This is a genomic window from Chroococcus sp. FPU101, assembly GCF_017312365.1.
In the GTDB taxonomy this organism is placed as follows: domain Bacteria; phylum Cyanobacteriota; class Cyanobacteriia; order Cyanobacteriales; family Microcystaceae; genus Chroococcus.
In genome coordinates this window covers 1-57,671 of sequence record NZ_BLJI01000020.1, presented here as the reverse complement: position 1 = coordinate 57,671, position 57,671 = coordinate 1, and the positions used below count along the sequence as shown (strand labels likewise).

The 57,671-nt window shown below is 37.7% G+C and carries 61 protein-coding genes, 1 tRNA gene, 1 pseudogene and 1 riboswitch (1 of these 64 running past the window's edge); of the genes and pseudogenes, 36 read left to right on the top strand and 27 right to left on the bottom strand.

Annotation, left to right across the window (positions count from 1 at the left end):
• The 4 genes from CFPU101_RS16500 to CFPU101_RS16485 form a co-directional block, all read right to left on the bottom strand.
• Window positions 1-125, bottom strand: partial view of an ABC transporter ATP-binding protein gene (locus CFPU101_RS16500; protein ID WP_206816434.1) — the start only. The gene continues 643 nt to the left of window position 1, outside the view; the window shows 125 of its 768 coding nt (coding positions 1-125); its start codon is at window positions 123-125; its stop codon lies off the left edge, out of view.
• Window positions 126-127: 2 nt separating this feature from the next.
• Window positions 128-1,246 carry a branched-chain amino acid ABC transporter permease gene (locus CFPU101_RS16495; RefSeq protein WP_206816433.1) on the bottom strand — a complete coding sequence of 373 codons (1,119 nt, stop codon included), beginning with the start codon at window positions 1,244-1,246 and terminating at the stop codon, window positions 128-130.
• A 96-nt stretch (window positions 1,247-1,342) separates the two neighbouring features.
• Entirely contained in the window at window positions 1,343-2,101 is a 759-nt protein-coding gene (locus CFPU101_RS16490; protein ID WP_206816432.1) for a tetratricopeptide repeat protein, read from the bottom strand.
• An 81-nt stretch (window positions 2,102-2,182) separates the two neighbouring features.
• A complete protein-coding gene (locus CFPU101_RS16485) occupies window positions 2,183-2,422 on the bottom strand; it encodes a helix-turn-helix domain-containing protein (protein WP_206816431.1) in 240 nt (79 codons plus the stop codon).
• Window positions 2,423-2,597: 175 nt separating this feature from the next.
• Between CFPU101_RS16485 and grxC the strand changes: the two genes are divergently transcribed.
• From grxC to CFPU101_RS16470, 3 genes are all read left to right on the top strand, one after another.
• Window positions 2,598-2,912, top strand: a complete 315-nt coding sequence (gene grxC, locus CFPU101_RS16480; protein ID WP_206816451.1) for a glutaredoxin 3 — start codon at window positions 2,598-2,600, stop codon at window positions 2,910-2,912.
• A complete protein-coding gene (locus CFPU101_RS16475; RefSeq protein ID WP_374191965.1) occupies window positions 2,902-3,399 on the top strand; it encodes a nucleoside deaminase in 498 nt (165 codons plus the stop codon). Before grxC ends, CFPU101_RS16475 begins: the two co-directional genes overlap by 11 nt.
• A gap of 82 nt (window positions 3,400-3,481) precedes the next feature.
• The gene (locus CFPU101_RS16470; RefSeq protein WP_206816429.1) at window positions 3,482-3,733 is read left to right on the top strand and encodes a hypothetical protein; all 252 of its coding nucleotides are present in this window, start codon (window positions 3,482-3,484) and stop codon (window positions 3,731-3,733) included.
• 287 nt (window positions 3,734-4,020) lie between these two features.
• On the opposite strand, the gene CFPU101_RS16465 is transcribed toward CFPU101_RS16470, so the two are convergent.
• From CFPU101_RS16465 to CFPU101_RS16445, 5 genes are all read right to left on the bottom strand, one after another.
• Window positions 4,021-4,938 carry an NAD(+) kinase gene (locus tag CFPU101_RS16465; protein WP_206816428.1) on the bottom strand — a complete coding sequence of 306 codons (918 nt, stop codon included), beginning with the start codon at window positions 4,936-4,938 and terminating at the stop codon, window positions 4,021-4,023.
• Between the two features lie 27 nt (window positions 4,939-4,965).
• On the bottom strand, window positions 4,966-5,949 hold the full coding sequence (locus tag CFPU101_RS16460) for an SDR family oxidoreductase (protein ID WP_206816427.1): 984 nt from the start codon (window positions 5,947-5,949) through the stop codon (window positions 4,966-4,968).
• A 74-nt stretch (window positions 5,950-6,023) separates the two neighbouring features.
• The gene (locus CFPU101_RS16455; RefSeq protein WP_206816426.1) at window positions 6,024-6,917 is read right to left on the bottom strand and encodes an LD-carboxypeptidase; all 894 of its coding nucleotides are present in this window, start codon (window positions 6,915-6,917) and stop codon (window positions 6,024-6,026) included.
• 55 nt (window positions 6,918-6,972) lie between these two features.
• Window positions 6,973-8,712, bottom strand: coding sequence for an ABC transporter substrate-binding protein (locus CFPU101_RS16450; protein ID WP_206816425.1), 1,740 nt, complete (start codon window positions 8,710-8,712; stop codon window positions 6,973-6,975).
• A gap of 11 nt (window positions 8,713-8,723) precedes the next feature.
• Complete coding sequence (locus tag CFPU101_RS16445; protein WP_206816424.1) at window positions 8,724-9,107, bottom strand: hypothetical protein; 384 nt, start codon at window positions 9,105-9,107, stop codon at window positions 8,724-8,726.
• Between the two features lie 219 nt (window positions 9,108-9,326).
• Here CFPU101_RS16445 and CFPU101_RS16440 point away from each other — a divergent pair, with 219 nt between their 5' ends.
• Window positions 9,327-9,962 (top strand): M23 family metallopeptidase, encoded by a 636-nt coding sequence (locus tag CFPU101_RS16440; RefSeq protein ID WP_206816423.1) that lies wholly within the window; start codon window positions 9,327-9,329, stop codon window positions 9,960-9,962.
• A 2-nt stretch (window positions 9,963-9,964) separates the two neighbouring features.
• On the opposite strand, the gene CFPU101_RS16435 is transcribed toward CFPU101_RS16440, so the two are convergent.
• Window positions 9,965-10,045 (bottom strand) — tRNA-Leu (locus CFPU101_RS16435).
• 125 nt (window positions 10,046-10,170) lie between these two features.
• On the opposite strand from CFPU101_RS16435, the gene lgt reads away from it, so the two are divergent.
• Complete coding sequence (gene lgt, locus CFPU101_RS16430) at window positions 10,171-11,016, top strand: prolipoprotein diacylglyceryl transferase (protein WP_206816422.1); 846 nt, start codon at window positions 10,171-10,173, stop codon at window positions 11,014-11,016.
• A 77-nt stretch (window positions 11,017-11,093) separates the two neighbouring features.
• Here lgt and CFPU101_RS16425 read toward each other — a convergent pair whose 3' ends face one another.
• Together CFPU101_RS16425 and CFPU101_RS16420 are read right to left on the bottom strand one after the other, a co-directional pair.
• On the bottom strand, window positions 11,094-12,119 hold the full coding sequence (locus tag CFPU101_RS16425; RefSeq protein WP_206816421.1) for a hemerythrin domain-containing protein: 1,026 nt from the start codon (window positions 12,117-12,119) through the stop codon (window positions 11,094-11,096).
• 127 nt (window positions 12,120-12,246) lie between these two features.
• Entirely contained in the window at window positions 12,247-13,158 is a 912-nt protein-coding gene (locus tag CFPU101_RS16420) for a lysylphosphatidylglycerol synthase domain-containing protein (RefSeq protein WP_206816420.1), read from the bottom strand.
• Window positions 13,159-13,332: 174 nt separating this feature from the next.
• On the opposite strand from CFPU101_RS16420, the gene CFPU101_RS16415 reads away from it, so the two are divergent.
• Complete coding sequence (locus CFPU101_RS16415) at window positions 13,333-14,133, top strand: hypothetical protein (protein ID WP_206816419.1); 801 nt, start codon at window positions 13,333-13,335, stop codon at window positions 14,131-14,133.
• On the opposite strand, the gene CFPU101_RS16410 is transcribed toward CFPU101_RS16415, so the two are convergent.
• From CFPU101_RS16410 to purM, 5 genes are all read right to left on the bottom strand, one after another.
• Window positions 14,130-14,720 (bottom strand): HAD-IIIA family hydrolase, encoded by a 591-nt coding sequence (locus tag CFPU101_RS16410; protein ID WP_206816418.1) that lies wholly within the window; start codon window positions 14,718-14,720, stop codon window positions 14,130-14,132. The genes CFPU101_RS16415 and CFPU101_RS16410 overlap by 4 nt on opposite strands.
• Window positions 14,713-15,675 carry a glycosyltransferase family 9 protein gene (locus CFPU101_RS16405; protein WP_206816417.1) on the bottom strand — a complete coding sequence of 321 codons (963 nt, stop codon included), beginning with the start codon at window positions 15,673-15,675 and terminating at the stop codon, window positions 14,713-14,715. Before CFPU101_RS16405 ends, CFPU101_RS16410 begins: the two co-directional genes overlap by 8 nt.
• Window positions 15,676-15,750: 75 nt before the next feature.
• Window positions 15,751-17,352 carry a glycosyltransferase family 39 protein gene (locus CFPU101_RS16400; RefSeq protein WP_206816416.1) on the bottom strand — a complete coding sequence of 534 codons (1,602 nt, stop codon included), beginning with the start codon at window positions 17,350-17,352 and terminating at the stop codon, window positions 15,751-15,753.
• A gap of 25 nt (window positions 17,353-17,377) precedes the next feature.
• Window positions 17,378-18,706 (bottom strand): replicative DNA helicase, encoded by a 1,329-nt coding sequence (gene dnaB, locus CFPU101_RS16395; protein ID WP_206816415.1) that lies wholly within the window; start codon window positions 18,704-18,706, stop codon window positions 17,378-17,380.
• Window positions 18,699-19,730, bottom strand: coding sequence for a phosphoribosylformylglycinamidine cyclo-ligase (gene purM, locus CFPU101_RS16390; RefSeq protein ID WP_206816414.1), 1,032 nt, complete (start codon window positions 19,728-19,730; stop codon window positions 18,699-18,701). The genes dnaB and purM overlap by 8 nt, the downstream gene beginning before the upstream one ends.
• A gap of 118 nt (window positions 19,731-19,848) precedes the next feature.
• A riboswitch (cyclic di-AMP (ydaO/yuaA leader) is annotated at window positions 19,849-19,989 on the top strand.
• Between the two features lie 388 nt (window positions 19,990-20,377).
• Here purM and kdpA point away from each other — a divergent pair.
• The 6 genes and pseudogenes from kdpA (at window position 20,378) to CFPU101_RS16360 (ending at window position 26,212) form a co-directional block, all read left to right on the top strand.
• Complete coding sequence (kdpA, locus tag CFPU101_RS16385; protein WP_206816413.1) at window positions 20,378-22,063, top strand: potassium-transporting ATPase subunit KdpA; 1,686 nt, start codon at window positions 20,378-20,380, stop codon at window positions 22,061-22,063.
• A gap of 3 nt (window positions 22,064-22,066) precedes the next feature.
• Window positions 22,067-22,531, top strand: coding sequence for a GNAT family N-acetyltransferase (locus CFPU101_RS16380; protein WP_206816412.1), 465 nt, complete (start codon window positions 22,067-22,069; stop codon window positions 22,529-22,531).
• 33 nt (window positions 22,532-22,564) lie between these two features.
• Window positions 22,565-24,634, top strand: a complete 2,070-nt coding sequence (kdpB, locus tag CFPU101_RS16375; protein ID WP_206816411.1) for a potassium-transporting ATPase subunit KdpB — start codon at window positions 22,565-22,567, stop codon at window positions 24,632-24,634.
• 65 nt (window positions 24,635-24,699) lie between these two features.
• Window positions 24,700-24,957, top strand: coding sequence for a K(+)-transporting ATPase subunit F (gene kdpF / locus CFPU101_RS16370; protein ID WP_206816410.1), 258 nt, complete (start codon window positions 24,700-24,702; stop codon window positions 24,955-24,957).
• A 6-nt stretch (window positions 24,958-24,963) separates the two neighbouring features.
• Window positions 24,964-25,547, top strand: a pseudogene (kdpC, locus tag CFPU101_RS16365) (K(+)-transporting ATPase subunit C).
• A gap of 113 nt (window positions 25,548-25,660) precedes the next feature.
• Window positions 25,661-26,212 carry a hypothetical protein gene (locus tag CFPU101_RS16360; RefSeq protein ID WP_206816409.1) on the top strand — a complete coding sequence of 184 codons (552 nt, stop codon included), beginning with the start codon at window positions 25,661-25,663 and terminating at the stop codon, window positions 26,210-26,212.
• A 67-nt stretch (window positions 26,213-26,279) separates the two neighbouring features.
• On the opposite strand, the gene CFPU101_RS16355 is transcribed toward CFPU101_RS16360, so the two are convergent.
• Window positions 26,280-26,930 (bottom strand): Uma2 family endonuclease, encoded by a 651-nt coding sequence (locus CFPU101_RS16355; protein ID WP_206816408.1) that lies wholly within the window; start codon window positions 26,928-26,930, stop codon window positions 26,280-26,282.
• 59 nt (window positions 26,931-26,989) lie between these two features.
• Here CFPU101_RS16355 and CFPU101_RS16350 point away from each other — a divergent pair, with 59 nt between their 5' ends.
• The 3 genes from CFPU101_RS16350 (at window position 26,990) to CFPU101_RS16340 (ending at window position 29,621) form a co-directional block, all read left to right on the top strand.
• A complete protein-coding gene (locus CFPU101_RS16350; protein WP_206816407.1) occupies window positions 26,990-28,087 on the top strand; it encodes a universal stress protein in 1,098 nt (365 codons plus the stop codon).
• 49 nt (window positions 28,088-28,136) lie between these two features.
• A complete protein-coding gene (locus CFPU101_RS16345; RefSeq protein WP_206816406.1) occupies window positions 28,137-28,982 on the top strand; it encodes a DUF1963 domain-containing protein in 846 nt (281 codons plus the stop codon).
• 321 nt (window positions 28,983-29,303) lie between these two features.
• On the top strand, window positions 29,304-29,621 hold the full coding sequence (locus tag CFPU101_RS16340) for an isochorismate lyase (protein WP_206816405.1): 318 nt from the start codon (window positions 29,304-29,306) through the stop codon (window positions 29,619-29,621).
• Window positions 29,622-29,690: 69 nt separating this feature from the next.
• On the opposite strand, the gene CFPU101_RS16335 is transcribed toward CFPU101_RS16340, so the two are convergent.
• Window positions 29,691-30,431, bottom strand: a complete 741-nt coding sequence (locus CFPU101_RS16335) for a response regulator transcription factor (RefSeq protein WP_206816404.1) — start codon at window positions 30,429-30,431, stop codon at window positions 29,691-29,693.
• A 589-nt stretch (window positions 30,432-31,020) separates the two neighbouring features.
• Here CFPU101_RS16335 and CFPU101_RS16330 point away from each other — a divergent pair.
• From CFPU101_RS16330 to CFPU101_RS16285, 10 genes are all read left to right on the top strand, one after another.
• Window positions 31,021-31,734 carry a heme oxygenase (biliverdin-producing) gene (locus CFPU101_RS16330; RefSeq protein WP_206816403.1) on the top strand — a complete coding sequence of 238 codons (714 nt, stop codon included), beginning with the start codon at window positions 31,021-31,023 and terminating at the stop codon, window positions 31,732-31,734.
• Between the two features lie 222 nt (window positions 31,735-31,956).
• The gene (gene rpmH / locus CFPU101_RS16325) at window positions 31,957-32,094 is read left to right on the top strand and encodes a 50S ribosomal protein L34 (protein WP_206816402.1); all 138 of its coding nucleotides are present in this window, start codon (window positions 31,957-31,959) and stop codon (window positions 32,092-32,094) included.
• Between the two features lie 42 nt (window positions 32,095-32,136).
• Window positions 32,137-32,502 (top strand): ribonuclease P protein component, encoded by a 366-nt coding sequence (gene rnpA / locus CFPU101_RS16320; RefSeq protein WP_206816401.1) that lies wholly within the window; start codon window positions 32,137-32,139, stop codon window positions 32,500-32,502.
• On the top strand, window positions 32,492-32,887 hold the full coding sequence (locus CFPU101_RS16315; RefSeq protein ID WP_206816400.1) for a PH domain-containing protein: 396 nt from the start codon (window positions 32,492-32,494) through the stop codon (window positions 32,885-32,887). Before rnpA ends, CFPU101_RS16315 begins: the two co-directional genes overlap by 11 nt.
• Before the next feature lie 117 nt (window positions 32,888-33,004).
• Window positions 33,005-34,165, top strand: a complete 1,161-nt coding sequence (gene yidC / locus CFPU101_RS16310) for a membrane protein insertase YidC (RefSeq protein WP_206816399.1) — start codon at window positions 33,005-33,007, stop codon at window positions 34,163-34,165.
• A 6-nt stretch (window positions 34,166-34,171) separates the two neighbouring features.
• Complete coding sequence (locus CFPU101_RS16305; protein ID WP_206816398.1) at window positions 34,172-34,663, top strand: R3H domain-containing nucleic acid-binding protein; 492 nt, start codon at window positions 34,172-34,174, stop codon at window positions 34,661-34,663.
• Between the two features lie 143 nt (window positions 34,664-34,806).
• A complete protein-coding gene (locus CFPU101_RS16300) occupies window positions 34,807-35,793 on the top strand; it encodes a metal ABC transporter substrate-binding protein (protein ID WP_206816397.1) in 987 nt (328 codons plus the stop codon).
• Between the two features lie 2 nt (window positions 35,794-35,795).
• Window positions 35,796-36,542 (top strand): metal ABC transporter ATP-binding protein, encoded by a 747-nt coding sequence (locus tag CFPU101_RS16295; RefSeq protein ID WP_206816396.1) that lies wholly within the window; start codon window positions 35,796-35,798, stop codon window positions 36,540-36,542.
• Window positions 36,543-36,563: 21 nt separating this feature from the next.
• Window positions 36,564-37,421 carry a metal ABC transporter permease gene (locus CFPU101_RS16290; RefSeq protein WP_206816395.1) on the top strand — a complete coding sequence of 286 codons (858 nt, stop codon included), beginning with the start codon at window positions 36,564-36,566 and terminating at the stop codon, window positions 37,419-37,421.
• A gap of 184 nt (window positions 37,422-37,605) precedes the next feature.
• Window positions 37,606-37,929: a hypothetical protein gene (locus CFPU101_RS16285; RefSeq protein ID WP_206816394.1), complete on the top strand. Its 324-nt coding sequence runs from the start codon at window positions 37,606-37,608 to the stop codon at window positions 37,927-37,929.
• Between the two features lies 1 nt (window position 37,930).
• Here CFPU101_RS16285 and CFPU101_RS16280 read toward each other — a convergent pair whose 3' ends face one another.
• Window positions 37,931-39,016 carry a DUF3747 domain-containing protein gene (locus tag CFPU101_RS16280; protein ID WP_206816393.1) on the bottom strand — a complete coding sequence of 362 codons (1,086 nt, stop codon included), beginning with the start codon at window positions 39,014-39,016 and terminating at the stop codon, window positions 37,931-37,933.
• 145 nt (window positions 39,017-39,161) lie between these two features.
• Between CFPU101_RS16280 and CFPU101_RS16275 the strand changes: the two genes are divergently transcribed.
• From CFPU101_RS16275 to CFPU101_RS16255, 5 genes are all read left to right on the top strand, one after another.
• Window positions 39,162-39,887 (top strand): 2-phosphosulfolactate phosphatase family protein, encoded by a 726-nt coding sequence (locus CFPU101_RS16275; RefSeq protein ID WP_206816392.1) that lies wholly within the window; start codon window positions 39,162-39,164, stop codon window positions 39,885-39,887.
• A 104-nt stretch (window positions 39,888-39,991) separates the two neighbouring features.
• On the top strand, window positions 39,992-41,506 hold the full coding sequence (locus tag CFPU101_RS16270) for a peptidylprolyl isomerase (protein ID WP_206816391.1): 1,515 nt from the start codon (window positions 39,992-39,994) through the stop codon (window positions 41,504-41,506).
• Between the two features lie 176 nt (window positions 41,507-41,682).
• On the top strand, window positions 41,683-43,137 hold the full coding sequence (locus tag CFPU101_RS16265; RefSeq protein ID WP_206816390.1) for an FAD-binding domain-containing protein: 1,455 nt from the start codon (window positions 41,683-41,685) through the stop codon (window positions 43,135-43,137).
• A gap of 59 nt (window positions 43,138-43,196) precedes the next feature.
• Window positions 43,197-43,844, top strand: a complete 648-nt coding sequence (locus CFPU101_RS16260) for a DUF2834 domain-containing protein (protein WP_206816450.1) — start codon at window positions 43,197-43,199, stop codon at window positions 43,842-43,844.
• Between the two features lie 28 nt (window positions 43,845-43,872).
• Entirely contained in the window at window positions 43,873-45,213 is a 1,341-nt protein-coding gene (locus CFPU101_RS16255) for a TldD/PmbA family protein (protein WP_206816389.1), read from the top strand.
• Between the two features lie 112 nt (window positions 45,214-45,325).
• Here CFPU101_RS16255 and CFPU101_RS16250 read toward each other — a convergent pair whose 3' ends face one another.
• From CFPU101_RS16250 to CFPU101_RS16235, 4 genes are read right to left on the bottom strand one after another with little or no spacing between them, the layout of a single operon-like run.
• Window positions 45,326-46,459, bottom strand: a complete 1,134-nt coding sequence (locus CFPU101_RS16250) for a murein transglycosylase A (RefSeq protein ID WP_374191966.1) — start codon at window positions 46,457-46,459, stop codon at window positions 45,326-45,328.
• Between the two features lie 45 nt (window positions 46,460-46,504).
• Entirely contained in the window at window positions 46,505-46,756 is a 252-nt protein-coding gene (locus CFPU101_RS16245) for a hypothetical protein (protein WP_206816387.1), read from the bottom strand.
• 7 nt (window positions 46,757-46,763) lie between these two features.
• A complete protein-coding gene (locus CFPU101_RS16240; protein WP_206816386.1) occupies window positions 46,764-47,522 on the bottom strand; it encodes a hypothetical protein in 759 nt (252 codons plus the stop codon).
• Window positions 47,523-47,570: 48 nt separating this feature from the next.
• Window positions 47,571-47,927: a Mo-dependent nitrogenase C-terminal domain-containing protein gene (locus tag CFPU101_RS16235; protein ID WP_206816385.1), complete on the bottom strand. Its 357-nt coding sequence runs from the start codon at window positions 47,925-47,927 to the stop codon at window positions 47,571-47,573.
• Window positions 47,928-48,709: 782 nt separating this feature from the next.
• On the opposite strand from CFPU101_RS16235, the gene xth reads away from it, so the two are divergent.
• Entirely contained in the window at window positions 48,710-49,498 is a 789-nt protein-coding gene (gene xth, locus CFPU101_RS16230) for an exodeoxyribonuclease III (RefSeq protein ID WP_206816384.1), read from the top strand.
• Window positions 49,499-49,543: 45 nt separating this feature from the next.
• On the opposite strand, the gene CFPU101_RS16225 is transcribed toward xth, so the two are convergent.
• Window positions 49,544-49,732 carry a CopG family transcriptional regulator gene (locus CFPU101_RS16225; protein ID WP_206816383.1) on the bottom strand — a complete coding sequence of 63 codons (189 nt, stop codon included), beginning with the start codon at window positions 49,730-49,732 and terminating at the stop codon, window positions 49,544-49,546.
• A 36-nt stretch (window positions 49,733-49,768) separates the two neighbouring features.
• On the opposite strand from CFPU101_RS16225, the gene CFPU101_RS16220 reads away from it, so the two are divergent.
• Both CFPU101_RS16220 and CFPU101_RS16215 read left to right on the top strand, forming a co-directional pair.
• Complete coding sequence (locus CFPU101_RS16220) at window positions 49,769-50,986, top strand: RNA-guided endonuclease TnpB family protein (protein WP_206816382.1); 1,218 nt, start codon at window positions 49,769-49,771, stop codon at window positions 50,984-50,986.
• A gap of 88 nt (window positions 50,987-51,074) precedes the next feature.
• A complete protein-coding gene (locus CFPU101_RS16215) occupies window positions 51,075-52,394 on the top strand; it encodes a DNA cytosine methyltransferase (protein ID WP_206816381.1) in 1,320 nt (439 codons plus the stop codon).
• 80 nt (window positions 52,395-52,474) lie between these two features.
• Here CFPU101_RS16215 and sds read toward each other — a convergent pair whose 3' ends face one another.
• Window positions 52,475-53,449, bottom strand: coding sequence for a solanesyl diphosphate synthase (gene sds / locus CFPU101_RS16210; RefSeq protein WP_206816380.1), 975 nt, complete (start codon window positions 53,447-53,449; stop codon window positions 52,475-52,477).
• Between the two features lie 846 nt (window positions 53,450-54,295).
• Between sds and CFPU101_RS16205 the strand changes: the two genes are divergently transcribed.
• From CFPU101_RS16205 to rfbB, 3 genes are read left to right on the top strand one after another with little or no spacing between them, the layout of a single operon-like run.
• Complete coding sequence (locus CFPU101_RS16205; RefSeq protein ID WP_206816379.1) at window positions 54,296-54,613, top strand: hypothetical protein; 318 nt, start codon at window positions 54,296-54,298, stop codon at window positions 54,611-54,613.
• The gene (locus tag CFPU101_RS16200) at window positions 54,610-54,852 is read left to right on the top strand and encodes a hypothetical protein (protein ID WP_206816378.1); all 243 of its coding nucleotides are present in this window, start codon (window positions 54,610-54,612) and stop codon (window positions 54,850-54,852) included. The genes CFPU101_RS16205 and CFPU101_RS16200 overlap by 4 nt, the downstream gene beginning before the upstream one ends.
• A gap of 3 nt (window positions 54,853-54,855) precedes the next feature.
• Window positions 54,856-55,923 (top strand): dTDP-glucose 4,6-dehydratase, encoded by a 1,068-nt coding sequence (rfbB, locus tag CFPU101_RS16195; protein ID WP_206816377.1) that lies wholly within the window; start codon window positions 54,856-54,858, stop codon window positions 55,921-55,923.
• Window positions 55,924-55,977: 54 nt separating this feature from the next.
• On the opposite strand, the gene CFPU101_RS16190 is transcribed toward rfbB, so the two are convergent.
• The coding region (locus CFPU101_RS16190) for a bifunctional diguanylate cyclase/phosphodiesterase (RefSeq protein ID WP_206816376.1) at window positions 55,978-57,671 on the bottom strand (1,694 nt) is incomplete at its 5' end.

The following is a 57,671-nucleotide window of genomic DNA, read 5'->3' as shown; positions in this document are numbered from 1 at the left end:
TTTGGCCCGATTAAGCCTGTAATTGTGCCAGACTGAACTTTAATATGGGCCTTATTAACCGCCCGAATACCACCAAAATGTTTAGATAATCCTTCGGCAATGAGTAAAGGGTTAGAATTGTTCATATTTATCGACCTAATGTCAGTTCTTCTTTTTTTCCTAAGATACCTTGGGGACGCGATCGCATTAAGATCATCAGTATTAATCCAATAACCATAATCCGAAATGATCCTAATTGACTATCATTTGTAAAGAATGGTAACAACGGTAAAGCAAAACGTGTCAAGCTATCGTATGTCCAATAAATGATGGCACCTAACAAGGTTCCTGCATTGCTTCCCGAACCCCCTAAAATAACAATAATCCACGCAGTAAAGGTTAAAATTGGTTCAAAGTTAGTCGGATAAATGGTGGTTAACTGCCATGCAAAAAACGAACCCGCTAAACCAGCGATCGCACCACCTAACATAAAAGCTTGTAATTTATACCAAAATACATTTTTTCCGAGTACTTTGGGAATGGTTTCATCTTCACGAATAGCTTTAAGAATACGTCCCCAAGGTGAATGTCCTAAAAATTCTAAGGCACTATATATAATTGCTAATACGACTAGAACAAAAACCATTAAGCCATCTTTGTAATCATATTCAGCCAGTGAAATAATACCATTGAGATAGAGAGCAATAATGACAATAGCGGTTAAAATTCCACAAATTAGTAGTGTTTTTTGACTGCGAGGTTTATAGCTTTTTCCGACAATATTTTCGCTATCTTGCCATTCTCGTTGAATGCTTTTCCAAAGTTGCCACAACGCATAGATTGAAACAATTGTAAAGACTAAAATTAATAATATTTTTTCCAAGGGATTTGGCGTAATATCCAAAGGTAACGGATAACGCTGTATGCCAAAAGCTCCTTTAGTGATTTGTTCTTCATTGAGGACAATTAAGCGAATTAATTCTGAGCCTCCGATGGTTACAATTGCTAAATAATCTTCACGAAGTCTGAGGGTTGATATACCGATGAGTAAACCCAAACCAGCAGCGATCGTCATTCCTGCTAAAACTGCTAGAATAAGTGGAACACCCTGTAACGTCAATAATGCAGTTGTATACGCTCCAAGGGTCATAAAAGCGACGTGACCAAAATTAATTAGTCCCGCAAAGCCCCACTGTAAATTTAAACCGAGTGCAAATAAACTATAAACAGCCGCCCAAATAGTTAAAGAAACAAAATAATCAGCCATTAAAAAAATCAATCAAAAAGCAGTCATATTATTTTACCCTTCCCAAGACGCTTCTAAAGAGTATTTAGTTACAGAGATGTAGTTAGTTTTATTGAATTAGCGATCAATTTTTTTAATTTTTTCTAATTCACCAATTAATGATATTAAATTTGATACCTCATGATAAGCGGCTACTAAGGTGGGATCTAGTTCTAAGGCTTTGTAGTATGCTTGAATCGATTGAGGAATTTGTTTAAGCTTTTCTAGTATTAGTCCGACATGATAATGATATTTTCCTGATTTTGGATTCAGATAAATCGCATTCATCGCACAATCTAAAGCTTTTCTATATTCAAAGCGTTGAAAATAAAGTAACCCTAATTCTTGCCAAACTTCGGCATTTTGATGATTCCACAATAAAATCTGTTGATATTTCGTTTCTGCTTCTTGATCGTTGCCCTTTTTTCTCAGTTGACTAGCTTGCTTAAAAAGTTTATTAATTGTTACTTGAGCCGCTTGTTCTAAATTTTCTATCAAATAATGCTCATCAAGCTCTTTAATTTGAATTTCTAATCGTTTAGCAATTTCAAGATTACCTACTTTAAGCTGTTTGATTAACTCTTTTTTTAAAACTTCAATTAAATCTAAGGTTTGATTTTTTTTTCTTTCCGAAATTTCTGGAAACAAAACTGACATCCAGATCGCTTGTGCTTCTAGTATATTCTCTTGCAGTAAATAAATTAAACCCAAATACCAAAAGTTGGTTAAATCATCTGGATTAGTATTAATACAAATTTCATAATCTTTAATTGCTTCATCATACTGACCTAAGTTTATAGATTTGTATGCTTGAGTCTGTCGTTTTAAATAGTTCATCCATGATCCTAGGTAAGCCAGAACAAAGTTAATCAACTTATATCCTAGCCCAAAGGATTGTTAAAAATCAAAAATTTCCATTTAATTTAATGAATGGGAAATTCGATAATATATCCAATGTTGTTTAGGTTGGTCAAGTCGAGCGTATACTAATTTTGTATTCACGAGTTGTTTAAGATAAAAATTAACCATAGAAACGGGACGATTTAATTGATCACTCAGTTCTTTTGTAGTGATTCCTTGAGGATAATCACTAATAATATCTAAAATTTTATCAGTCGTACTAAAGCCGCGAGTTGCACTAATAATTTTGATACTCAAGGTAATATAAAAAGAATTGTGAACAAATTTTATGACTTTTAACAAGACTAAGTTTGTTCCCAATTACGATTATTCTTTCAATTAACGATTTTTTGAAGTATTACTAAAAAATCTGTACTTTTAGGTAATTGGCTATAATACTTTTAGAGATTACTTTTTGAAGGACGGAGCCTGAATCATGGAACTTATTAACTCAATTTTAGGTCGGCATCCAGAAAATATTAAAGCTAATGTTGAAATTTATACTTGGGTAACTTGTCCTTATTGTATTCGGGCTAAATTACTGTTGTGGTGGAAAGGAGTGAACTACACAGAGTATAAAATTGATGGCGATGAGACAGCAAGAAATCGAATGGCACAAAGAGCCAATGGTAGACGTAGTGTTCCCCAAATTTTTATTAATGATCAACATATTGGTGGCTGTGATGATTTGCATCAACTCAATAGTGAAAATAGATTAGATACTTTATTAGCTCAAAGTGCTACCTAACTTGTCATTATATCGAACTCATCAACATTGGATGAAACTCGCTTTAGAATTAGCACAAGAAGCAGGAAAAGCGGGTGATGTTCCTGTAGGTGCAGTTATTATAGATGAGCATCAAAAATTAATTGCTCAAGCGTCTAACCGTAAAGAAAGAGACAAAGATCCGACGGCTCATGCAGAAATTTTAGCACTTCAACAAGCCAGTCAAGTCTTAAAAACTTGGCATCTTAACGATTGTACACTTTATGTAACCCTTGAACCCTGTCCGATGTGTGCTGGAGCGATTATTCAATCACGGCTAGGTTTATTAATATATGGTGTAGATGATCCAAAATCAGGTGTAATTAGAACGGTTGCTAATTTTCCTGATAGTGCGTTTTCTAATCATCGTTTATCCGTTATTACTGGTGTCATGGAGTCTGCTTGTAGAAGTCAGTTACAAGAATGGTTTGTGCAAAAACGACATCAGTCAAACTTACCATCGGGTTAAAACTAATTCAAATTCTGTTATATTATTCGACTAAACCATCATTAAGGAAAAAACGCCATGAATAATATAATTAGTAGACTCTTTGGTTCAAATTATCGAATCTCTAAGCCCAGAAGAACAAACAATTTTAGAGGAAAAACTGCAAGCTAAAAAAAATAAAAAGCATTTTAGATATAAAGAATGGGCTAGTTTACTTGTTCAACTCAAAAAAGATAAGACATGGTTAAATGAAGTTAACTCTCAATCATTACAACAAACTTTAAAAGACCTAGAATCCGCCTTTACTAAATTCTTTAAGAAGTTAGGCAAGTTCCCTAGATTCAAGACACGATAGAGATATTAACGCTTGTCACAATTTACTAGCATTCTCTAAACTAAAAATACTGTCGGAAGGACAGGAATCTACGCCTAAGAATACTGTTGAAATGCAGTGTATCAAGTTGGTTACAACTTGAGTTTAGGAAGCCCGTGTCTTTCAGACATGGGTACTTCACGATGCTCATTTTCTCGCTTTAGCCGATCGCTTAAACATCGAATTTTGGACAAGTGACCAACGATTATTTAATGCTGTTCATCCGTCTTTGAATTAAGTGAATTACATAGCATAAAAATTACTTTTCGTCAAGGTAATTCGACAGAAGTCGGTTTAGCAATATGAGGTAGACCCCAACCTAATTTTTCTCGTAAGACTCGAAAGAATTCAGTAGATTGTAGACGAATAAAATGAGCCGAATAGGGCGATTTTGCCGCATAAACGCGATCGTCTGGTAGAACATAACAGCCACCATTGCCATCAACCACCATAATCATACGATTGGGTGTAGCAGGATAAATATTAACTGTTTCAGTATCCGAAAATACTAAAGCTCTAGAAGCTAAAGAATGAGGGCAAATGGGAGCCAGTTGTAAAACGGGGACATTTGGGGTAACAACAGGGCCACCCGAACTGAGAGAATAGGCTGTAGATCCTGTCGGTGTAGAAACAATTATCCCATCGGCTGCAATATCAACGGGAGCATGATGACCAATTTGAATTTCAAAATGACACATACTCGTTAATGGTTCACGATGGATCACCATTTCATTTAAAGAAAGAGCTTCCCAAAGCAGGGTTTGTTCTCGGTATAATCGAACGGTTAACATCGAGCGTTTTTCGATCGTATAATCTCCATTCATCACTTGTTCGAGTGCGGGAGACAACTGGTTTAAATACAGTTCCGTCAAAAAACCCATATGTCCCGTATTAACGGCTAGTATGGGAATACCACAGGGAGCTAATTGACGGGCGGCGGAAAGAACAGTACCATCACCCCCTAAAACGATCGCAAATAATAAATCAGCATCGAATTCGGGTGGAATTAATTGTTCTATCGGAGTATAACAAACAGGATGTGAGGGTTGAGAATAACCCAATAACCCACCACATCCCGTTGTCGTCACCACTGAATAGCCACAAGCATTTAACTTTTCTTGTAACTCAAGAGCGATTTGACAAGCGATCGGTTTGATATCGTTATAGACAATGCCTACTTTTGGCACAATTGACTATCCTACTGCACTGAGCATTCAAACGTTTTTGGATTTAAAAGGAGAGCGTTTCTTTTTCTTAGCTTCTTTTTGTTGTTTCTCGTAGTCTAGCTCTTTAAGCTTTTTCATAATACGAGTATAGTAATCCTGTAGATAGGATTCTAAAGTAGTTGTCTGCTTTGGATCAAGGCCAAGCAGTTGATAAACTTCCTCCATTGGTGCATCTAAAGGCTGTCCCGTTGCGAGAACTTCGGTAAAAGCTAGACGGTCAGAAATATTATACGTCCATTGGAACAATCGAGTAATTTTACGCATAAAACGCAATAATGCTAACGGAACTCGCGATATTTTTGCTTCCCTATCTGATAATTTTTCACATAACGCAATAATTTCTTCTGGTTTCCAAGCTTTTGGCCCAACGACGGGTAAAGTTTGTTTTTGGGTTTCAGGAACTTCTAAAACTCGTAGTGTCAGTTTAGCAATATCCTGAGTATCCATGTAGGCAATGGGAGTACTTTCGCCAGAGATCCAAACAGGTTGATTATCTAAAATGGGGACAGCATATTGATTAATTAAACCTTGCATAAAACCACAAGGACGTAAAATAGTATAGTTTAATCCTGATTCGGCTAGATACTGCTCTGTACAGCGTTTAATATCCATTAAGGGGACGTTTGGATATTTTTCCGCATTTAGGAGCGAAACGAAAATATAACGGTCAATTCCTGCATCTTTTACCGCTTTAATCAGATTAACTTTACCTTCCCAATCAACTTGTTTAATACTAAGATCAGTTGGTCTAGCCGTTGCTGCATCGATCACAACTTCGATATCTTCTAATACAGGGGGTAAAGTGTCACTTTGGCAAATATCGCCTCCAACTAATTCAGCACCCCATTCTTTTAAAAAAGAGGCTTTACGTTGACTTCTGACTAAACAGCGTACTTGATGACCTTGATCGAGTGCAAAACGGGCAATTTGCCGTCCTAGAGTGCCAGTTGCACCAATGATTAATAATTTCATCTATAGTGATTTTTTTGTAACATTTTTTTACGTTTCTCTAAGATACTATCAGAAAGTGTAGGTCGCTGTTTACCCTATGTTAAAATTTTTAAGGTTCCTTGATCACTGTCTAACTCTACGATTGCGCCAATGGGTAAGGCTGCATTCACCCCATCGTGACCAAAGGGTAAATCTGAGACAAGGGGAATATTTAAGTTTTGTAGGCGATCGCTTAATACTTCTTCAACTGTCGGTGTATCACTATCTATAGGTGCTTCACAACGGCTAAAACGTCCTAGAGCAATTCCTTTAATTTTGTCAAATACTCCCATTAATCGCCACTGCGTCAACATCCGATCAATTCGATAGGGTGCTTCTGTGACATCTTCTAAGGCTAAAATAGCCCCATCTAAATTAGGTTGTATAGGAGTATTTAAGATATGGGTGGCGACCGTTAAATTAGCACTTATTAGCCAACCCGTAGCTTTTCTACCTCCCCATCCTCTACCCTGTATCGGCTCTATAGGTGATCCTTCTAAATAGTTAAACAGCCTTTGAATTGACCAAGAAGGTTCATTCGCTAAAGTGGTTAATACAGGGCCATGAACACTACTAATATTTTCGGTTGCTAAACTCCAAAGAATTCCCGTTACATCAGAAAAACCAATGATCCATTTAGGCGACTGTTTTGACCATTTCCAGTTTTCCAACAATCTAGCACTGCCATAACCCCCTCTAGCACACAAAATCGCTTTACATTCGGGATTTTCCCATGCTTCTTGTAATGCTTGACGACGTTGCTCATCGGTTCCTGCTAGATATCCAGAACGAGCGTTCCAATTACTCCCTAGTTTAACCTGATAGCCATGCGATCGCCAAACTTCTAACCCTTTTTCAAATGCGTCTAATTCTTTTAAGGCACCACTTGTAGCGATAACAGTCACTAAATCTCCCTTTTTCAGAAAAGGAGGAAAAATAAATTGATTCATCTATTTAAAAATTCTTGAGGCGTTTTTAATCATGGCATTAATCACCTCACTATTGCTAAGATTTTCCGCAGGTATTTTTTAACTCTTCTAAATTCCAGAAAGCACCACCTAAAGCTGAAAATTGAAGACCATCAAAACAATTACGAACAGCCGCTAGGGAATAGGGATTAACTAGATAAATAAAGGGTAAATATTCACTTAAAACTTGTTGAGCTTTATTATAGATAACTTTACGCTTTTCAATATCAAGTTCTCTAACTCCTTCTATATATAAATTTTCGATTTCTTTTTCCCAATCATAAACAATTCTGCCATCTACAGGAGGAATCCCAGGCTGGGGCAATTGATTAAAAGTATGTAAATTACCATCAACATACATAATATTTGGTGCGTGAGGTTCATTATCTCCAGTAAACCCTAAAAGATGAGATTCCCAGTCTAGACTATTAGTCAATTTATCAACTAATACGTTAAAAGCGATTGGGGCAAAATCAACTTTAATGCCAATTTTGCTTAAATCTTCTTGAATTTGCGCTCCCATTGCTTCACGAGTTTTATTGCCTGCATTGGTAATTAAATTAAAACGGACAAGATGATTATCTGAGTCAACTAATTGATTATTGGAATTGTACTTAAATCCTGCTTCTAATAATAATTCTTTTGCTTTTTGAGGATTATATTCGTAACCTTTTAAAGTTCGATCATAAAACGGTGATTGGATCGACATAAAGGAATTTTGTTCTTCTCCTAATCCTCGATAGATGTTATTAATCATTCTTGGACGATCAATAGCATAGGCAATTGCTTGTCTAAATTTAACATTATTAAACCACTTAGCTTTAATCGGATCAATTAGTGGTTTACCTTTGCGACTCCCTTGATTTAGATTAAAAGATAAGTAATTGACTCCATAAGCTGGCCCACCATTAAAAATCGTAAAATTTCCTCTTTCATCTTCTTTTTTAAGTAAAGAATAATATTCAGGTGAAATCCCAATTGAGTCTAAACTTCCCGAACGAAATTGTAATAGAGAGGTTTCTTGTGATTCAACAATTGCCCAAATAATTTGTTGAATGTGGGGTAGTTGATTTCCTTGAGCATCTTTTTTCCAATAATTAGGATTTTGTTCAAAGATAATTCGTTGACTGGTACTATAATTTTTGAGTTTATAAGCCCCATTAACAATAATTTTTTCAGGTGGGGTATCTACTCCCCAAGCTGAGAGAAATTGTAATCGTCCATCTGCGCCTTTTTTGTTGATAGTAGGTTCTAAAATATGTTTAGGTAAAATGGGAACACCAAGATTATCTAAAAATGGTGCAAAGGGTTCAGTAATTCTAAATTCGATGCGACGATCATCAACTTTTGTAATTTTTGGAAATGTTTGACTTTTGCCAATTTTAAAGCTATCTCGATAGTTATTAGGAATATTAGGGTTTAAATAAAGTTGATTATAACTAAACAGAACATCATCAATCGTTAAGGGTTGACCGTCCGACCATTTAAGATCTTTTTTTAAGGTAACAATAATACTGAGCTTATCATCAGAAATTGTCCACGATTCGGCTAAAACGGGTTCTTTATCTCCTGTGATCGGATTTTCGGTGATTAATCCTTCGTAGACTAAACCAAAAATATTCGGTGATTCTTGTGAAAGGACTGCATTAAATGTTTTAGGATCGCTTAAAATAGCCTGTACTAATTGATTACGGGGAGAAGACGGCGCACAGGCAGTTAAAAAGATTAGAAGAAAACTTAAAAGTAAAGATAATATTTTTTTGCTTAATCTATTCATTTCTAGTTTAATTATTTGTTTTGTCCGTCTAATCTGCCTAATTCGTACACACCACAAGCTACACAGGCAAAGATTCCAATACTGATTGACCAACTACGCCCTAATCCTAATTCTACTCCCCAATTGCACAAACTACCGATCGCTAAAAATGGCACAATGCTACAAACCGAAGCATAGAAAGCGTTCTGAGATTCTCTAACGGGACGACTTTTTTCAAATTCAGATTTAGAGATATACAAGCTTTGATCGGCAAAATTTAGCCATTGATCGAGTTTTTCGATGATCCAATCTCTAGGAGCCGCAAAACCTAAGTACAACGCAAGCGACCAAAGACAGCTACCTGCAATCATCGCTGTATCGATCATTATGCCAAAAGGGAGAAGCTCATTTAACATTATAGGTTGGGGATAAAAATAAAATTAATTTAACAAATATTTAATAAATTTTAACAAAGTTATGGAGCTTCATATTTACTTTTTTAGGTCTTGAGATGGGAATCCTATAAACAGTTACATAAAATCACTATGTAATTTAGAGCCAAAATCTTCCATCATGCCTTATGCTTATTGGCAATGATACTAGCGAAATAAATGTAGATGTTTCAACAATAGACTATGCTGTATTTGAATCTCCTTAGACGAAACCTTAATCCGTTTCGTTCCCAGTTTCCCCGCTTATTGATGCTGTCGCTAACTGTTCTGTGTTTAGGTAGTTTTTTAGCAGAGGTTCACCAGAAACCTTTATTAGCAAAAAACCAGAGTAAACAAAATGCTTGGGCGTATGCAGCCTTTCCAGTCGAAAATTTTCAAGCTTATACCTCCGGTTTTGGCTATCGCAATTCACCTGTTGATGGTAGCTGGAGTTTTCACGCGGGTTTGGATATTGCCGCACCATTAGGTAGTTATGTCCGCAATTGGTGGACAGGGCGTGTTGTCGAATTATCTGATCATACGGCGTGTGGAACGATGATTAAGATTCAGTCTGATCAATGGACTCATGTTTATTGTCATCTAATGGGCAGCGTAGAAACTAGCCCCCAAGGACGCTATTTAATTGACCGAGAAGGCGGTATTGTGATTTGGCAAGGTCAAGAAATTACCGCTAATACTAGAATTGCTCGTGTTGGGATGACTGGACGCACTACAGGGCCCCACTTACACTGGGGTCTAAAATATGGTGGGCAATATATTGATCCTGCTCCAGTGATTACCGAAATGATTCGGCAACAACAGGCTTACTATCGAAGATAAGATGCGGATGGGGAGACTCGAACTCCCACATCAGAGATACTAGAACCTAAATCTAGCGCGTCTACCAATTCCGCCACATCCGCGCACAATTGACACGTTTCTCAACCTAACATATAAATAGAGATTGTGTCAAGGAGAATGGATCAGACACGAGACAAGATACGATGATAGAGATGAAACTAACTCCTCTAACGTCTTGGGTTAATCCATGTTATTCGCTTATTTTTTCCAATCTCCTGGCCCGATTATTTTCGAGATTGGGCCGTTTGTCATTCGATGGTATGGTCTATTAATTGCCGCTGCTGTTTTACTCGGCGCAACACTATCACAATATTTAGCAAAACGTAGAAAAGTTAACCCTGATTTATTGGCAGATCTAGCAATATGGTTAGTCATTGGTGCGATTCCTTGTGCTAGATTGTATTATGTTTTATTCGAGTGGCAAGAATACGCTCAACGACCAAGAGATATCATTGCTATTTGGAAAGGGGGTATCGCCATTCATGGGGCTATCATTGGTGGCATCATTGCTACACTGATTTTTGCTCGAATTAAAAAAATTTCGGTATGGCAATTATTAGATCTAGTGGTTCCTTCTCTAGCATTAGGACAAGCGATCGGACGATGGGGCAATTTCTTTAACTCCGAAGCATTTGGCAAACCAACTAACTTACCTTGGAAACTATTTATACCACCCAGTAACCGTCCAAGCGAGTATTTAAGTTCAAACTATTTTCATCCGACTTTTTTATACGAATCGTTATGGAATTTAATGGTTCTAGGTCTATTACTTTATTTATTTTTCTGGGGATTAAAACGGCCAGAACAGCTTAAAATTGGTACACTAACACTGGTCTATTTTATTGCCTATAGCTTGGGTCGTTTTTGGATTGAGGGATTACGCACAGATAGTTTAATGTTAGGGCCTCTCAAAATTGCTCAAGTGGTGAGTCTGGTTGCTTTAAGTATTAGTATTTTTGGCTTGATTTGGTTGTATCGCTTCAAAAAACCTTTACCCGATGTCGTTTCATCTCGATCAGTTGTCGAGAATTGATCATAGGGGTTTGATGACCAAACCCCCAATTTATTTTCTAGGGGTTTAGAAAACGAAACCCCTTAGAGAATTAGCAATTACTTAGCCATTTCTTGTTGCAGTTTTTGTTTAGCTGCTTTGAACTCAGTAGCTAATTGTTTTTGTTGATCCTCGCTACAGTTATTACGAATTGCACCGAACATCGTGCTTTCTTCTTGACGAACGTGATCCATAACTACATCTTGTAACTGCTTAATTTCATTTTTAAATTCATTAGAACCAGGTTCCATGGATTTAAGTTTGTTAAGCTTTTGTTTCATCTCAGCTTGTTCGTCATAGAGTTCTTGAGTATCATCGCCATAGAAAGGACGAACGGTAGGATAAACAGTTTGTTCTTCTGCTTCAGCATGAACCGACAAATCTTTATAAAGCTGACCAAAATACTCTTGAATTTTATGGGAATCGTCTGACTGCATGATTTCCATGAAGAGGACATTCACTTTCTGGTGATCCATACGAATAACATTTTGGATCGTCATTTCGTCTTCATTCATTCCAGTCATGCTACCAACCGCACCAGTAGCTGCCATCATTGCGTCTTGAACACGTGACCAAATGCCTTGTTTAGCTTCTTGTCCAGTGAGTTGACGTACACCGATAACTTCAATAACCCCTTTGAGTTGTTCTTGATGAGCGCGGTTTTCAAAGTTAACAGTATTTAATGGAAGAATTGCTGCTTCAATATCAGCCCCAACAACCTGAGCCGCTTTGTGAATTAAAATACCACTCATGGCTTGTTTATGCTTCAATAACTCATGTTGTGATACTTTATCGAGCAAAGTTAGCTCTTGGCCTTCCATCAGATGTTCCACTTCTTGAATCATTTTTTGAACCGTTTCAGATGCTTCTGATTGTTCGCCGTAGCTAACGGTTACATCATTGAGGACTTTCAAATTATTTTGATCGTCTCTAAGCATATCTTGAAAACGCTCGCGGATTTCGGAATCTTCTACAGCAGATAGCAATTTTTCATCATTTTTGATTAAAAGCTCCTGAAGTGCCTTCATATCGGCTAACTTAGCAGCAATCGCCATACGCTTAGTGTCATCTAATGTTGAAACCATAATAGTTGGTTCTCCTCTTATTTAAAGCAATCTAGTAGAATTCATTACTTATTCAATCTGCCAAAATTGTTATGTATAAGCCATCTGACTTTAGTTGGATCTAAATCTATTAATTTAGTCAGATCTGCTATTTAATTTCTGGACGACCCATCAATAGTCCAATTCCTGCACCGATTATTTCTGCTAGAATACTAATGACACGAAATAAAGCAATCGTTGTCAATAGAATGCCTGATGAATAATTTTGCTGCTCCAAAAGAGCAATCGCGGTTGCTTCAAAAACCCCTATTCCTCCTGGCGCACCTGGTACGACTAAACCCATCAACCACGCAAAACTGAAGCTACTCAATAAGGGTAAAATTTGTTCTAAATTAATTTTTACTAAAGCAAACCAAGTTAATAAAAAACCGCAGCCTCGCAGTAAAACAAATCCTAGTTCTCCCAATAAAGGCAACAATGGATATTCTTTAAGATGAAGAGGAGGGAGGTTAACCTGTTTGGTTTTAGACTTACTGAGTTTTTGTATAACTGGATTTAAGATACGCGGGTGAGTTAAACTTAAAATAGCAATTAAAATAACAATTTGTAGCCCTAAATGATTAACGGTAATTAAACCCAAACTACTACTAAAAATGGCTAAAAATAAGGCGGCGGTTGCCATCAATAAAGGTTCTAGTAAAACACTTAAAGAAGCGGCTTCTATCGTACTACCCGCTTGATGAACGGCGACAATCCTGCCATAGAAATGACCAACATTTCCAGGTAAATACTTAGCCAAATTTGTAATTAAATAAATTCTTAAAGCCCATTTTAAAGAGACAGATTGTTTAAAGAGTCTAAGAATCCAAGTCCAAACCCAACCTGACCAAAGATGAGCCAACAAGGTAAGAAAAAGAGCAATTAAAAGTATGAATAAGCTATTTGTTGTAAATTTAACGGTTGCTACTGTTTGCCAATTCTTTTTAAAAGCATAAATAACAAAAAATAACGTACCTCCCAAAATAAACCAACGTAAATAGGGTTTGAGTTTAACTAACATTTTTATCTAAATCTTTTTAATTGCTTTTTGGGCTAATTTGTGTCTATCATACGTCATCAACCTAAGTAGCTTCAGCCTTTCATCTAAAAAAATGATATCATAACATATATTACTAACTCGACTCTTGGCTTCAGGTCTACTGTTTTTAAAATCAACCAATAAAAGTATTTGCTTATGAAATGGTTTGCTCTTTTATTGATTCTTCCTTTGCTTTATCTAGTGACTCAATACTGGACAATAGTTTTAGGAATGTTAATTACTTCCTTATCTATACTATTGCTTGGTAAGGCTATTTATCGCTTTGGTTTTATTGGGCGAAAGCTAACAGCAATTAGACAGGGAAAAGTGTTACAGCTTCTAGCGCAAAATCAATACAGCATTCCTCTTGAAGTGATTGAACAACAGCAAGAAGTCAAGAAAACTTTATTTAAAATACCGATTAACTATAAAAAATCGAGTTGGTTGATTAAATCTGTTAAACCACAACTGACTAAAGAAGGGATTAGTTTTAAGATTTTTGCTAATGAATTAAATCAAGTGAAAATTGTTCAAAAACAATCCAAAAATTCGACATTTGAATTAATGAACAAAATTGCTATACCTACTCAAGAGGTAATTAGCAAAATTGAGCCGCAAATTACAGAATTTAATGAACAAATTAGTAAACTAGAAGAATTAAGAAGTTTGGCAGCCTCCTCGGAAGTCTATCATCAGCAAGCGGAAGTCTATGGAAAAGCGATCGCCCAAATTACCGATTTAGTCAATAACGCCGAAGAACTCAAAAAAGAGTGTCTCAAATTTGTACGAGAAAATCTAATTGGCGCAGAGTTAGCCAAATATAATCCAGATCATCTACCCGAAATCACTCAAAAAATTGAATTTGAAGCAAAATATCAGGCGATTAAGGAAAAATATGATCTTTTAAGAGAAGAAGTCAAAGCCTACTTTGAACTTAGAAAAGCCAGTCAAATCTAATCATTCTCAATAGAATCACAGATCCAACTTACAGCATCGGCTAAGTCAGTTGCAATATAGTCTGGACGTGTTTGATGTTGATAATCTCCCCTAATTACTTTTTTTCCGTATCCAGTTCTAACTAAAATTCCTTTTAGTCCTGCATTATGGGCAAGATCAATATCTGTCGCTTTATCTCCCACCATAAAACTATGCTTGAGATCAAGATCATATTCCCATGCAGCTGCTATTAGCATACCTGTATTCGGTTTACGCCAAGTACTCCAACGGGTAAAATCTACGCTGACTCCCCCTGCTGCTGGACTGAGATAGGGACAATAATAAACAGCATCCAGTTTCGACCCTGCTTCGCGTTGTAGAAGTTCGGCAAGACGCTGATGTAAAGCTTCTACGTGAGAAACAGGATAATAGTTTCTGGCCGGCCCAGATTGATTAGAGACAAGACAACAAAAAATCCCTAAATCATTTAACTTTCGGACTGCTTGGGCAACACCTGGAATGAGGTTTAAATCATCGACTCGACGGATATAACCTGCTTCGACGTTAAGAACCCCATCCCGATCTAAAAAAACTGCTGATTTAGCCACGCCAAATTTGTTCGAGAACGGTTTCAGGTTTGATATCGGCAATTTTACCAGTAGGTGATTGTATTCCGATATAGCGATCTTGAGAAGGTGGTAAAAGTTTGGCGACTTCAGTGGGGCCAAAAAGGGCTATGGTATAGGTTCCAACCGCTACAGATAAGTGCATCGGCGCACTATCGGTACATAACATTAAATTAGCCCCCGCAATCATCGCTGCTAGTTTACCAATATCTGGCGGTTGAGTGATTTTGAGGTTTGGGCGATCATTTTTCATTTGTGTCACCCATTCGGCATCATCGGGCCCTTTTAGTAACACAATAGGGATCTCGGGCTGTTTTTGCTGCAAATCATCGATAATTTTTTGCCAACCAGACACAGGATAAATTTTATCAATTCCTTTGATCAGGGCTAATTTACTCGAACCACCATGAATCAGGATGTAACCACTCTCTTTGATATCTAAACGTTTTTGTTCAGCTTCAGCCCATTGAATATCTTCTTTGAGAAGGGTTATTTTAGGCAAAGGGGAGGTGTTATTAATGCCAAGACCTTGTAGGAGATCATGATACATATCGGCGGCGTACTGTTCTTGTTTAAGAGGAACAGAATTTGAGATAAACCAAGAATTTTTAGTTTTGTAACCGATTCGGGTTGGGATACCATTAAGCCAGAGGAGTAAACCCACTGTCCAACGCTGTCCCAAGGTTAAAGCAATATCATATTCACGATCGCGGATAATTCCCAGTAGGTTTAGATAATCTGCTAAACCGTTACGATCTTTATAATCGAACAAAAGTACTTCTTTAACATGAGGACAAACCCGATATGCAGATTTAGCGCGGGGTTCTACAAGTACATCTATTGTTGCGTTCTTGTAGTTCTGCTTAAGGTCTTCAAGGGTTGGGAAAAATAGGATCTGATCGCCTATTCCTCCTGGTACAAGGGCTAGTATTCTCATCTTATCTGGGTAGACCTGAGTAGATCAGCTTAATTTTAGCAGTCTCGGTTAAAAGAAAGGTAAGACTTTAATGATTTATTGGTTATTGGGTTTTTCGGTGAGTCGGTACAAATTTCCTGACACAAATAGGTAATCTAGGCGATAATTTAGCTTTTCTAAACTTGATCTAAGTTTTTGGGAGGGTTGAAAAACTAGAAAATTTGATGTACTCATTTTTAAAATATTGGCTAACTTTTCTTGATTAGGTGGAGCACTGGTTAATAAAAATTGGGTATCTTTATTGACAAGATAACTTAAAGAAATAATTTCACCTAAATTAGTTGAAGTATCGCCTGTATCACTAATGACTAAAGGCGAAGTAATTTGATTAATTTGTTTAGCGGTTTCGGCATTATAATAACTGGGAACTTTTGCCCAAGATGTATCAGCAAAGGTAATTAAAGTACAAAATAGAATACCATTTGTTATAACAAATAATATAATCAGCTTTCCTAGTTTGAAGTTGTTTATGATTTGCTGCGAAAGATAATAGGCTACTGCAATTTGGATCGGAGGATAACAAGGAATTAAATAGCGAGTGACAACCGTACGATGACTATTAGAAAATAGATCGGGTATCACCAATATTCCGAAAGGTATTATAGTTAAAGCTAAAAGAAAAACAAATATAAAACGATTAACTTGACGATGGAGTTTATAAAAAGATATAAAAATTATAATAATAAAGATTAAACGATAAAGAAAAGTTAGGGGGTTATCCATCCCAACAAAGAAATCAGTAAATAACGAGGAAAAGTTTAATAACCATAATTTAACTAAAAAAATTGGGCTTTGTTCAAAATACACCCAATTTGTTAGCCTTAAGACATTTTCAAAATTTGTAATAATAATATAAATCCAAGGTATATATAAAATAATAGTCATCAAAATAGATAGACTAAACTGAATAAAATAAGATTTATTTTTTTTTAAACTAAACCAATGATAGATAACAATCAAGAAATGACTCAAAAGAGTTAAACCAAAAAAAGGCTGCGTATAAAGTCCTAAAGTACAAGCTAAAGTATAAAAAATCCAGTTTATTATAGTTGGTTTAGTTAATGATTTCCAAAGCATCCAACTACTAAGGATTGTTGCTAATGTCAATAAACTATATTGTCGATCAGTCTGAGCAAAAATGACATCAAAAGGAGACAGGCTCAAAAGAATTGCCGAAAAACTAGCAACTAATTTAGAGTTAAATAAATCAAAAGTAAATAAATAAATTAATAGAATAGAAAGAAGACTAAAAAAAATTGCTAAAATTCGATGAGATGTTAGTGTATTCCCAAAGATCATTAAAGTATAACGAGCTAAGATAAAATAGAAAGGAGGATGCTGCGGATCTTCTTCAATTAAAGATTGTATTGTATCTAAAACTGTACTTTCGGGTTTAATATCTTGAAAATTTTGTAATTCATTAATAGAAACAATGCGATCATTAAAAGCAGTGTCATAAATGTTTTGAGCTAAATGACCACCTGCTCTAATTGAGGTATAAACTTCATCATGCCAATAAATTTTACTCTCTATATTGGTCAGACGAAAAAAAATACCTAAAACAATTACAATAGCGAATAATATTTTAAACCACTTTAACTGCTTTTGCGTAACATAGGAATTTTGTAATATTTCCATAAATTCAGCATAATCTAAGATAGTTCTAATAATTTGACCGATTTTGCAGATTTAAAAATTTAGTTAATTCTGGTTTAAATAATAACTTAAATGTACCTATTGGCCCATTTCTATGTTTTGTAATAATTACTTCTGCTACGCCCCGATCTGGTGAATCTTGATTATAATATTCATCACGATATAACATAATAACTAAATCGGCATCCTGTTCAATTGAACCGCTTTCTCTTAAATCTGACATCATTGGACGTTTATTTGTTCTAGATTCTACCCCGCGACTTAACTGCGATAATGCAATCACTGGGACATTTATTTCTCTTGCTAAACCCTTAAGACTCCGAGTTATTTTAGAAAGTTCTTGTACACGGTTATCGCTACCTCCTTCCATTAACTGTAAATAATCAATTAATACTAATCCTAATTGTCCTTTATGTTCTGATTGTAAACGTCGGACTTGCGATCGCATTTGAGTCACAGTTAAATTAGACGTATCATCAATATAAATCGGTAACTCCGTCAATGTTCCCATTGCTTGAATCAAAGGATCAAATTCATTTTGTGTTAAACGTCCTGAACGTAAACGATTACTTTCAATTCCTGCTTCACTCGCTAACAATCTTTGCGCTAATTGTTCCTTAGACATTTCTAAGCTAAAAATTGCTACAGGAAGTTGATCACGAGCAATATTATGAGCTATGTTTAAAGCAAAACTGGTTTTACCCATCGAAGGTCTACCAGCAATAATAATTAAATCTGAACGTTGAAAACCACTGGTATAACCATCTAAATCATAAAAATCTGTTTTAATTCCAGGTAGGGCTGTTTCTTCCTGTAATTTTTCAATATCATTATAAGTCTGAATTAGTGTATCACCAATCGGAACTAATCCCTCTTGTGGTCGTTCTTGCGTTAAACGGAAAATTTTCTTTTCTGATTCATCTAAAACATTTTCGATTTCTTGGGTTGTATCGAAACCTAAACCGACAATTTCATGTCCTGCATCAATTAATTGACGACGGATATATTTATCCATCACTAACGTAGCATAACGATCGATATTCACCGCAGAAACCGTTCGATCTACCAATTGCGCGATGCGACCAATTCCCCCAATTTCCTCTAAAATATGATGATCTTGTAACCAAGCAGTCACCGTCATCAAATCTGTGGGTTTTCCTTTGGCGTAAAGTGCGATCGCAGCTAAATAAATATCCTTATGTGCCTTAACATAAAAAGCATCGGGAACGATCAAATCGACAACACGTCCGAGCGCTTTAGGATCTAATAGAATACCACCTAAAATCGATTCTTCTGCTTCGATATTTTGTGGTGGTAAATTTTTATCACTAATCATCAGCAATTAACTCGACTTGTCTGTTACCTGCTATCACTTCACCAATAACATAAGCTTGCAAAAACTGAGACGTAAACCAATTTAACGCTGACTCAACGGTATCAGGAGAAACAATCACAACAAAACCGATCCCCATATTAAACGTGTCATACATCACTTCTTGGGTTACCTCTCCTTCTTTGGCTAACCATTGGAAAATCGGTAGTACAGACCAACTATTATAGCGAACTCGGATCGATTGATTAGATTTTAAACAACGCGGTAGGTTCTCAGGTATGCCACCCCCTGTAATATGCGCCATTCCATGAATATCTAAACCCGTAGCAATTGCTTCTAAAATCGGTTTAACATAGATGCGTGTCGGTGTTAACAAAACTTCACCTAAACTTTTTCCCTCTAATTCATCAGGGCAAAAATCCCAAGCATAGCCTTTTGTTTCGATAATTTTGCGTACTAGACTATAACCGTTACTATGTACCCCTTGACTGGCTAAACCAATAGCCACATCTCCTAACTGTACTTTTGAACCATCCAAAAGCAGACTTTTTTCCGCAATACCTACACAAAAACCTGCTAAATCATATTCACCCGAACCATAAAACCCAGGCATTTCCGCCGTTTCGCCACCTAATAAAGCACAACCACTTAGACGACACCCTTCAGCGATACCCGCGACGACTTGGGCGAGTTGTTCTGGATATAGTTTACCTGTAGCGAGATAATCTAAAAAGAATAGTGGTTCTGCACCCGATGTCAGAACATCATTAACACACATAGCGACTAAATCAATTCCTACCGTATCATGTCGATTGAGAGTATGAGCGATTTTTAGTTTAGTTCCAACCCCATCAGTTCCCGAAACGAGAACAGGTTGTTTATATCCAGAGGGAATCTCAAAATAACCACCAAATCCCCCTAAACCGCCTATTACCTCTTTTCTGAAGGTACTTTCGACATTTTTGCGGATTTGCTCAACAAAAGCCCGTCCTGCTTCGATATCTACACCCGCTTCTCGATAATCCATCCTACACCTATTTAACTCTTACTCCATCCTATATGATTGTTGGGTTTTGGTTTCTAAACTCTAAATGAGTAAAGATACTTGTCAAAATTAATAAGATATGTTAAGTTAAAAAATCAATAGAGTAAGTCAGCTTAATCTCTCTACATCAGGGAGAGCGGGGGAACCAAATCTAGGGGCTTATTTTTACGGCAACAAGTAAGAAAGGACATCTCTCAGTCCTAGCCCGGCAGCTAACCTCGTCAGCATTGAGAGAAGATTGAAGAGGCAATTTTTAAAAAAGTAATTCCTCATTCAGTTTTCTTGAGCAACACTGCTCTAAAGCTATATTTATATTTGCGATCAAGTGAGCGCAAAAGACAATGGACGTTGATAGTATTGATCCCAGTTATCTAGATCATTTTTATATCAGTTCAGAGTGAGAATTGTAATAAGAGTTACATCTGATTCGGTTGTATTCACTCTTTAATTTTTTGAGGAATATTCAGTTAATGCAATTGTTCATAGTTGCATTAGCACAGATTTCTTTTGGGCTTAGAAACCAAACCCCTACAAATTAGACCTAAAAACCCCATTATGGTAGGAGTTTGGTCACCAAACCCTCTTAGACAAGGATTTTATTGCCATTTCTTTATTAATTTCACACGAAAATGCTCTCAGGAATCTTACAAATCGTTCTCACGCTACTAATTATTGTAGTTATTGTCCCGTTTTTAGGGCAGTATATGGCTCAAGTATTTCTCCAAAAGAAAACCTTACTTGAGCCGATTTTTCGACCAATAGAATCACTAATTTATCGAGGACTGGGGATTCGTCGAGATCGTAATATGACAGGATGGCAATATGCAAGAAGCGTCTTGTTTAGTAATCTTGCAATGTCAGTCTTGGTTTTTGCTACTATCATGTTTCAGGGAATTTTACCATTAAATCCCACCGAAATGACTGCACCAAGATGGGATCTAGCGTTACATACAACGATTTCCTTTGTCACGAATACGAACCAACAGCATTACTCTGGTGAAACGACTTTTTCTTACGCAACACAAGTTTTAGCCTTGGGTTATCTAATGTTTACTTCGGCAGCAACAGGGTTAGCAGTTGGAATAGCATTTATTCGAGGTATAACAGGAAAACCGATAGGTAACTTTTATGTTGATCTAACCTTATCCATTACTCGAATTTTATTACCCATTTCTATAGTCGGTGGAATATTACTACTGATTTTAGGCGTTCCTGAAACATTAGGAGGTGTAGTAAATCTAACTACTTTAGAAGGAACAACACAAACCATTGCTAGAGGCCCTGTCGCACATTTTGAGATTATTAAACAATTAGGAGAAAATGGCGGCGGTTTTTTTGGTATAAACTCAGCCCATCCTTATGAAAATCCCAATCCTTTCACTAATTTAATCGAAACCGTAGCAATGATTACAATTCCTACATCGTTAATTTATACCTATGGTGTGATTGCAGGAAATAAAAAGCAGGGATGGTTACTGTTTTGGATGGTATTTATTATTTATGTTGCGCTAATTTTAATCGCCGCAGTGAGCGAATTTAAGGGAAATCCACAGGTTAATCAGATTATGGGCGCAAATCAACCTAATTTAGAAGGGAAAGAAACACGCTTTGGTTGGGCGCAGACGGCACTCTGGGCGGTGACTACGACAGCTACAATGTGCGGTGCAGTTAATGGAATGCTGGACTCTTTTATGCCTGCAGGTGGCTTTGCAACCTTGTTTAATATGTTCCTTCAAGTGATTTGGGGAGGACAAGGAACAGGTACAGCTTATCTATTCGTATACCTCATTCTATCTATTTTTGCGACGGGGTTAATGGTGGGCAGAACACCCGAAATCTTTGGACGCAAGATCGAAAAACGAGAGATTATCTTTGCTAGTGTGGTTTTATTGATTCATCCGCTCGCTATTTTAATCCCTGCTGCGATTACTTTAGCATTTCCTGAAACCCTCTCAGGCATTAATAACCCTAGCTTTCATGGACTTTCACAGGTGGTATACGAATATACGTCAGCCGCAGCAAATAACGGTTCTGGGTTTGAAGGATTGGGGGATAATACTTGGTGGTGGAACCTGAGTACTATTTTTAGTCTACTTATCGGGCGGTTTATTCCCATCATTGCTTTATTATTACTAGCCGACGGTATGGCACAAAAACCCCTTGTACCCGAAACATCTGGAACACTTCGCACCGATACTGTTTTATTTACCTCAGTCACCGCAGGGGTTTTATTAGTTCTAGGGGCGTTAACTTTTTTCCCTGTACTCGCTTTAGGGCCTATTGCTGAAGGATTTCAAATCTATACAGGAAATTAAACCATGAATATACGTTTATTTTGTCCTCAAGATGCGGATCAAATTGCCCAGTTATTCCATGATACGGTACGCGAAATCAATATCCGTGATTATTCAATGAGTCAAGTTAAAGCATGGGCACCCGATAACTTTGATTTCAGAAATTGGGTAGAAGTCTGTTTAAGCAGATATGTTTATGTCGCTGATTATGATGGAATGATTATCGGTTTTGGTGAATTAGAACTAAACGGACATATTGATTGTTTCTACTGCCATAAAAATTATCAGCGTTGTGGAGTCGGGCGCAAGATTTATCAAGCGATTGAGAAAAAAGCCTTAGAACTGGGTTTAAAGAGTGTGTTTACTGAAGCGAGTATTACCGCTAAACCCTTTTTTCAGAGTATGGGTTTTAGTGTACTCGAAGAACAAAAAGTCAGTCGTCGCGGTGAAACCTTTATTAACTACCGCATGGAAAAAAAATTACATTAGTTTGTACGAACATTAGTATTACTTTAAATCACCATGACTAACAGAATTGCTAAGTTTCAAAAACGGCAACAGAAAAAACAAGTCAATCAAAGCCAACTTTATCGGAATGCACTAAAAAAAGCATTTGTCAAGCTAAATCCTAAAATCATGATTAAAAATCCCGTCATGTTTTTAGTTTGGGTTAGTACGATTATTACGGCTCTCTTAACTTTAGATCCCGCTTTATTTGGAACGGTATCTGGGGAAAACCAACGATTTTTTAACGGTTTAGTCACACTAATTTTATTTTTAACCGTTTTATTCGCTAATTTTGCTGAAGCAGTTGCCGAAGGAAGAGGAAAAGCACAAGCAGACTCATTAAGGGCGACAAAATCAGATACGATCGCAAAACGGGTGTTAGACAACGGTACGATTGAAAACATCAATTCTACCCAACTCCGCAAAGGAGATAAAGTCAAAGTCGTTGCAGGGGAACTCATTCCCGCAGATGGTGAAGTAATATCTGGCGTTGCATCAGTAGATGAGTCTGCAATTACTGGGGAGTCTGCACCTGTACTTAAAGAACCTGGTTCAGATATGGCGAGTTCCGTCACAGGAGGAACTAAAATTATCTCTGATGAATTAATTATCCGAGTTACATCAGATCCAGGTAAAGGATTTATTGATCGCATGATTGCCCTTGTAGAAGGCGCATCTAGAACAAAAACCCCGAATGAAATCGCTTTAACGGTATTACTCGCCGTTTTAACCCAAGTTTTCTTAATTGTTGTCGTTACTTTACCCTTTTATGCAAATTATATTCAAAGTCCTGTCGGTGTCGTTACTCTAATTTCTCTTTTGGTGGCACTCATTCCAACAACTATCGGCGGTTTATTGAGTGCGATCGGGATTGCAGGGATGGATCGTGTGGCACAATTTAATGTAGTGGCTACATCAGGTCGTGCGGTCGAAGCTTGTGGCGATGTTAATACACTTGTATTAGATAAAACGGGAACAATTACCCTCGGAAACCGACTCGCTGAGGAATTTCTCCCTGTAAATGGACATTCAACCCAAGATGTAGCCAAAGCAGCATTGGCAGCAAGTGTATTCGATAATACACCCGAAGGAAAATCGATCGTTAAACTCGCGTCTACTTTAGGTGTAAATGTTGACTTTGATCAAACACAAGCGGAAGGGATCGATTTTTCGGCAAGAACTCGTATGAGTGGAACCGATTTACCCAATGGCGTAGAATTCCGTAAAGGTGCAGTTGAAGCGATTAAAGGTTTTGTCCGTTCTCGTGGTGGACAAGTTCCCATAGACTTAGATGAAGCATATGGAAAAGTATCTCGTTTGGGTGGAACACCTTTAGCTGTTGCTTTGAACAATGATATTTACGGTGTCATTTACCTAAAAGATATTATAAAACCTGGTATCCGAGAACGCTTTGAGCAGCTACGTCGCATGGGCGTTAAAAGCGTCATGCTAACGGGAGATAACCGCATAACAGCCTCAGTTATTGCTCAAGAAGCGGGTGTTGATGATTTTATCGCCGAAGCAACTCCCGAAGACAAAATCGCGGTTATTCAACAAGAACAACAACAGGGTAAACTCGTTGCGATGACAGGAGATGGAACTAATGATGCACCCGCATTAGCACAAGCTAACGTTGGTGTAGCGATGAACTCTGGAACCCAAGCAGCTAAAGAAGCGGCAAATATGGTCGATTTGGATTCAGATCCAACGAAATTAATCGATTTAGTCACAATTGGCAAGCAATTATTGATTACTCGTGGAGCATTAACCACTTTCTCTCTAGCGAATGATATTGCTAAATATTTTGCAATTATTCCCGCTATGTTTGCCAGTGTCGGGATCGGAAAACTCAATATTATGGCGTTAACCAGTTCCCAATCTGCTATTCTATCAGCCTTGATCTACAACGCGCTGATTATTCCTGCTTTAATTCCACTTGCCCTAAGAGGCGTTGAATTTCGTCCTCTATCAGCTAATCAATTATTAGTACGAAATATTTTGCTATACGGTTTAGGTGGAATTATTGCCCCTTTTATCAGTATCAAAATCATTGATCTTATTATTACTGGTATTGGTTGGACTTAAATGACTTTATTTACTAGAGTTTAAAGATCAAACCCCTACAAATACACAAAAATTTTTCAAAAACCATGAAACAATTTACGACAAATTCAGAAAAACTAGAATTGTTATTAGATCTTCTCCAACATCTTAAAACTCGTCATCCTTTATCTTTATTGCTTTTTTTAGGTCTAATTTCTAACCTAATTTTTGCTCCTGCGATCTATGCTGCCACAGGGACGGATATAAGCCAAAAAACGGCTTATGCTTTGGGATTATTGGGTCTTTTAACCGTTGCTTTATCGATTTACCTCTTTTTTGTCATTTTTCAACCAGAGAAGTTTTAAACCACTATGTCTATTACCAGAGAAATCGTTACAGGAATTCGTGCTACTCTCGTTTTTGGCTACTGACAGCCCTGATTTATCCTGCATTTATGTTAATTGTCGGTCAAACGATTTTCCCGTATCAAGCGAATGGTAGCTTAATACAAGATGCTCAAGGTAAAGTGATTGGTTCTAATCTAATTGGTCAGAATTTCGCATCTGATCGCTATTTCTTGAGTCGTCCCAGTGCGGTAAACTATGCCGAGGGTGATGATTATAAAAAGACGGGTGTTTCTGGTGCAAGTAATTTAGCCCCCAGTAACCCAGATTTAATCAAACGTCTTCAGGAAACGACAACAACTCTTAAACAACAAAGAATTCAACCGACAGCCGATTTAGTTTATAGTTCTGGATCAGGTTTAGATCCTCATATTAGTATGGAATCTGCTCAAGTCCAAATCCAACGAGTAGCCCAAGCGCGAGGAATTTCACCTCAACAAGTTACAGAATTAATTCAGAAAAATACTGAGCAAAAATTCTTGAGTCTGTTTGGTGAACCTGGAGTAAATGTTCTAAAACTTAATATTGCTTTAGATCAAATCCGACGTTAGAGAAAGTAAATAACCTAAGCCATGCAACAATGTCATCACAAGAAACTAATATTCTAGAATGTCCGTCATTCCTAAAGCAATCTTAACAATACTTCTAATTAAGAATAAAAACGATGAAGAATCGCTCAATTGCTGCTTCTGTGCTTACTATAATTGTCTCTGAATTGGCGATGGCTAGTATTGCTAGTGCAGCAGGGATTCCACAACTTAACTATACCTGTGGGTCTGGCATTGAAGTACACGCAGATCAAGGAGGCCCTGTTTACATTGACGGGAAGGAGGCAAGACTGAAAAAGATTAATAACAATTACTATGAAGCGACCCATGCTGGCGTGACGATTTCCATAGGTTTTAACCCCGATGGCACCTTAAATATGTCTTACACAGGGCCAAATCGGGCTAATGGCATTTGTCAAGATTCCTCTTCAGGTAACTCCCAGACAAGAGCATCTCAAAGCCCCGCCGAATCAGCTTGTTTAAATGCTGTGGCTAAAAAGACAGGCATTTCTCGGAATCAGCTTTCGGTAATAGAAGTATCGACAGCCGAAGCAGGTATTGGTGTAACAATCAGAGTTCCTAATGCTGATGCTCCTTGGTCATGCTTAGCTGATAAGAAGGGCAATGTACAGGGGGTTGCCTATACGGGTTCAGAAGGTAGGCTCTAACAGTTAGAATGGTTTTCCATCTCTGAGTCTATAAATTTTCCAAATTTATAATATTTATAATATTAGTTCAAATGTTCTCTGGATCAATGCCCATTGCTCGTAAACGTTCAGCGAGTCTTGCGGCACGTTCCTCGGCTTGTTCTTTTTGCTCTGCAATTTCTGTATGAGTTACAAAAAGATTACCATTAGGATGATAGATCTTTAACTCAGGTTCGCTCAGTTCAAATCTAATATTAAGTCGAGGACTAACCCAATGATTAATCGTCTCGATAATTTGGAATGAACTATCGATCCGTAGATATCCTTTTAGCTGATTACGATCAGGATCGTAGACATAATATTCATCTACACCAAAACCCTCATATAAAGATAATTTCCTCGCCATCTCCGTTTTAGTGTTACCAGGGGAAAGCACTTCAAAGACGACTTGAGGAGCAAGATTATCTTCTAACCATTGTTTATAAAAACCGCGATCGCCTTTCGGTCTGCCAAACACGACCATTGCATCGGGAGCAATCCTAGTTTTATTATCTCCTTCAATGGGATACCAGAGCAAATCACCTGCTACGAAAACATTAGGATCATTAGCGAATAAATATTCTAGATTTTCCTTAATAACCACGATCCAACGAAACTGTTTAGTATTATCCGCCATTGGTTGACCGTCGCTATCAGGATAGATAATCTCTGGTGTTGAAGATGGCTGTAGTTGAACCATACTTTTATCCTTTAACAAATCAAATGTACTACTAAATTAACATAACTTTTTTCTAGCGCATGAGTAATAATTCTATTGTTTCAGCTTCCCGTAGACGAGGTAAACACCGTGTATACATTGGTATGGCGGCAGGTGTTGGGAAAACTTATCGTATGTTGGAAGAATCTCACGAACTTAAAGAAGAAGGTATAGATGTTGTCATTGGTCTGATCGAAACACATGGACGACAAGAAACGCTAGAAATGGCTCAAGGTTTTGAAGTCATTCCCCGTAAAATGATCGCTTATAATGGAGCAGTTTTAGATGATATGGATGTTGAAGGAATTCTAAACCGTCAGCCTCAACTCGTCCTAATTGATGAATTAGCCCACACAAATATCCCTAGTGTTACTCACAAAAAACGTTATGAAGATGTCGAAATGGTGTTAGACGCGGGTATCGATGTTTTTTCGACGCTCAACATTCAACATATCGAAAGTCTTAATGATTTAGTGGCAAAAATTACGGGTGTTGTCGTTAGAGAAAGAGTTCCCGATCGCATTCTACATCAAGCCGATGAAATTGTTGTTGTCGATGTTACGCCCGAAACCTTGATCGAACGTCTTCAAGAAGGAAAAATTTATGCCCCGACAAAAATCGATCAGTCTTTGCAAAATTTCTTTCAGTTACGTCATTTGATCGCGCTTCGGGAATTAGCTTTACGGGAAGTCGCCGATAACGTCACCCAAGAAGCTGATACAAGATTACTAGAAAAACCAGAGTATAGTATCAAAGAACAGGTACTCGTCTGTGTTTCTACTTATCCCTATTCAGTGAAACTACTGCGGCGGGGAGCTAGAATTGCTCACTACTTAAGTGCAGGTTTGTACGTTTTATATGTAAGCCATCCTGAACGCTTTTTAACCAAAGATGAAGCTTTATATCTGGAAATGTGCGAAGATCTTTGTCAACAGTTAGGAGGTAAATTTATTCGCCATGAAGCTACAGATATCACACAAGCGATCGCTGATGTGGCTAAAGCGAATCGAATTACTCAAGTCGTTTTAGGGCATACTCACAAAACTCGATGGCAACTTTTATTAAAAGGTTCTCCTGTCCATCGATTAATGAGTTATCTTAAAGCAGTTGATCTACATATTGTGGTCACTGAAAAATAATCCCCTAGAGGGGCATACTGGAATAAGAAGTTTAAATTGCTCATCAAAAATGCGACATACTCCATTTCCTCCCATCGATCTTACAGCTATTCTCCCAGCATATGCTCCTTTAGCTCGTAAAACGGTTAGACTGCATCCGCGTTCGGGTGTCTGTGGACTAGATGAAAGTAAGCTTGGCGGGATGTTTCTGATGCCAAAAGATGAACCTTGGCCTTATGATGCTGAAAGTGGTTTTCCTTTAATTCCAGTCCTACAACTCCGTATTGAAGATGTTCCAGAAATCGGTTTTCCAGAAGGAAAAGATTTATTTCAATTGTTTTGGTCTTTTAATGAAATCTTAGTCTGTAAGGTTTTTTGGCGAAATCGTAGCGAAATTATAGAGCCTCTAGTCAAACTGCCAGAAGATGTATTAATCGAAATGGAAGAAAATGCGGCTTGTTATCCAACGCCCTGTATTTTACATCCAGAACGGGTCATCGAATACCCTCATATCTTTGATATTGCCGATTATTATCCCAAATTAGATGAAGCTCTCGAATCATCAAAGGCATTAAAAAAAGCGATCGCCTCTATTCCAGACTTAGACTATGATGAACCCTCAGACGTTTACCAAGATTTATTAAGTACAGCAGATGGTACAAAAGTGGGAGGATATCCCAATTGGGTACAAGATCCAGAAGCACCCGAAGATATGGAATATTTATTAACTATTGCAAGTTGTGAATGTGATGAAGCGACTTGTCTGAGATGGTTACCTAAAGAGGATCGTGACAATTGGGATGAGTCGGTAACTAATGCCGCTAATTTAATGTTAGGCGATATGGGCAATGTGAATGTTTTTATTAACCGTCAGCATGAAGATTATCCCGTCGTCGGTATTTTTCAGTGTAGTTAATAATTAATATTTTTGAGAAGACGATCGATCGTAGTTCAATAACGATAAATACTTTTCTTGAAAGCTATGTCTAATCAATGGAAAAACTTCTTGATAACAATCTATTCACTGCAAACGTTACAGGTAATTTAGTCGTAGCAGGAGCAGAATTAGGCAGTCTTGGACATAGTAATGTTTGAGTGTTAGTTCGTTATCTCTCAGGAAAATCAGCCGATTTGACAAATCCTCTAAAGTTTTTTCAGTATATGGCTTCTGAAACACTGATCGCTATTAGGGAGAGCTTTTAAAATCCTTAAGCTAGTCAATTATTAATCACCTAAAATGAACAAATCACCTGATGAATGTAACAATATTAATGATATTAGGATAGAAATTGATGCAATAGATCAACAGATTATTACGCTATTTGGTGAACGTTCTAAATATGTTAAAGCGGCATCAAAATTTAAAACAGATGCGGCTAGTGTTCGAGCCAATAAGCGTTTTCAGGCGATGTTACAACAAAGACGAATTTGGGCAGAAAATGAAGGTCTAAATCCAGACATTATTGAAAAAATATACCAAGATTTAATCAATTATTTTATTGCCCAAGAAATGAATCATTGGCAAGCTATTAATCAAGTTTTAGAACCAGATTAATTTTAAGCAAGCCTATCATCTGTCATTTCTCACCTAATACCCCTCGAATTGTCTGATCACAATAATTCATTAGGCGGTTGCTGCATCTGAATCTAAAATTAATTGTTCAGCACTCGGTAACTCTAAGCAATATCCAGCACCATAAACCGTTTTGATATAGCGAGGGTGACGCGGTTCGGGTTCTAATTTGGTTCGCAGATGCCGAATATGAACTCGAATCGTCTCGATATCATCATCGGGATCATATCCCCAAACTTCTTTTAAAATATCGCTTGGCGATACCGTTTGTCCGTGACGTTGGAGCAAGCAATGGAGTAATTCAAACTCTAAATGAGTAAGTTTAACGGTTTTACTAAACCAAATCGCCTCAAAACGTTCTGGAACTAGAGTTAATGCGCCATAATTGAGGATTTCGGAATGCTTGGCGGCTTGAGGAATGCGATCGGTTCGTCTAAGTAACGCACGAACTCTCGCTAACATTTCTTCAACCTCAAACGGTTTGGTCAAATAATCATCAGCACCCGCATTAAAACCTTCTACTTTGTCGTGGGTTTGTCCCAATGCTGTCAACATCAAAATCGGAATATCAGCAGTTCGATCGTCCCTACGAAGACGCTGACAAACGGTGAAACCATCGACTTTGGGTAACATCAAATCCAGCATAACTAGATCGGGCTGAATTTGTACAGCCAGTGCTTGACCTTTGATCCCATCTTCAGCTTGATTTATATCATAACCAGCCATCTCCAAGTTGATCGAGACCAGTTCTAAAATTGCAGAGTCGTCATCTATTACGAGTATTCGAGGCATCACCAAAAAGTTATTTCTAAAGGTTTATGTAACAACAGAATAAAAAATGTAATCTCAAAACAAGAATCCTGTACCGATTATAAGCATGATTACTAAGATAGGTCTAATTTTATTGAATTTTGGTAATGATTGGACGACTTTTCGCTATTAAATGTAAAGATTCGTTAAAAATTTCCTTGAATGATTAAGAATTATTTAGTTTAAGAAAATAAGCGATTTAAGCCAATAATTCGGCATTAATTGTCTCTAAAGAGCAAATCATCCTTTTTTTATTCAATACAAAGCTTTTTTGTCCAGATTTATCCCTTGAATTTTCATTTTTTCATTAATTGGTACCGACTTTCGGCTGTTAATTCACTAATTTTAATCTAAAAAAAATTATTTATAAGATTTTAATATCAGTATACCGTCTACAAATCTTGGTTTCTGAGATTTTCGCCATAACCCCAATGTTTAAACGGCGTGATCGTAAATAAACTTAATAAAAATTCTCATCAAATCAGTTTACTCTAGCGAATTAGGCGGTTTTGCAGTTTTTGTAATCAATCATACACCCCTACAAATCACTCATCGTATAGGAAACATCATCATGAGCGTTAACTTAGCAACTCAGTTACGAGAAGGTACGAAAAAGTCTCATAGCATGGCAGAAAATGTAGGTTTTGTCAAGTGCTTCCTCAAAGGTGTTGTCGAGAAAAATTCTTATCGCAAATTAGTCGCTAATCTCTACTTTGTCTATTCAGCGATGGAAGAAGAAATGGAAAAACTACGCCAACATCCGATCGTCTCTAAAATTTACTACCCTGAGTTGAATCGTCAACAAGCCTTAGAACAAGATTTATATTTCTACTATGGTGCTAACTGGCGCTCGGAAGTTAAACCCTCTCCTGCTGGCGCGGCATACGTCAAACAGATTCATGACATCGCGGCTAATCATCCAGAATTATTAGTTGCCCATTCTTACACTCGTTATTTAGGAGATTTATCGGGCGGACAAATTCTCAAAAAAATTGCTCAAAACGCAATGAATTTAGACAACGGTGGCACCGCTTTCTATGAGTTTAAGGACATTTCTGACGAAAAAGCCTTCAAAAACCAATATCGTCAAGCGATGAATGAATTACCCGTTGATCAAGAAACAGCCGATCGCATTGTTAAAGAGGCGAATGATGCTTTTGGGATGAACATGAAATTATTCCAAGAATTAGAGGGTAATTTAATCAAAGCCATTGGCGTAATGCTCTTTAATTCCTTAACCCGTCGTCGTGAAAAAGGTAGCACCGAACTCGCTACGGCTGAATAATCAGTGATTTTAACTTATTAACTAACGGTTTTTAAGACAATCCCAGAATCGGGGTAGCAGGTCAAAAAGCGTTGCCACAGGCACACGGAAGCGATCGCTATTTAGATTTCGGGATTGTTTGCCATTTTAGAGAAGATTATCAAACTCCCTATTTAAAAATTAAAAAAACTTTGATATAATTACAGATTGTGTCTTTAGCGACTAATTCAGGAGAAAAGAGACGTGACTAAGCGAACACTAGAAGGAACCAATCGAAAGCAAAAAAGAACATCGGGTTTTCGAGCAAGAATGAAAAGCTCAACGGGACAAAAAGTGCTTCAAGCCAGACGCAGAAAAGGACGTGAACGTCTTAGTGTATAGCTCTTTTGTAAAGCTTTATTCACGGATGAAACAGAAAAAATTGTGGGATTGCCAAGAGTCTATCGACTGAAGCATCGTAACGATTTTAAAGCAGTTTATGAACAGGGAAAGCGTCAGACGACATCTAACCTTGTTTTAATTGCTTTAAGAGACTTAATCCAAACTGTACCACCGCAACCTACCCGTTTTGGCCTATCCATTGGTCAAAAAGTCAGTAAAAAAGCGGTCATCCGAAATCGCCTAAAACGGCTTCTGAGGGGAGCGATCCGAGCCTTATTAGCAGACATCATCCCTGGATGGCGAGTAGTAGTCGTAGTTCGCCCACCTGCGGTAGAGTGTAAATACGAGCATTTTGTGCAAGAATTAAAAACTTTATTAACCAAGGCCGGAATAATCAATGGGCATTAAAGAAAACACATTTTATGAAGGTGGCCCCCATATCGGTGATTTAATCATCAACATCTTACTCGGATTTACCGTGATCTGTTTACCCTTAACCATTGGTGCCGTTGTGCGGGCGATTTGGTTACGTTATAAAATTACAGATCGGCGCATCTCTGTAACTGGTGGCTGGATGGGACGCGATCGTACTGATATTATCTATTCAGAAATTGTAAAAATCGCTAAGATGCCTAGAGGGATTGGTCTTTGGGGCGATCTTGTGGTAACTCTCAAAGATAAAAGTCGTCTAGAAATGCGCTCAATGCCCAATTTTAGAGAATTACATGATTACATCGCTGAACGAGTAGCCGACAAAACAGGACGCACCATCGAAGCAATTACCACAAAATAAATTTTCTAAGGTTCGGTTGAGAGTGTGTAACTCCCTACCCATAACCAAGGGCCAGATTTCGGTAAAGTAGTTAGACAGATATAACATTACTCTTGGGAAAACCCCAATTTTGACGCAATGGACTTCGGAGTCGGATTCATTTCCACTAATATCATGCTGCCGATCCTAGATTTCTTCTATGGGATCGTTCATAGCTATGGTTTTGCAATTATTGCGCTAACCCTTGTGGTTCGTTTTGCTCTGTTTCCTCTCAGCGCGGGACAAATTCGCAATATGAGAAAAATGCGAATAACTCAACCTTTAATGAAAGAGCGACAAGAGGAAATTCAGAAAAAGTACAAAAACGATCCACAAAAACAACAAGAAGAAATGGCCAAAATCATGCAGGAGTTTGGCAACCCATTAGCAGGTTGCTTACCCCTGTTGGTTCAAATGCCAATCCTGCTGGCTCTTTTTGCTACTTTAAGAGGCTCACCTTTTTCGGATGTCAGCTACAACGTTGATGTACAGGTTTTCCCCAAAGAGCAAATTGCCCTCATTCAGCCTCAACCTTATTCGACCAAAACACAAAATTTTTATGCCGATGATGGTATTCACTATCCCGTTGCTGCCTTATTACTTGGTGGTAATAAATTAGCAGAAGGTAGTCAAACACAAATTGATATTCAAACCACAGAAGGCACAGCGTTTTCTAAATTAGTCCCTGCCTCATCTAATACGAAGCTTCAGCCTAAATATGAGGTGATCAAAGGATCAGAAAGAGTTACAGTTAGCCCCGATGGGACTATACAAGCATTAGCCCCTGGAGAAGCCACCATCAAAGCAACTCTCCCTGGTATTGCTGCTGATAAAGGCTTTCTTTTTATTGATGCTTTAGGAAAAGTCGGTGTAACGGGTGAAAATGGTCAAATCAACTGGGATATTCTCGCGATGATCATTTTCTTTGGTTTGAGTATTTATCTTAACCAAGAATTATCGGGTGCAGGCGCACCAAGTGGTGGCGCAAATGCTAAACAACAGCAGACGGTAAATAAACTAACTCCAGTTATTTTTAGTGGTATGTTTCTCTTTTTCCCTCTTCCTGCTGGTGTATTAATGTACATTTTGGTCGCTAATATTTTCCAAACTCTGCAAACCGTTCTTCTCATGCGAGAACCCCTACCCGAAAACTTGCAAAAATTAATCGAACAGCAAGACAAAGAAAAAGCCTCTCAAAACCGAGAAGCTTTACCGTTTGAAAAACGGTCTAACAAGAAAAAAGAAAAAACATCAGGATAAAGAACAATGAGGGAGCAGCAAATTCAGCGCGGGAAAGAGTGGTTAGAAACAGTACTAAAACTAATGGGGCTTCCGACTGAAGTGAATATCGGAGAAAATAAAGTAGATCCGATCGCACAAGGGACAAGTTGGCTATTGATTGATCAAACCAATCTAACACGGGAACAAATCGAAATTATCATCGGCCCCAAAGGAGAAGGAATAGACGCAATTCAATATTTAGCCAATACTATCCTCAATATCGATGTTGAAGAAGAAAACCAGCAAGCTTTTACCGTTGAACTAAATGGGTATCGTCTCAAGCGACAAGCTGAATTACTCGCTTGGGCTAATAGTGTTGTTGAACAAGTTCGACAAACAGGACAAGAAGTGGAAATGAAGTCCTTATCTTCGGCTGAACGTCGTCAAATTCATACTTTTTTAAAAGATGCAGATGATCTTGAAACTGAAAGTCGAGGTCAAGAACCTGATCGACGCTTAGTGATTCGGTTACGCTAAGGATAATTTCTTGGTTTTTTCCTTCTTTGTCATCATCAAGGAAGGAACTTTTTTTTGTCTAATTTTACTCTTCTCATATTTCTTTCATTTTATTCAAGAGTATGATACTTTAAAAAATGAAAAGATTATGAGATAAACTAGACATGACTCAGATCTATGGTGATAAAAATCGACGGACTAGACTGGCAGCGATCGCCATAGGATTATTATTAATATGTCTCAATAGCTGTAATTCTACCTCGACTAATACAACATCAATTAGCCCCTCACCTACGACAGAAACCAGCAGCCTTAACCCTCAGACTGAGCAAAAAAAAGTTATTTTAACCACCTTTACCGTATTAGCCGATATGGCTCAAAATGTGGCAGGGGATCGAGCAATTATCGAGTCTCTAACCAAGCCAGGAGCAGAAATTCATGGCTACGAACCCACTCCAAGCGATTTAACAAAAGCCTCAAAAGCTGATTTAATTTTAGATAATGGTTTAGGACTAGAACGCTGGGCAAAACGATTTTACGGCAGTTTAAAAGATGTTCCTCATGTCACCCTTTCTGAAGGTATCACCCCAGTTCTAATAGCTGATGATGCTTATGCGGGTAAACCGAATCCTCATGCTTGGATGTCGCCCCAAAACGCCTTAATTTATGTCGAAAACATCCGTAAGGCTCTCGTCAATCTCGATCCTGCAAATGCAGCCTATTACACCGCTAATGCAAAAGTCTATAGCCAAAAGATTCGAGATATCGATCAAAAATTGCGTCAAGAGTTAGACGTTTTGCCTGAAAACAAACGCTACATTGTTACTTGTGAAGGAGCATTTTCTTACTTGATTAAAGATTACGGATTAAAAGAATTGTATTTGTGGCCTGTCAATGCTGAAAATCAGGGTACCCCACAGCAAATTCGCAAAGTAATTGATGAAGTCAAGACGAACAAAGTTCCGACGATATTTTGTGAAAGTACGGTAAGTTCGGAGGCACAAAAGCAAGTAGCTGCTCAAACAAGAGCTAACTTTGGTGGCGTATTTTATGTCGATTCGCTATCGGCGGCTGATGGTGTGGCTCCTACTTATCTTAAGCTGTTGGACTATAACGTCAACACTTTAATCAAGGGTTTACAAGAGGGTTAGAAATGCAAAATTTATCGCGTATTCAAGTCGAAAATGTCACAGTTACTTATAACGGTAAAGTCGCATTACATGGGGCTACCTTGTCTCTTAATAAAGGCTCAATTGCTGGTTTAGTGGGTATGAATGGTAGCGGCAAATCAACGCTATTTAAGGTGATTATGGGGTTTGTACAACCGACTACGGGTAGGGTCTTAATTAATGGTTTACCGATTCGACAGGCGCAAAAACGAGGACTTGTGGCGTATGTTCCACAGTCTGAGGAAGTTGATTGGAACTTTCCGATTAGCGTCTGGGATGTAGTGATGATGGGGCGTTACGGCTATATGAATATCTTAAGAATTCCTAAAACTAGCGATCGCCGTATGGTAGCTGAGAGTCTAGAACGTGTTCAAATGACAGCTTTTAAAGATCGCCAAATCGGTGAACTGTCTGGGGGACAAAAGAAACGAGCTTTTTTAGCAAGAGCTTTAGCACAACAAGGCTCAGTCATTTTACTCGATGAACCATTTACGGGAGTTGATGTCAAAACCGAAAAAGCGATCGCAGAATTGCTGATTGAGTTACGACAGCAGGGACATACAATTTTAGTCTCTACTCATGATCTCAATTCAGTTGCCACTTTTTGTGATCAGGTTGTGTTTATTAATCAAACAATTTTAGCCTATGGTGCAACACAAGATGTATTCACGCCCGAAAACCTAACTCGCACTTTTGGCGGTGTGATGCCCAATGTTCGATTAAATCAATAATATTAATATTTAAATTGACAAATGGATGTAATTGTGCATTGGTTCGTCGCACCCATTCAATATGATTTCATGCTCAAAGCAGTTTTAGTTAGTGCTTTTGTGGGAATGGTTTGTGCTGTGTTGTCTTGTTATATGACGCTCAAAGGTTGGGCATTGATGGGCGATGCGGTTTCACATTCGGTTACACCTGGTGTGGTTCTAGCCTATATTCTAAATTTACCGTTTGCGGTGGGTGCCTTTGTCTTTGGGATTGGCTCAGTATTAGCAATTGGTTTTATTAAATCCAAAACTCGCATTAAAGAAGATACGGTAATCGGGTTAGTTTTTACGGGTTTTTTTGCTTTAGGATTGGTACTGATTTCCAAAAATCCTAGCAATGTTGATTTGATGCACATTTTGTTTGGGAATGTACTAGGAATTCCTATGCACGATATCATTCAAACCGTTGTCATTGGCTCGATTACCCTAGCTATTACTTTAGTACTACGAAAAGATTTACTACTATTTTGTTTTGATCCAACTCATGCACGTTCGATTGGTTTGAATACGACCGCACTTTACTATACATTACTTACATTATTGTCATTGACCATTGTTGTAGCATTACAAGCAGTTGGTATTATTTTAGTCGTAGCGATGTTAGTTACCCCTGGTGCGATCGCCTATTTACTCAGCGATCGTTTTGATCACATGATGATTTTTGCGGTTATCTCGGGCATCTTCTCTAGCGTTATGGGAACTTATATCAGCTATTATCTAGATGCTTCGACAGGTGGCTGTATTGTTGTCCTACAAACTTTGATTTTTGTCATCACGATGATACTAGCTCCAAAACACGGATTAATTGCTCGAATGCGACAACAATCAATCATCGAATAAATTATGTATTTTTGGATGGAATGATTAGCTTCAACACTCTAATTGACCAACAAAAGGCTGAAAGAGGGCTCGCTTTATACTTAAAATGATTTTCAGTAACATCACGTATAGTTTTATAACTAGGCAAAAAATCTTTGACTAGCTTTAAGCTATATTAAAGGATTATTAAGAGCGTTAATCGTCTATGACCTTTTCAGAAAACCCAGATAAAGACAACGCAACCGAACCGATAGAAGTCATTGAAATCGATCCACAGCCTATCACTTCTGACAACTCATCAACCGCCTATCAAGAAATTACTAAAACAGCCAATCAGATTCAAAATTGGTATGATCGCTTACCCTCTATTGCCAAAATTGGGGTAACAGTTGGCGCAATTTTTCTCGTTTTTTCCCTACTAACTACCGTTTTGAAGCTAGTGGCTACCTTACTGAGTGTGTTGATTCTCGGTGGAATTGTGCTGGTGCTGTTCCGATTTCTCATTAGTCCAACCTCTAAGGAAACTTAAATTAAGGAATTGATATAATTTGACCTTTAATCTGAGCATCCATTAGACTTTGTAAAGCTTGTTGCGCTTTGTCTTGATTGCTGAACACTCCAATTTGCCAAACCGAACGACCTTTGTAGGATGTCGGAAAAGCATCAGGATAAAGCGATCGCAATTGTTTTTGTTGAGTGCTATTACTCGCAGCACCAATAACTCGATAGCGTTTTTGAGGAGCCGCTTGAGCAACCCTAGGAGTGGCAGGAGGATTCGATAAATCAGTGATCGTATCAGAAAGCGTTTTTCGAGAAGAAGGATTAGCAGAAACACTAGGTAATGGAGGAGGCAAAGGAGGCTGAGAATTTGACGGCTCAGAGACAGACGGTACTGGAGGAAGTGGTAAGACTGGCTCCGCCTTATTTTGAGGTAATATTGGTCTGGGGGGCTGCGGTTTAGTTCCTTCGGCGGTAAAGGTTAATTCTTTTGGCGGTTTAGGAGCATTAACCGTTGAGGAAGACCGAGGAGTTGGAATCGCCGCATTTAAAAGATTTGTGGAGGCCATGGCTTGACGCTCTCCAGTTAAGTACACATGACCTAGTGTTTTACCTTGATAAGCACGTTTCGTAAATCGCCATCCGGGGTTAAGAGAAATCTTGAGTAAACCTGGTGCAATGCCATTAGTTCGCCCAATCACGACATCAGCTTGTTTAGAATTCTGACGACTTGTCCCGATTAAAAAAAGCTCGTTATTTCGTTCAACAATTCTCAACAGATAATTCAATCCATAATCTTGACCATCAATCCGAATTGAATAACCATTGCTATCCGTACTACGTTCACAACTTCCAGTGAAATCAAAATTGAGGAGTAATGGATCGACTTTTACAGGATTAGACCCCGTTTCATTCCAACAGTCTCGCTGTCCTGGGATTTGCTGGATAATAAGTAAATCGTATTGACGATTACCATAAGGGCGAGCGATCGCTACAAATTGACTTTGATTAGTCTCTTGTTGCTCAAAATTAATTGCTTCTACTGAAGAAAAAGGGCTAATTAGATAAGTGCTAGTTAATAAACAAGACGTAATCGGTCGCAAAAAAGCTAATTTCATAAATTTTGCCCAAAAAAAATAAAGTCACAAATACACCGCGATTGTATCCATCAGACGATCTTTATTTGATTTTTGTTTTCCAATAGATAAATCATATGTCATGATAGAATTTTCCCAACCCTTTATAGTTTAATCATATATAACAGTGAAGGTTTTCATTTATCACACACCTGAACTAACTCCGAGTGATCATTTACCAGATTGTGCCGTTGTCATTGACGTGCTTCGGGCAACAACAACGATCGCAACCGCTTTAAATGCTGGTGCTGACTCGGTTCAAGCATTCAGTGATCTTTCAACTTTAATGGAGATCAGTGAAACATGGTCACCCGAAAAGCGACTGCGTGCCGGAGAACGCGGCGGCGCAACTGTAGCAGGTTGTGATATGGGAAATTCCCCTTTAGATTGCACACCTGAACACGTTGGCGGTAAACGCTTGTTTATTACGACAACAAATGGGACTAGAGCCTTACAACGGGTTGAAGATTCGGCATCAGTCATTACTGGCGCATTAATTAATCGTCAGGCTGTCGTCGATTATTTAACTCATAAACAACCAGAAACAGTTTGGCTAGTCGGCTCAGGTTGGGAAGGTGGATACTCTCTCGAAGATACCACTTGTGCTGGTGCGATCGCCACTGCACTTAAACAACAAACAGAAAAAATCGAAATCGGTAATGATGAAGTAATTGCAGCGATCGCTCTCTATCATTATTGGCAAGATAATTTATTAGAAATGTTTAATCAATCCAGTCATGGACAAAGATTATTACGTTTAAATTGTCATGAAGATTTAAAATACTGTTCTCAAATCGATTATACTGACGCTTTACCCATTCAAAAAGAACCTAGTGTTTTAATACGGCTATAAAGTATTACATTACTAAAATCCGTTAAGAGGAAATTTTTTAAACATAATTTTCCTCTTTTTTATGAGTTAACCGAATTAATCCTTTAGCAATTAAAAAATAATTTATGACGATTAATATCAATCCGATCGGCGATGTCACTGTCAACATTAATACCGACCAAACATCATTTAATTTACTGAGTAATTTTGATGATCCGCTCACAACAGGACGAGTAGCTAATTTCCAACTTTATAATACATCTTTGGGCAATGGCACAATTAATATTGTTTTATTTGACCAAGCAGGGGCAGGCGCACCTTTAACCACTCAGAATTTTGAAAATTATGTCAACGATGGCGACTATGTGAATTCAATTATCCATCGCTCTGTACAAAACTTCGTCATTCAAGGGGGAGGCTATACTGTTGAGGATAGAACACCGATCCCAATTACGACTAATCCCCCTGTTCAAAATGAGTTTAGCCCAATTCGCTCTAATTTACGCGGCACAATTGCGATGGCTAAACAGGGTGGTGATCCTAATAGTGCGACAAGTCAATGGTTTTTTAACTTGGCTAATAATTCTAGCAACCTTGATAACCAAAACGGAGGCTTTACCGTTTTTGGTCAGGTTTTATCTAGTGCTGATCTGACAACTATTGATGCGATCGCTGCTGTACCTGTCTTTAACCCCAATCAAACCTTTAACTCGATTCCTTTATTTCTTGACTCTGCTAACCCTACGGTAAACAGTCCTGATAATTATGTCCGTTTTAGTCAAATCACTGTAGCTCAAGCGGATGAACTTCAATTTACACTAGCAGATAATTCTAATCCAGACTTAGTTAATGTCATTATTAACGGTCAAGACATTCTACTCGATTATCTTCCCAATCAAATTGGCTCAGCAGAAATTACAATTGTTGCGACCAATTTAACAGGGGAACAAGTTCAAGATACTTTTACGGTCACAGTTATTGATCCTGTTTTTGATCCCGCATCCTATGGCGCGTCTAATCCAGATTTAATTCCTTTTTACATTAACGCGGGTTATGATTTAGGATTCTTGACGAATCATTATTTAACATCGGGTCGTTTTGAAGGTCGTCAAGTAGATACTTTTGACGAGTATCGCTATACTGCCTCTAGTTATGTGACAGGTGGTGATTTAATTAATACTTTTGGCTTGAATGGTGTGGAAGCAACTCTACATTACATTAATAATGGTTATGTTGAAGGTCGTCCGACAACTGCCTTTGATCCCGTGCGTTATTTAATTTCTTATGATGATTTACGAGATGCTTTTGGTAATGATACCGCCGCAGGAACTCAGCATTTTATTACTAATGGTTTTGCACCTGAAGGTCGTAATCCTAGTGAGTTTCCAAGCGATCGCTATTTAGCATCCTACGGAGATTTAATTACCGCCTTTGAATACATTCCAGATTATGCAGCTAAAATCGAATCGGCTTCTAATCATTATCTGTTTAATGGACTCGGTGAGAGACGACAAATCACCTTTGACCCAAACGCCTATCTTAACGCGAATCCTGATTTAATTCCCTTTGTTCCAGCAGGACTTGACCCGACACAGCACTATATCTTATCTGGTTTTGCTGAAGGTCGTCCTACTGCTTAGTAAAAAACAAACTAGCTTTATTATTTACAGGCTATGTTGAGAAATCGGCATAGCTTTCGTTTATTTGGTTTAATACTCTAGACAGAGGGCAAAAAGTAGAGAAAAAAAGTAGATTTTGCTTTATGTACTGTCAATAAAATTTAGTACAATTAAACTAGCTGTTTTAGGAATGCTTCATGACGGATTTAATTTTATTTTGGCATCGTCGAGATTTACGCATCTTTGACAATATTGGTTTAGCAACCGCCTATCAACAAACTTCAAAAATTGTCGGTGTTTTTTGCCTCGATCCAACTCTTCTAACTGGAGATGCCGTTGCACCTGCCAGAGTGACATACATGATCGGTTGTTTAAGAGAATTACAAAAACATTATCAAAGTATTGGCAGTCAGTTATTAATTTTTAAAGGTGAACCCAGTCAAATTATTCCAATCCTAGCAGAAACGTTACAAGTACAAGGTGTATTTTGGAATTTAGATATTGAACCCTACGCTAAAGAAAGAGATAGTAAAGTTATTGAATCTCTAAAAGAAAAAGGAATTAAGTTTAGGAATTTTTGGGATCAACTTCTACACGCACCTGGAGATATTGTTACTCAGTCGAAGAAAGTTTATACCGTTTATGGCCCATTTTGGAAAAATTGGAACCAACAAAAAAAAGCGACACCAACTCAGAAGATAGAAGATTTACAAGGATTAACGCAACAAGAAGATGATTTGGCTAAAAAAGTAGGAAGTATTAATTTACCGACGGCTAAGGATTTAGGATTTATTTGGGATAATCCTTTAGTGTTAGAACCAGGTGAACAACCAGCATTAGAGCGATTGGAAGAATTTTGCGCACCGCGAAGCGGATCTCGTCGAGATCGTGCTATTAATGAGTATCAAGAACAAAGAAATTTTCCTGCAATTGATGGAACATCTCAACTCAGTGCTGCCTTGAAATTTGGTGCAATTGGCATTCGTACCGTATGGCAAGCAACAATTCAAGTGATGGAAAATAGCCGTAGTGACGAAGTAAGAAATAGTGTTAAAGCATGGCAACAAGAATTAGCTTGGCGAGAATTTTATCAACATTGTATGTACTTTTTTCCAGAACTGGCTCATGGCCCTTATCGCAAAGAATTTAACGATTTTCCTTGGGAAAATAGTGAGGAACATTTTCAAGCTTGGTGTGAAGGAAAAACGGGTTATCCCATAGTTGATGCGGCAATGCGTCAGATGAATGAAATTGGTTGGATGCACAACCGTTGTCGAATGATTGTTGCTAGTTTTTTGACCAAAGATTTAATCATTAATGGCAAATTAGGGGAAAAATATTTTATGCAAAAGCTGTTTGATGGTGACTTATCTGCTAATAATGGTGGATGGCAGTGGACTACATCAAGTGGCATGGATCCTAAACCTTTGCGTATTTTTAATCCTGCATCTCAAGCCCAAAAATTTGATCCTGAAGGTGAATATATTCGTCAATGGGTACCTGAATTGAGTTCAGTTGATACGGCAGAATTAGTAACAGGTAAAATTCCACCTTTAGAACGCGCTCGTTGTAATTATCCTGAGCCTATTGTCGATCATAACCAACAACAAAAAGAATTCAAACTGCGTTTTCAACAAATTCGAGCAAGCTAATTATAATAATTTGGGTTTGGAGACCAAACCCCTACATTTTATCTAAATTGTTCAACATGATGACTCAAAAAATCTTTCTAACTTTACTGTGGCTATCATTTGTGATTTATGCATTTTTCTTTTCGCCACCTAATCAACCCGATACCCTTGAACTAATTAAAAATCTAAGTACGGGAAAATGGGAAGGAATTAATCCAATTATTATCAGTTTATTTAATATTATGGGCATTTGGCCACTGATTTATGCTGGTGTAATTTTTGCGGATGGAAAAATGCAAAAAATACCTGCTTGGCCCTTTGCTACTGTATCATTTGCGGTTGGTGCTTTTGCAATTTTACCCTATTTAATTTTGCGTCAACCTAATCACGAATTTGATGGAAACAAAACACTTTTACTCAAAATCTTAGATTCACGTTGGTTAGGTTTATCCGTAACGTTAGGAACTGCGGCATTTTTGCTTTATGCTGTTACTCAAGGTGACTGGAATGATTTTATTCAACAGTGGCAAACTAGCCGATTTATTCACGTCATGAGTTTAGATTTTTGTTTATTATGTCTGCTTTTTCCCATTTTATTAAAAGATGATATGGAACGACGTGGACTTAAGAATGAGAGTTTATTTTGGTTGGTTTCTTTAGTTCCTTTACTTGGATCGGCAATTTATTTAATGGTTCGCCCGCCTTTAGTGGAAACAACGATAGACTAGAGATAAAGCAAGCGTCAATATTTAAAGTATGCCCAAGGTTGAAGAAATTGCTCAAAGTGCCGCAACGATCGCACATGAACTCGGTATCAATAAATACGACATCTACGGTTCATCAGTAGACGATACCAGTGTCGAAGTGTTTCAGGGAGAACCGAAGCAGGTACAAGCGTCTAACCGTTCTAGTGTTATTGTTAGAGTGTGGAATCAAGATCATCAAGTGGGTGTCACTTCTACTACTGATGTTGATCCATCTGGATTAAAATTAGCCCTAAAAACAGCTTATGAGGCTAGTTTTTTTGGGGTTAAAGAAAATGTACCTGATTTTAGTCCCCAAGCTAAAGAACCCACAGCAAATCTACCTCAAAACGATGCGGTTCTAGCACCTGTATCAGAACTCATTGAAAAACTGATCGATGCAGAAAAAACAGTCATTGATGCTCATCCTGCCATTGAAAGTGTACCCTATAACGGTTTAGGCCAACAAGACGGCAACCGTTTTTACCTTAATAGTGGCGGTGCATTACGAGAAGAAACCCGCGCTTATACCTCTATTTATTTGTACACGAAAACGGAGCAAGACGGTAAAAAGCCGAGAAGTGCAGGTGCATTTAAAATCAGTCACAGTTTACCAGAACTTGATATTAATGGATGTATCACTGAAGCAGTCAGCAAAACCATTAGCCATCTTGACTATCAACCCATTAAAACAGGTAAATATCGCGTTGTTTTCTCTCCTCGTGCTTTTTTGAGTCTATTTGGTCGATTTTCTAATTTATTTAATGCACAAAGTATCCTCGATAAGCAAAGTTTATCCACTCCAGAATCATTAGGTACACAAATTGCCTCATCTTATTTATCTGTAGATGATAACGCACTTCATCCTGATAATATTTCGGCTGAAACGTTTGATGGAGAAGGTACACCGACTCGTAAAATTACTCTAATTTCACAGGGTATTTTAACGAATTTCCTCCACAGCACAATTACGGCTAAACGGATGAATGCTGAACCGACTGGACATGGTAGCATTGGAGCAAAGGTTGGTGTTAGCTCACATTTTTATCATGTTTATGCAGCCAAAGCAGCAAACCAAACCTATCGTCTAGAAGATGCTGAAAATGTCATCTACATCGATAATTTACAAGCACTTCACGCAGGGGTTAATTCTCTACAGGGGTCTTTTTCCTTACCGTTTGATGGTTGGTTAGTCAACAAAGGTGAATACACCAGTATTGATTCTGCCACTGTAGCGGGTGACTTTTTATCTCTCCTAAAATCGATTATTTTTGTTGAATCTGAAGCAGAAATAACACCAAGTGGAATTTGTCCTCGGATTTGGATAGAAGAACTATCGATTACTGGCTCTTAGTTTTATTACTTTAATCTAGTAACATTTTTGATTAAAAACCCATAGGAACAATACACCTATGGGTCTTTTAATCTGTACTATAAAAATAGTTCTTTTCAGCCGTCGAGTGATTTCACTTTAATAATAAATAATATAGCTTCCCCGTATGATTAATCAAACCAGCACGATCGCCAGCTATTTTCCCTGTTCCCATAAATATATCGACTCTCCCCGCACCTTTGATCGCACTTCCTGTATCTTGATCTAAAACATAACGACTCACTTCACGGGTTTCCATTTCTCCTTGTTGCGTCACGATGGGTATAGACGTTTGAATGACTGCTAATGCACCAGGTGGCAAAATAGATTTATCAGTAGCAATTGATCGCTCGGCGGTGACTGGTACTCCTATACTACCTGTGGCGGGTGCGCCAAAGGTTTCTTTAAAAAAGATAAAACGGTTATTGCGGGGTAAATAATTCTGAAGTTGTTCGGGGTGAGTCCGCAGATAATCGATTACCATTGGTAAGGTTAACCCCTTTGGAGGAAAGATCCCATCTTTAATTAATTCTTTTCCAATACTGGTATAAGGATAGTCGGTACTGCCATCAAACCCAATACCCATCATTTTTCCATCACTTAGACGTAATTTTGCTGAACCCTGAACCTGTACCAAATAAGCTTCTATACGATCTTTGAACCAAACTAACTCAGATCCAGCAAGGGGACTTTTTGCACCTTTTAACCCATCGTTTCCTTCTAATTCGCTACGGGTTGGATGGGGTTTTTTCCATTGTTCAAAGTTTTTTGGTTTGCGATAAAGTGGATAGCGATATTCTGCGGTGGGTTTGCGACTCGCTTGGTAAATGGGTTCAAAATATCCTGTAAAAGCAACTGTCCCTAAATTATCGTTTCCGCTAGACTGATACCAAACAAATTCTTTTTTCACAGCAGCTTGTAATTGTTCGGGTGTGCGTGAAGAAACAACAAGTTGACGAAAGCGAATTAAAGAACGTTTAACACGATCGCGGGTGATGCCAGAGATGGGATAATTTTGATAATCTTGGACTGCTTTAGAACTATTAAGATATTTTAAGCTATGATCAATGGCTTTTAGTAAAGCTTTGCGATCGCCATTTTTACCTAAACGACCCCAGATTTGATCATCCCATCCTAAGGAGGATTCTAACTGACGAGGTTCAACTTTATTTAAAGGACTATTTTGGGCAATCAGTCCACAGGGAAGTAAAGTAAAGACACTCAACAAGAGAATAGCAATTTTGAACATGGAACTCTAACTAAAACGACTTTTTTATAGACGTTCGACACTCCCAAAAAAGATCGGTTCAACGCGAATACCGACAATACTCGAAGGACGAATGACCATATATTCACCTTGAATATTCCGAATAGGAACATTGATAAAGTCGTCGGAGTCACTTTTAGGGACTAACTCACCGCTATACCATTTCTGAAAGTCTTGAATACTACTAAACCGTACTTCTTCTCGGTGACCACTGTTGAGGAGGATAAAGATCGCGTATTCGTCTGGTTTTCTACTCATATGTTTATTACGATGTCAGATTAAAACGTTGTAGTAATGTTTCTATCACTGAGGGTAGGGTTTTTTTCAATTCTGTTACAGAAGTGTACTTTAATTGTTGATATTGCGGAAAGTCAAAAGAAAATTCTCCCTTAAATTCGGGTCGCTGTTGATAGGTCAATAAAATTTGTCCCGCTTGTTTCGTACTAATAGCATACCCTAATTCAACGCATACATTAGGATTAGGGAGCAAAGTTGAGTTTACAACCTGAATGGGTGTACTGTCAGCAATAAAAAGTAAACTTTTCCTAATTTTCCGTAATTGTGCGTCACTTAATCTCAAAGGCGCATTTTTCGGATATTCTGTCTCTTCTATACTCAGAGAATAACGAGAACGTTTGTTAATTGTTGCGATCGTCGTTTCTAGCGTTTCCCGTAACGCTTCGCTAGAATCAGGATACTGAGATTGAGGACTAAAATAAATAATCGGCTCTAACCATGCGGAAATATCTTGTTTAGTAAAATAAATCTCATGGGAAATCAGATCAATGTTAGAAATGGCATAACCACCACTTCCCTCGATATAAAATTCGACAGTATCTCCCTCTAAGTAGCGTTGAAACCAAGGGGACGTTTGGACTTCTAAACTATCCTCTAAAAAATCTGCTCTTAAACCAGACTTGAGCAAACTATTACGGTTTAAACGTAAGTCGTGGGGACGCTTTACAACGTCTTTCACTGGCTCATAATGTTCCAAATACCAAGCTTTTAGTGCAATAATAGCCATAGATACGGCGTTTTCCGACTGCCAAGATAAAAAAGATGCTTTTCAATCTTAGCAATAAGCACTGATATCTTCACCACATACGTCGGCTAGATAGGATAATGCACGAAAACGTAACATCATCAATTCGTCATAAACTGGGTTAATCTTGCATAAAGGAGGAATACTTACAATAGTTCGACCCAAAAACTGAATTTTTCGAGCAAAGGGACATTGTGCAGGAATTAAATGACAAATTTTGTGAGCTAGTTTCGGACTGTTGATCTCAAGATCGTTAATCCATTGCCGTACAATATTCACAAGATTGATTTTTTCCCTAAAAGATTTAGTGGTTTGTTTTTTAGCTTGTATCGGTTCAACCCAGTGGCTAAAAACAAGATGTTTAATTGCAAACTCTGTGACACTCATATAAACCTCGATACGTTTTTTACTTTTATCTATTTACTAGGTTTCCCAATTACTTCTACTGTTTAATCAGGCGTTTTTACAGAAAATATGATTGTTTGTCTAAAAATGGGATGATTTACTTAAGTATTTTTCTGGAAGTTTTGAGCTTATGTTCTTTTACTCTTGTCATAACATAGCCCGCTAACTGAAAAATAGTTAGGGATGTGGTTTTTGCATAGTCAAGATGTTGAAAGTACAGAATCAGTATTCTTTGTGTATGCGTAGACAAGAAATAAGCCATTAGGTTCCACTAACAAGAAACATACCTAAAAAATCGTCTTTTTTCAGCCAGTTTTATCCCACCTCAAACTCAGGTGCAATTAAACACATTAAGCTAAGGATAGGATTCAATCAAACCCAAAATTAAAAGCGTGCAAGGGAGGAGTAATCTAACATATTAACCGATTGAAGATTGTTACACTCTATACTAAATATAAGGGCTAGACGAGTATTTCTACTGATACCTCAACTCAATATAGTTATAACTCTCCACATCTCCTAGATTAACAAATTTATTTATTTTTACCATCCGCAAAAGAAATAATCTTTTTGGTATAAAATAGCACTTGATTTAGAAAAAAATTAGTTTAATTATGTCTTTTAGCTCACACAGTAGAAAAACCTACGTTCTTGAGCAGAATTATAACAACTTATATCAATTGAACAAAAGTACTTTTTGAATTGGTGAGTTTGTGTTTAAAATAGTAAGATACTATACACAAATTCAACAAAAATCACTTAAAATGCTGGTTGCTACTTGGAATGTCAATTCAATACGAACGCGCATAACTCATGTTATTAATTGGTTAGAAAGTAATCCAGTTGATGTCTTATGTCTACAAGAAACCAAAGTAATTGACTCAGATTTCCCCAAAACACTTTTTGAAGAATTAGGATTTTATCTCTATATTTCGGGTCAAAAAGCTTATAACGGAGTTGCACTAATTAGTCGTACTCCACTCGAAGATGTTAGTATGGGTTTTGCTTCCATTTTAGGCGAAACTAAAGGGGAAAAATTTGATGTACAAAAACGTGTGATTACAGGCGTGATTAACCAAGTACGAATCATTAATCTTTACGTTCCTAACGGTTCTGAAATAGGTAGCGAAAAATATGAATTTAAACTATTTTGGTTAGAACTACTAAAAGATTATTTGACTGAACTACGGAATAAAACCTCACAAGAACTATGTGTCTGTGGTGATTTTAATATTGCTTTAGAAGATAAAGATATCTATGATCCCCAAGGAAAAGAAAACCATATTTTGTCTTCTCCAGCCGAAAGACAAGCATTACAAAATGTTTTGTCGGTTGGTTTACAAGATGCTTTTAGAAAGTTTACCACAGAAGGTAATCATTTTAGTTGGTGGGATTATCGTAGCGCAGGTTTTATTAAAAATAGAGGATGGCGCATTGATCACATTTACCTCACTCCTAGGTTATACGAGCAAGCCTTTAGTTGTAAAATTGACATCGAACCCCGAAAACTGGAAAAACCAAGTGATCATACCCCTGTCATTGTCGAATTTTAGATCCCATGAGTCAATGAGTAATCATACTGAGTAGCTGCAGCATCGTTATTGATTAAATTTTTGACCAAAAAAATGGGTACAAGCCCCGTCGTAAAACGACGGCTTTTTAGGGATTTTGAGTTTTCTAATTAATTCCCTTAAAACATCTGTCTTGGTTCTTCCTGTTGCTTTGCAATAGTCTTCTAAATGCTGTTTTTCTTCAAGTTCTATATAAAAATCTACTCTGGTTTTCATGGGAAGTATACAGGGATTATGTGATATAATATCTCTATGAAAGCACGTTATCGCTACCGCGTCTACCCAACCAACACTCAGAAAACAGCCTTAGCTCAATTGTTTGGCTGCTGTAGAGTCGTGTGGAATGATGCGTTAGCTTTCTGTCAAGAGTCTTATCAGAAAGGAAATAAATATATAGGAGAAAGTGAACTACAAAAGCGGTTTATCACTCAAGCTAAAAAGTCCAAAAATAGAGAATGGTTAAAAGACGTTTCTAACATTCCTTTGCAACAATCTATTAAAGATTTAGGTCAAGCTTTCTCTAATTTCTTTGCATCTTGTAAAGGAAAAAGAAAAGGGAAGAAAGTCAGGCTACCAAGGTTCAAGAAACGTAGTTCTAATCAATCAGCTAGATTTAGAATAGGTGGCTTTAAAGTCGGACAGCACAATGTCTATTTAACCAAAATAGGTAAGCTTAAAATTGAATGGAGCCGTCCCCTACCTAGTGAGCCATCGAGTGTAACTATCATTAAAGATTGTGCTGGTAGGTATTTCTTAAGCTTTGTTGTTGAGATTAATCTTTTTCCCTTAAAAGACAATAATCAATCAGTGGGAATTGATTTAGGCATTACTGATTTTGTTACTTTGAGTACAGGGGAAAAGGTCAAAGCACCAAAGCCTTTAAAGAAACGACTGAAAAGACTTAAGTCGCTACAAAGAAATTTATCTAGGAAACAAAAGGGAAGTAAGCGGCGTGAGGTAGCAAGAAAAAGAGTAACCAAACTTCACGCAAAAATCAAAAACACAAGAACTGATTTTCTCCATAAGTTGTCTACTAAAATTATTCGTGAAAACCAAACGATAGTTCTAGAAAATTTAAACGTCAGTGGACTAATCAAAAACCGTAAATTGTCTCGTGGTATTTCAGATTTAGGATGGCGAAGTTTTCGGGCTATGCTAGAGGCTAAATCAATAATGTACGGACGGGATTTCCGAGTCATTGATAGATGGGAGCCAACAAGCCAAAGATGTTCGTGCTGTGGTGAAATCGGTGGTAAAAAAGCGTTAAATATTCGTGAATGGAATTGTCTGTTTTGTGGCGCAGAACTAGACCGTGATATTAACGCTTCAGTCAATATATTAAACGTCGCGGTAGGGCATACTGAGACTTTAAACGGACGTGGAGACAGTGTAAGACTACCACCGTCAAAGGTAGCAACAGTCTGTGAAGCGTCAACCACCTTTAAAGCAGTACAGTTAAGTCTGTTTTAAGGGAATCTCCTCCGTTTACGGAGGGGAGGATGTCAAAATGTGATTATAATCATGTTTTTGCTCAATACCTCAAAAAGTTATCAATCATATGATCCATCATCAAAAACAGTATAGACCGATCGCTGTCGATTTATTTGCTGGTGCGGGTGGAATGACATTAGGTTTTGAGCAAGCTGGTTTTGATGTCTTGGCATCCGTCGAAATTGATCCAATTCACTGCGCGATACATCAGTTTAATTTTCCTTTTTGGAATGTTCTCTGTAAAAGTATTATTGATACTACAGGAGACGAAATTAGAAAACGCTCTGCTATTGGGGAGCAAGAAATTGATGTGGTTTTTGGTGGGCCTCCCTGTCAAGGATTTTCGATAATTGGAAAACGATCTTTAGATGATGAGAGAAATACTTTAGTCTATCATTACATTAGATTAGTATTAGAACTACAACCTAAATTTTTTGTTTTAGAGAATGTCAAAGGAATGACTATCGGTCAACATCAAAAATTTATTATTGAAATTATTAATAAATTTGAAGATAATGGCTATCAAGTGTGTCATGATTACCGAGTGTTAAATGCTTCTGAATATGGCGTACCTCAAAATCGCCAAAGATTATTTTTAATGGGTTGTCGCTCTGATTTAAAACTACCTAATTATCCTGCGAAAATTACTAAATCTGCTACAATTAAAACTTCTAAATTAGCTCAGGAATTACCATTATGTCCAACTGTTTGGGAAGCCATTCAAGATTTACCAATCATAGAAAACTATCCAGAATTATATGAAAAAGACTGGATAATAGCAGATTTCGGAAAATCAAGCGATTATGTAAAAAAAATTTGTGCTGATTTTCTAAGTGATAATTATTCTTATCAACGTCATTACGACTCTAGAATCTTAACATCAAGTCTAAGAACAAAACATACTCCAGAATCTGTACAAAGATTTGCTGATACTCCCAATGGAAAAACTGAACCAATCAGCCGTTTTTATAAACTTCACCCTAACGGAATTTGTAATACACTTCGTGCAGGAACCGCGAGTAATAGAGGATCTTTTACATCTCCAAGACCCATTCATCCTTTTATACCGAGATGTATAACGGTTCGTGAGGCTGCACGTTTACATTCTTATCCAGATTGGTTTAGATTTCATACAACAAAATGGCATGGATTTCGACAAATTGGTAACTCAGTTCCACCCCTTTTAGCTAAAGCTATTGCATCCGAAATTATGAATGCTCTAGAGATTAAGCCAGAACCAACAAAATTTATCAAAAATTTAGGAAATACTGATCTATTAAAATTTGATATGAGAAAAGCTACTAAATATTTTAATGTTAATTCCAACGTAATTGAACCTAGAAAAAGAAAACTGAGTTTATCTAAAAGCAATATTGAACATCTATAAAAATAATCAGCAAAAATTGAACAAGTGGTTATTTTTATCAAGTTATGACCACTTATTTGAATTTAAAAAAGTTTGAGTTATTAATACAAACGACTTAAAACATAATCAGTTAAATCCACTAAAGCTTGAGCCGAAGCCGAAGGTTTAAGACAAGTGATATGCTGTAAAGCTTGTTGAGCATGATGTAAAGCTAAATCTCTAGCTCTTTGAATTCCATTACTTTCTTTAACAATCGCTAAAGCTTTTTCAATATCGTTGTCTTCGCTAAATTCTCGTTCGATTAAAATTTCTAAATAAGGATTTTCTTCCATGGCATACAAAGCAGGGGCCGTAATAATGCCACTGATAAAATCAGAGCCAGCAGGTTTGCCTAAAACTTCTGTTGGTGATGTGAAATCGAGAATATCATCGACGATTTGAAAAGCAAGTCCTAAATTTCGTCCATATAAGTACATATGTTCGGAAACTTCGCTGGAAGTATCGCTGAGAACACAAGCAGCTTTAGAACTGTTAGCGATCAAAGAAGCGGTTTTATAATAACTTTTTTCTAGATAAGCTTCGATCGATAAACTGGTATCAAAGCGATTGATTCCCTGTTGAATTTCCCCCTCTGCAAAGTCTCGAATGACTTCTGAGAGAAGTTTGACAACTTGTAGATTATCTAAATTCGCTAAATACCAAGAAGATTGAGCAAAGAGAAAGTCACCCGCTAATACCGCAATTCGATTGTCAAATAAACTATTGACGGTTGGTACATTGCGTCGCAGTTGCGCTTCATCGACAACATCATCATGAACTAGACTAGCGGTATGAATCATTTCGGTTATTTCCGCTAACCGTCGATGTCGTGCTGTCAGATCTTGATCGAGTAAAGTCGCCCGTGAGACTAAAAAGACGATCGCAGGTCTAATTCGTTTCCCACCTGCTCCAAATAAATGTTCTGCAGCGGCTCCTAAAATGGGATGACGCGCACCAATCAGTTTAGTTAGATTATCGGTCAATAGACGGAGATCGGCTTCGACGGGGGCAAAAATAGAAGAAGTGGTTGTGATCATTAGTCAGCCAATTTGGCGAGATAGTTACGAAAGTTTACATATCCTTACATTTATTTTAAGCTAACCTATCCAGACTGGGAAATAGATTCTTGAGCTTGAGGTCACCAAGACCGAGATCCATGAGGTCTCATTCCTTTGATAGAAGCGTTGATGAAGCGATCAAACATCTTAAGAGTTAGTTTCAATTTGAATAACTTATGTTAGGCTATTGTTAAAGGGTTTTAAGAATTTCCATATGACTTAAAGTTCAGAACTGAATAGCTAAAAACAATGACTTGAGAATTATTACTTAAGAATTTATACTTAGCGGTTCTGAAAAAGTAAGATGGGTTAGTCGATTTTGTCGCTGACTCAACTGAATTAATGGGCTTTTAGGCTCGGAATTTGCTTGCTTGTAAAAGATGGTGGGCGAGGATTTTGTCGCGCTTAAGAGTGAGCAATTCAGCAGGTTGTGGTAACTTACGCCTTTTAATCGTTCATTTAAACTGATCCTAAAAAAATGCCTCACCTAATTATACTTTTGGCCGTTGTGTATTTGTTGTCAGTGTTTCTCATCTTAACGATCGCCAAACGATTAACCAAGATGAAATCCATTTGACACTATATTGTATGGATTAGGGGCTTGGAGTCTGAAAGTGATCTGAGCCTTTAATCACCAATTCCCCTAGCTGTTGTGATTTTTTGAAGCAATCAAGAGAATAACATTAGCCTTTTAGTCATCATTGTTAGATTTTGCCAAAAAACTGATAGTATTTAAAATTAGATTTCTTGAATAGGAAACTATTTATTAGTTCATAATCTGAAAACTAAAGTTGTGTTGAATGGCGAAAACTTTTTAAAACAATTATGCAAATTATTGTCCGCAAATTGAATAATTGGGCTTATCAAAATCAAACTTATGTCCAAAATTGGCGAACACAACGTCTTCTTTCTTTTCTCAAACTCGTTAAGCCACCTAAGCAAGCTAAAATTATTGACTTAGGCGGCAGTTCTTATATGTGGGATTTGCTAGAACACGATTTTGAGGTCACGATTGTTAATTTACCCGATGGCTTAAAACAAGATCATCAATTATCCCGCTATTATTATATTGAGGGAAATCAACCGATCTTCGTGAGATATTTGCTGACAAATCGTTCGATCTGGTTTACAGTAATTCTGTGAGCGAAGACGTTGGAAATCAAGAACAACAAATTGCTTTTGCGATTGAGGTTCAATCGGTTAATCGTTTAATTAAGTCTTGGGAAACTAAATTACCCGCTTGGACAGAAATGATTAAAGAATTAAGGGTACTCTCAAAAGACCAGATGCAAGATCTGTTTCTAGAGGCGAGCATTTACATTGAACATAAATTTTTGTTAGAAAAGTCTTATTCTTTCTATAAACCTTATACAAAATCTTAAAATATGGCTCGGATACTGATTACAGGTGGTGCGGGATTTATTGGTTCTAATTTTGTGCATCACTGGTGCGAAACTTACCCCAATGATCGCGTTGTAGTGCTAGATGCTTTGACTTATGCGGGAAATCGCAAGACATTGGCTTTATGGGAAGATAGTAATAATTTTCGGTTTGTTCAAGGAAATATTTGCGATCGCTCTTTAGTAGACTCTTTGTTTAGGGAAGAAAACATCGATACAGTTGCCCATTTTGCAGCCGAATCTCATGTTGATCGTTCTATTTTAGGGCCAGATGCTTTTATTCAAACTAATGTAGTTGGAACTTTTACCTTATTAGAGAGTTTTCGTCAGTATTGGCAAGAACAAGGTAAACCCGATCACTATCGTTTTCTTCATGTCTCTACAGATGAGGTTTACGGCAGTTTAGAGCAAGATTCGCCAGCTTTTACCGAAACAACCCCATATGCACCTAATAGCCCCTATTCGGCATCAAAAGCGGGGAGTGATCATCTAGCACGTGCTTATTATCATACTTATGGAATGCCCACTCTGATTACGAACTGTTCTAATAATTATGGAGCGTATCATTTTCCAGAAAAGTTAATCCCCTTGATGTGTATTAATATCCTCTTGGGAAAACCGCTTCCCGTGTATGGCGATGGTCAAAATATTCGAGATTGGTTATATGTTAAGGATCATTGTCAAGCATTAGATACAGTTCTTCACAAAGGACAAGCGGGCGAAACCTATAATATTGGGGGTAATAATGAGGTCAAAAATATCGATCTCGTCTATAAACTTTGTGAATTGATGGATGAATTAGCCCCAGACTTACCCGTGAAACCCTCGAAAGAATTAATTACCTTTGTTAAAGATCGCCCAGGACACGATCGCCGTTATGCAATTGATGCGACTAAAATTAAAACAGAGTTAGGATGGACTCCCCAAGAAACAATAGAGGGAGGTTTACGCCAAACTATTATTTGGTATCTGAATAATCGTGAGTGGTGGCAGCCTTTACTATCAAAGGACTATCAGGCGTATTACGATCAAGTTTATGGAGTTAAAAGTTAATAGTAAGCTCTTAAGATAGCCCATAGGTATCTGATGCCTATGGGTTTTGAATTTTTAGACAAATCTTGCCAAGCTAAAACCGTATTTAGTAGCCGCTTGAGTAGGCAGTGGGCAACTAATCAAATAACCTTGAGCAAAATCACAGCCAAGCGATCGCAAAAATTGGAGTTGTTCTGGTGTTTCGACCCCCTCTGCGATTAACTTTAATCCTAAACCATGTCCTAGAGCAATCACAGACTTAACAATAGCTTTATTGCTAGAATGCGTCCAAAGCTCCCGAATAAAAGACTGATCGATCTTGAGTGCATCAACAGGAAAGTCTCTAAGGGTACTTAAAGAAGAATAACCAGTCCCAAAATCATCAATTGAAATGTAAATGCCCATTGCCTTGAGCTTTTTAAGAACAGAGATTGTTAAACTAACATCCTGCATCGCAATACTTTCGGTAATTTCTAATTCAAGACACTGAGGATCGAGTTGGGTTTGTTGCAAAATCTGAGTGACAATTTGTACTAAATCACCTTGCTGAAACTGACAAGCAGAAAGATTAATCGCGACACGCAAAGGTGGTAACCCTGCTAATTGCCATGCGCGATTTTGAGTACAAGCAGTTTGCAGCACCCATTCACCGATAGCTACGATTAATCCAGTCTCTTCTGCTAGGGGAATAAATTGATCAGGTGGAATGAGATCTACTCCCTCTCGTTGCCAGCGTATTAAAGCCTCCATGCCAACGATTTGACCCGTGTTTAAATCGATTTGCGGTTGATAGTGCAATAAAAACTCACCACGTTTTAAAGCTTTGTAAAGATTGTTTTCTAGGGTTAAGCGTTCTAAGGCTTTAGTGTTCATGCTGGGCGCATAAAGTTGATAATTATTTTTGCCTTGTTGTTTAGTCCGATACATGGCGATATCAGCATTTTTAAGCAGAGTTTCCGCATCTTTGCCATCATAAGGAGCAAAAGCGATCCCAATACTGGATTTTATATAAAGTTCCTGCCCTTCAAGATAGAAAGGCTCATCGAATGCTCTTAAAATTCTTTGAGCAATACTAATCGCTTGTTCAGTAGAGTGAAGATCAAGAACCAAGATCGTAAACTCATCACCTGCCCAACGAGCGATCGTATCTTCTGGTCGTAAACAACTGGTGAGTCGCTGTGCGGTTTGCTGTAATAACAAATCTCCTGCGGCATGACCTAGAGTATCGTTGACCAATTTAAAGCGATCTAAATCAAGAAACATCACACCGAGGCTCTGACCCTGATGCTCTGCTTGAGCCAAAGCCAAAGTCAGGAGATTATGAAATAACATTCGGTTAGGTAAACCAGTTAACTGATCATGAAGAGATTGATGGCGAAGAGTTTCTTCAACACGCTTCTGCATGACAGTTAGATAAAGATGTGTTCCCAAAGCATCAGCCAGCTTAATCTCATCTGGTTTCCATGCTTGAGCTTGGCCTTGTTTAATTTCTCGCCAGATTTCAAAAGATCGCCTTGGCAAGTGGTTTCGCTCATCTTGTTGCCAATGTCCTGCCCATAACTTTTCTGTTTCAATTTCATTACGAAAAATACTCAAGCATCCGACACATTGATTGTGATACTGTAACGGGACGATTAAAATAGAACGAATGCGTGTCTGCTCGAATTTCGATACCAACGGTTGAAGTTGGGGGTCTTGATAAAGATCTTCAATACTGTATAAGCGTGGGTTGCTTACAGAACTGAGGCTCATACTAAGTTGCGAATTAG

Bases quoted from the DNA above. Each gene is read 5' to 3' on its own strand.
- kdpB (WP_206816411.1), top strand. From the start codon at position 22,565: ATGACTAACAGAATTGCTAAGTTTCAAAAACGGCAACAGAAAAAACAA.
- yidC (WP_206816399.1), top strand. From the start codon at position 33,005: ATGGACTTCGGAGTCGGATTCATTTCCACTAATATCATGCTGCCGATC.
- CFPU101_RS16450 (WP_206816425.1), bottom strand. From the start codon at position 8,712: ATGAATAGATTAAGCAAAAAAATATTATCTTTACTTTTAAGTTTTCTT.
- CFPU101_RS16265 (WP_206816390.1), top strand. From the start codon at position 41,683: ATGACGGATTTAATTTTATTTTGGCATCGTCGAGATTTACGCATCTTT.
- kdpF (WP_206816410.1), top strand. From the start codon at position 24,700: ATGAAACAATTTACGACAAATTCAGAAAAACTAGAATTGTTATTAGAT.
- CFPU101_RS16400 (WP_206816416.1), bottom strand. From the start codon at position 17,352: ATGGAAATATTACAAAATTCCTATGTTACGCAAAAGCAGTTAAAGTGG.
- CFPU101_RS16455 (WP_206816426.1), bottom strand. From the start codon at position 6,917: ATGAATCAATTTATTTTTCCTCCTTTTCTGAAAAAGGGAGATTTAGTG.
- CFPU101_RS16440 (WP_206816423.1), top strand. From the start codon at position 9,327: ATGCTGTATTTGAATCTCCTTAGACGAAACCTTAATCCGTTTCGTTCC.
- CFPU101_RS16220 (WP_206816382.1), top strand. From the start codon at position 49,769: ATGAAAGCACGTTATCGCTACCGCGTCTACCCAACCAACACTCAGAAA.
- CFPU101_RS16255 (WP_206816389.1), top strand. From the start codon at position 43,873: ATGCCCAAGGTTGAAGAAATTGCTCAAAGTGCCGCAACGATCGCACAT.
- CFPU101_RS16235 (WP_206816385.1), bottom strand. From the start codon at position 47,927: ATGAGTGTCACAGAGTTTGCAATTAAACATCTTGTTTTTAGCCACTGG.
- CFPU101_RS16295 (WP_206816396.1), top strand. From the start codon at position 35,796: ATGCAAAATTTATCGCGTATTCAAGTCGAAAATGTCACAGTTACTTAT.
- lgt (WP_206816422.1), top strand. From the start codon at position 10,171: ATGTTATTCGCTTATTTTTTCCAATCTCCTGGCCCGATTATTTTCGAG.
- CFPU101_RS16225 (WP_206816383.1), bottom strand. From the start codon at position 49,732: ATGAAAACCAGAGTAGATTTTTATATAGAACTTGAAGAAAAACAGCAT.
- kdpA (WP_206816413.1), top strand. From the start codon at position 20,378: ATGCTCTCAGGAATCTTACAAATCGTTCTCACGCTACTAATTATTGTA.
- CFPU101_RS16330 (WP_206816403.1), top strand. From the start codon at position 31,021: ATGAGCGTTAACTTAGCAACTCAGTTACGAGAAGGTACGAAAAAGTCT.
- CFPU101_RS16215 (WP_206816381.1), top strand. From the start codon at position 51,075: ATGATCCATCATCAAAAACAGTATAGACCGATCGCTGTCGATTTATTT.
- CFPU101_RS16270 (WP_206816391.1), top strand. From the start codon at position 39,992: ATGACGATTAATATCAATCCGATCGGCGATGTCACTGTCAACATTAAT.
- CFPU101_RS16260 (WP_206816450.1), top strand. From the start codon at position 43,197: ATGACTCAAAAAATCTTTCTAACTTTACTGTGGCTATCATTTGTGATT.
- sds (WP_206816380.1), bottom strand. From the start codon at position 53,449: ATGATCACAACCACTTCTTCTATTTTTGCCCCCGTCGAAGCCGATCTC.
- CFPU101_RS16420 (WP_206816420.1), bottom strand. From the start codon at position 13,158: ATGTTAGTTAAACTCAAACCCTATTTACGTTGGTTTATTTTGGGAGGT.
- dnaB (WP_206816415.1), bottom strand. From the start codon at position 18,706: ATGATTAGTGATAAAAATTTACCACCACAAAATATCGAAGCAGAAGAA.
- CFPU101_RS16350 (WP_206816407.1), top strand. From the start codon at position 26,990: ATGAGTAATAATTCTATTGTTTCAGCTTCCCGTAGACGAGGTAAACAC.
- CFPU101_RS16245 (WP_206816387.1), bottom strand. From the start codon at position 46,756: ATGAGTAGAAAACCAGACGAATACGCGATCTTTATCCTCCTCAACAGT.
- CFPU101_RS16315 (WP_206816400.1), top strand. From the start codon at position 32,492: ATGGGCATTAAAGAAAACACATTTTATGAAGGTGGCCCCCATATCGGT.
- CFPU101_RS16380 (WP_206816412.1), top strand. From the start codon at position 22,067: ATGAATATACGTTTATTTTGTCCTCAAGATGCGGATCAAATTGCCCAG.
- CFPU101_RS16415 (WP_206816419.1), top strand. From the start codon at position 13,333: ATGAAATGGTTTGCTCTTTTATTGATTCTTCCTTTGCTTTATCTAGTG.
- CFPU101_RS16335 (WP_206816404.1), bottom strand. From the start codon at position 30,431: ATGCCTCGAATACTCGTAATAGATGACGACTCTGCAATTTTAGAACTG.
- CFPU101_RS16345 (WP_206816406.1), top strand. From the start codon at position 28,137: ATGCGACATACTCCATTTCCTCCCATCGATCTTACAGCTATTCTCCCA.
- CFPU101_RS16205 (WP_206816379.1), top strand. From the start codon at position 54,296: ATGCAAATTATTGTCCGCAAATTGAATAATTGGGCTTATCAAAATCAA.
- CFPU101_RS16340 (WP_206816405.1), top strand. From the start codon at position 29,304: ATGAACAAATCACCTGATGAATGTAACAATATTAATGATATTAGGATA.
- purM (WP_206816414.1), bottom strand. From the start codon at position 19,730: ATGGATTATCGAGAAGCGGGTGTAGATATCGAAGCAGGACGGGCTTTT.
- CFPU101_RS16290 (WP_206816395.1), top strand. From the start codon at position 36,564: ATGGATGTAATTGTGCATTGGTTCGTCGCACCCATTCAATATGATTTC.
- CFPU101_RS16460 (WP_206816427.1), bottom strand. From the start codon at position 5,949: ATGAAATTATTAATCATTGGTGCAACTGGCACTCTAGGACGGCAAATT.
- CFPU101_RS16360 (WP_206816409.1), top strand. From the start codon at position 25,661: ATGAAGAATCGCTCAATTGCTGCTTCTGTGCTTACTATAATTGTCTCT.
- CFPU101_RS16495 (WP_206816433.1), bottom strand. From the start codon at position 1,246: ATGGCTGATTATTTTGTTTCTTTAACTATTTGGGCGGCTGTTTATAGT.
- CFPU101_RS16445 (WP_206816424.1), bottom strand. From the start codon at position 9,107: ATGTTAAATGAGCTTCTCCCTTTTGGCATAATGATCGATACAGCGATG.
- CFPU101_RS16285 (WP_206816394.1), top strand. From the start codon at position 37,606: ATGACCTTTTCAGAAAACCCAGATAAAGACAACGCAACCGAACCGATA.
- rfbB (WP_206816377.1), top strand. From the start codon at position 54,856: ATGGCTCGGATACTGATTACAGGTGGTGCGGGATTTATTGGTTCTAAT.
- CFPU101_RS16305 (WP_206816398.1), top strand. From the start codon at position 34,172: ATGAGGGAGCAGCAAATTCAGCGCGGGAAAGAGTGGTTAGAAACAGTA.
- CFPU101_RS16490 (WP_206816432.1), bottom strand. From the start codon at position 2,101: ATGAACTATTTAAAACGACAGACTCAAGCATACAAATCTATAAACTTA.
- CFPU101_RS16405 (WP_206816417.1), bottom strand. From the start codon at position 15,675: ATGAGAATACTAGCCCTTGTACCAGGAGGAATAGGCGATCAGATCCTA.
- CFPU101_RS16300 (WP_206816397.1), top strand. From the start codon at position 34,807: ATGACTCAGATCTATGGTGATAAAAATCGACGGACTAGACTGGCAGCG.
- CFPU101_RS16425 (WP_206816421.1), bottom strand. From the start codon at position 12,119: ATGGTTTCAACATTAGATGACACTAAGCGTATGGCGATTGCTGCTAAG.
- CFPU101_RS16240 (WP_206816386.1), bottom strand. From the start codon at position 47,522: ATGGCTATTATTGCACTAAAAGCTTGGTATTTGGAACATTATGAGCCA.
- CFPU101_RS16280 (WP_206816393.1), bottom strand. From the start codon at position 39,016: ATGAAATTAGCTTTTTTGCGACCGATTACGTCTTGTTTATTAACTAGC.
- CFPU101_RS16355 (WP_206816408.1), bottom strand. From the start codon at position 26,930: ATGGTTCAACTACAGCCATCTTCAACACCAGAGATTATCTATCCTGAT.
- xth (WP_206816384.1), top strand. From the start codon at position 48,710: ATGCTGGTTGCTACTTGGAATGTCAATTCAATACGAACGCGCATAACT.